Annotated in this window: 59 protein-coding genes and 5 pseudogenes (2 of these 64 running past the window's edge); 31 read left to right on the forward strand and 33 right to left on the reverse strand. The window is 58.0% G+C overall.

Annotated features, from left to right (window positions below; all coding sequences use genetic code 11):
• Positions 1-1,417, forward strand: the 3' portion of a protein-coding gene (gene mrdA, locus ACQY4M_RS14525; RefSeq protein ID WP_428545504.1) for a penicillin-binding protein 2. The gene continues 503 nt to the left of window position 1, outside the view; only the last 1,417 of its 1,920 coding nucleotides appear in the window; its start codon lies beyond the left edge, outside the window; it ends in the stop codon at positions 1,415-1,417.
• Positions 1,414-2,553: a rod shape-determining protein RodA gene (rodA, locus tag ACQY4M_RS14530; RefSeq protein WP_428545510.1), complete on the forward strand. Its 1,140-nt coding sequence runs from the start codon at positions 1,414-1,416 to the stop codon at positions 2,551-2,553. The genes mrdA and rodA overlap by 4 nt, the downstream gene beginning before the upstream one ends.
• On the opposite strand, the gene ACQY4M_RS14535 is transcribed toward rodA, so the two are convergent.
• Positions 2,550-3,371 carry a LysR family transcriptional regulator gene (locus ACQY4M_RS14535; RefSeq protein ID WP_428545513.1) on the reverse strand — a complete coding sequence of 274 codons (822 nt, stop codon included), beginning with the start codon at positions 3,369-3,371 and terminating at the stop codon, positions 2,550-2,552. The genes rodA and ACQY4M_RS14535 overlap by 4 nt on opposite strands.
• A gap of 99 nt (positions 3,372-3,470) precedes the next feature.
• On the opposite strand from ACQY4M_RS14535, the pseudogene ACQY4M_RS14540 reads away from it, so the two are divergent.
• The 3 genes and pseudogenes from ACQY4M_RS14540 to ACQY4M_RS14550 all read left to right on the forward strand — a co-directional run.
• Positions 3,471-3,857 (forward strand): annotated as a pseudogene (locus ACQY4M_RS14540) (VOC family protein); the annotation flags it as partial.
• Between the two features lie 99 nt (positions 3,858-3,956).
• The gene (locus tag ACQY4M_RS14545) at positions 3,957-5,183 is read left to right on the forward strand and encodes an IS256 family transposase (RefSeq protein WP_428539582.1); all 1,227 of its coding nucleotides are present in this window, start codon (positions 3,957-3,959) and stop codon (positions 5,181-5,183) included.
• 68 nt (positions 5,184-5,251) lie between these two features.
• Entirely contained in the window at positions 5,252-6,487 is a 1,236-nt protein-coding gene (locus tag ACQY4M_RS14550; RefSeq protein ID WP_428545646.1) for an IS256 family transposase, read from the forward strand.
• Between the two features lie 110 nt (positions 6,488-6,597).
• On the opposite strand, the gene ACQY4M_RS14555 is transcribed toward ACQY4M_RS14550, so the two are convergent.
• Positions 6,598-6,771 (reverse strand): hypothetical protein, encoded by a 174-nt coding sequence (locus tag ACQY4M_RS14555; protein WP_428545516.1) that lies wholly within the window; start codon positions 6,769-6,771, stop codon positions 6,598-6,600.
• 151 nt (positions 6,772-6,922) lie between these two features.
• Here ACQY4M_RS14555 and ACQY4M_RS14560 point away from each other — a divergent pair, with 151 nt between their 5' ends.
• Positions 6,923-7,636 carry a GNAT family N-acetyltransferase gene (locus tag ACQY4M_RS14560; protein WP_428545519.1) on the forward strand — a complete coding sequence of 238 codons (714 nt, stop codon included), beginning with the start codon at positions 6,923-6,925 and terminating at the stop codon, positions 7,634-7,636.
• A gap of 40 nt (positions 7,637-7,676) precedes the next feature.
• Here ACQY4M_RS14560 and ACQY4M_RS14565 read toward each other — a convergent pair whose 3' ends face one another.
• Positions 7,677-8,348, reverse strand: coding sequence for a response regulator (locus ACQY4M_RS14565; protein ID WP_428545522.1), 672 nt, complete (start codon positions 8,346-8,348; stop codon positions 7,677-7,679).
• 152 nt (positions 8,349-8,500) lie between these two features.
• On the opposite strand from ACQY4M_RS14565, the gene mce reads away from it, so the two are divergent.
• On the forward strand, positions 8,501-8,905 hold the full coding sequence (gene mce / locus ACQY4M_RS14570; protein ID WP_118941605.1) for a methylmalonyl-CoA epimerase: 405 nt from the start codon (positions 8,501-8,503) through the stop codon (positions 8,903-8,905).
• Between the two features lie 2 nt (positions 8,906-8,907).
• A complete protein-coding gene (locus ACQY4M_RS14575; RefSeq protein WP_428545526.1) occupies positions 8,908-9,204 on the forward strand; it encodes a DUF1467 family protein in 297 nt (98 codons plus the stop codon).
• Here ACQY4M_RS14575 and ACQY4M_RS14580 read toward each other — a convergent pair.
• The 5 genes from ACQY4M_RS14580 to ACQY4M_RS14600 form a co-directional block, all read right to left on the reverse strand.
• Positions 9,167-9,859 (reverse strand): EI24 domain-containing protein, encoded by a 693-nt coding sequence (locus ACQY4M_RS14580; protein WP_428545529.1) that lies wholly within the window; start codon positions 9,857-9,859, stop codon positions 9,167-9,169. The genes ACQY4M_RS14575 and ACQY4M_RS14580 overlap by 38 nt on opposite strands.
• Positions 9,856-10,437 (reverse strand): nitroreductase family protein, encoded by a 582-nt coding sequence (locus ACQY4M_RS14585; protein WP_428545532.1) that lies wholly within the window; start codon positions 10,435-10,437, stop codon positions 9,856-9,858. The genes ACQY4M_RS14580 and ACQY4M_RS14585 overlap by 4 nt, the downstream gene beginning before the upstream one ends.
• A 174-nt stretch (positions 10,438-10,611) precedes the next feature.
• Positions 10,612-11,163, reverse strand: coding sequence for an rRNA large subunit pseudouridine synthase E (locus tag ACQY4M_RS14590; protein WP_428545535.1), 552 nt, complete (start codon positions 11,161-11,163; stop codon positions 10,612-10,614).
• Positions 11,160-12,263: a class II histone deacetylase gene (locus tag ACQY4M_RS14595; RefSeq protein WP_428545538.1), complete on the reverse strand. Its 1,104-nt coding sequence runs from the start codon at positions 12,261-12,263 to the stop codon at positions 11,160-11,162. Before ACQY4M_RS14595 ends, ACQY4M_RS14590 begins: the two co-directional genes overlap by 4 nt.
• A 218-nt stretch (positions 12,264-12,481) precedes the next feature.
• Complete coding sequence (locus ACQY4M_RS14600) at positions 12,482-12,988, reverse strand: hypothetical protein (protein ID WP_428545541.1); 507 nt, start codon at positions 12,986-12,988, stop codon at positions 12,482-12,484.
• Positions 12,989-13,023: 35 nt separating this feature from the next.
• On the opposite strand from ACQY4M_RS14600, the gene ACQY4M_RS14605 reads away from it, so the two are divergent.
• Positions 13,024-14,067, forward strand: coding sequence for an IS5 family transposase (locus ACQY4M_RS14605; RefSeq protein WP_428539227.1), 1,044 nt, complete (start codon positions 13,024-13,026; stop codon positions 14,065-14,067).
• Between the two features lie 577 nt (positions 14,068-14,644).
• On the opposite strand, the gene dxs is transcribed toward ACQY4M_RS14605, so the two are convergent.
• From dxs to ACQY4M_RS14630, 5 genes are all read right to left on the reverse strand, one after another.
• Positions 14,645-16,573: a 1-deoxy-D-xylulose-5-phosphate synthase gene (gene dxs, locus ACQY4M_RS14610; protein ID WP_428545544.1), complete on the reverse strand. Its 1,929-nt coding sequence runs from the start codon at positions 16,571-16,573 to the stop codon at positions 14,645-14,647.
• A 10-nt stretch (positions 16,574-16,583) separates the two neighbouring features.
• A complete protein-coding gene (locus tag ACQY4M_RS14615; RefSeq protein WP_428545547.1) occupies positions 16,584-17,453 on the reverse strand; it encodes a polyprenyl synthetase family protein in 870 nt (289 codons plus the stop codon).
• Positions 17,454-17,696: an exodeoxyribonuclease VII small subunit gene (locus tag ACQY4M_RS14620; protein WP_428545550.1), complete on the reverse strand. Its 243-nt coding sequence runs from the start codon at positions 17,694-17,696 to the stop codon at positions 17,454-17,456.
• Complete coding sequence (locus tag ACQY4M_RS14625; protein WP_428545553.1) at positions 17,693-18,628, reverse strand: histone deacetylase family protein; 936 nt, start codon at positions 18,626-18,628, stop codon at positions 17,693-17,695. The genes ACQY4M_RS14620 and ACQY4M_RS14625 overlap by 4 nt, the downstream gene beginning before the upstream one ends.
• Before the next feature lie 90 nt (positions 18,629-18,718).
• The gene (locus ACQY4M_RS14630; RefSeq protein WP_428545649.1) at positions 18,719-19,384 is read right to left on the reverse strand and encodes a cyclic nucleotide-binding domain-containing protein; all 666 of its coding nucleotides are present in this window, start codon (positions 19,382-19,384) and stop codon (positions 18,719-18,721) included.
• A 73-nt stretch (positions 19,385-19,457) separates the two neighbouring features.
• On the opposite strand from ACQY4M_RS14630, the gene ACQY4M_RS14635 reads away from it, so the two are divergent.
• The 6 genes and pseudogenes from ACQY4M_RS14635 to ACQY4M_RS14660 all read left to right on the forward strand — a co-directional run.
• Positions 19,458-20,684: an IS256 family transposase gene (locus tag ACQY4M_RS14635; protein ID WP_428539582.1), complete on the forward strand. Its 1,227-nt coding sequence runs from the start codon at positions 19,458-19,460 to the stop codon at positions 20,682-20,684.
• Between the two features lie 74 nt (positions 20,685-20,758).
• Complete coding sequence (locus ACQY4M_RS14640; protein ID WP_428545652.1) at positions 20,759-21,127, forward strand: DUF4956 domain-containing protein; 369 nt, start codon at positions 20,759-20,761, stop codon at positions 21,125-21,127.
• Positions 21,128-21,137: 10 nt separating this feature from the next.
• Entirely contained in the window at positions 21,138-21,965 is an 828-nt protein-coding gene (locus ACQY4M_RS14645; RefSeq protein WP_428545556.1) for a polyphosphate polymerase domain-containing protein, read from the forward strand.
• A 332-nt stretch (positions 21,966-22,297) separates the two neighbouring features.
• Positions 22,298-22,573 (forward strand): hypothetical protein, encoded by a 276-nt coding sequence (locus ACQY4M_RS14650; RefSeq protein ID WP_428545559.1) that lies wholly within the window; start codon positions 22,298-22,300, stop codon positions 22,571-22,573.
• A 218-nt stretch (positions 22,574-22,791) separates the two neighbouring features.
• A complete protein-coding gene (locus tag ACQY4M_RS14655; RefSeq protein WP_428545562.1) occupies positions 22,792-23,400 on the forward strand; it encodes a hypothetical protein in 609 nt (202 codons plus the stop codon).
• Positions 23,401-23,494: 94 nt separating this feature from the next.
• Positions 23,495-23,617, forward strand: a pseudogene (locus tag ACQY4M_RS14660) (IS256 family transposase); the annotation flags it as partial.
• 31 nt (positions 23,618-23,648) lie between these two features.
• Here ACQY4M_RS14660 and ACQY4M_RS14665 read toward each other — a convergent pair.
• Positions 23,649-24,899: an IS256 family transposase gene (locus ACQY4M_RS14665; RefSeq protein WP_428539230.1), complete on the reverse strand. Its 1,251-nt coding sequence runs from the start codon at positions 24,897-24,899 to the stop codon at positions 23,649-23,651.
• An 88-nt stretch (positions 24,900-24,987) separates the two neighbouring features.
• Entirely contained in the window at positions 24,988-25,143 is a 156-nt protein-coding gene (locus ACQY4M_RS14670; RefSeq protein WP_428545565.1) for a TetR/AcrR family transcriptional regulator, read from the reverse strand.
• A 45-nt stretch (positions 25,144-25,188) separates the two neighbouring features.
• Between ACQY4M_RS14670 and ACQY4M_RS14675 the strand changes: the two genes are divergently transcribed.
• The 3 genes from ACQY4M_RS14675 (at position 25,189) to ACQY4M_RS14685 (ending at position 28,209) form a co-directional block, all read left to right on the forward strand.
• Entirely contained in the window at positions 25,189-26,415 is a 1,227-nt protein-coding gene (locus ACQY4M_RS14675) for an IS256 family transposase (RefSeq protein ID WP_428539582.1), read from the forward strand.
• 80 nt (positions 26,416-26,495) lie between these two features.
• Positions 26,496-27,524 (forward strand): Tm-1-like ATP-binding domain-containing protein, encoded by a 1,029-nt coding sequence (locus ACQY4M_RS14680; RefSeq protein ID WP_428545655.1) that lies wholly within the window; start codon positions 26,496-26,498, stop codon positions 27,522-27,524.
• Positions 27,525-27,534: 10 nt separating this feature from the next.
• On the forward strand, positions 27,535-28,209 hold the full coding sequence (locus tag ACQY4M_RS14685) for a class II aldolase/adducin family protein (RefSeq protein ID WP_428545568.1): 675 nt from the start codon (positions 27,535-27,537) through the stop codon (positions 28,207-28,209).
• A 173-nt stretch (positions 28,210-28,382) separates the two neighbouring features.
• Here ACQY4M_RS14685 and ACQY4M_RS14690 read toward each other — a convergent pair whose 3' ends face one another.
• Both ACQY4M_RS14690 and ACQY4M_RS14695 read right to left on the reverse strand, forming a co-directional pair.
• Entirely contained in the window at positions 28,383-28,805 is a 423-nt protein-coding gene (locus ACQY4M_RS14690) for an imm11 family protein (RefSeq protein WP_428545571.1), read from the reverse strand.
• Positions 28,806-28,885: 80 nt separating this feature from the next.
• On the reverse strand, positions 28,886-30,112 hold the full coding sequence (locus tag ACQY4M_RS14695; protein WP_428539582.1) for an IS256 family transposase: 1,227 nt from the start codon (positions 30,110-30,112) through the stop codon (positions 28,886-28,888).
• Between the two features lie 367 nt (positions 30,113-30,479).
• Here ACQY4M_RS14695 and ACQY4M_RS14700 point away from each other — a divergent pair, with 367 nt between their 5' ends.
• From ACQY4M_RS14700 to ACQY4M_RS14715, 4 genes and pseudogenes are all read left to right on the forward strand, one after another.
• The gene (locus ACQY4M_RS14700) at positions 30,480-31,523 is read left to right on the forward strand and encodes an IS5 family transposase (RefSeq protein WP_428539227.1); all 1,044 of its coding nucleotides are present in this window, start codon (positions 30,480-30,482) and stop codon (positions 31,521-31,523) included.
• Positions 31,524-31,743: 220 nt separating this feature from the next.
• A pseudogene (locus ACQY4M_RS14705) lies at positions 31,744-32,375 on the forward strand (tyrosine-type recombinase/integrase).
• A 208-nt stretch (positions 32,376-32,583) separates the two neighbouring features.
• The gene (locus ACQY4M_RS14710) at positions 32,584-32,973 is read left to right on the forward strand and encodes an antitoxin Xre-like helix-turn-helix domain-containing protein (protein WP_428545574.1); all 390 of its coding nucleotides are present in this window, start codon (positions 32,584-32,586) and stop codon (positions 32,971-32,973) included.
• Positions 32,970-33,665 (forward strand): RES family NAD+ phosphorylase, encoded by a 696-nt coding sequence (locus ACQY4M_RS14715; RefSeq protein ID WP_428545577.1) that lies wholly within the window; start codon positions 32,970-32,972, stop codon positions 33,663-33,665. Before ACQY4M_RS14710 ends, ACQY4M_RS14715 begins: the two co-directional genes overlap by 4 nt.
• Before the next feature lie 159 nt (positions 33,666-33,824).
• Here ACQY4M_RS14715 and ACQY4M_RS14720 read toward each other — a convergent pair whose 3' ends face one another.
• Entirely contained in the window at positions 33,825-33,962 is a 138-nt protein-coding gene (locus ACQY4M_RS14720; protein ID WP_428545580.1) for a hypothetical protein, read from the reverse strand.
• Between the two features lie 319 nt (positions 33,963-34,281).
• Between ACQY4M_RS14720 and ACQY4M_RS14725 the strand changes: the two genes are divergently transcribed.
• Complete coding sequence (locus ACQY4M_RS14725) at positions 34,282-35,508, forward strand: IS256 family transposase (RefSeq protein WP_428539582.1); 1,227 nt, start codon at positions 34,282-34,284, stop codon at positions 35,506-35,508.
• A 95-nt stretch (positions 35,509-35,603) separates the two neighbouring features.
• Here the strand turns inward: ACQY4M_RS14725 and ACQY4M_RS14730 are convergent, their stop codons facing one another.
• From ACQY4M_RS14730 to ACQY4M_RS14740, 3 genes are all read right to left on the reverse strand, one after another.
• Entirely contained in the window at positions 35,604-36,734 is a 1,131-nt protein-coding gene (locus ACQY4M_RS14730) for an SH3 domain-containing protein (protein ID WP_428545583.1), read from the reverse strand.
• A gap of 58 nt (positions 36,735-36,792) precedes the next feature.
• Positions 36,793-37,185 (reverse strand): hypothetical protein, encoded by a 393-nt coding sequence (locus tag ACQY4M_RS14735; protein ID WP_428545586.1) that lies wholly within the window; start codon positions 37,183-37,185, stop codon positions 36,793-36,795.
• Positions 37,186-37,272: 87 nt separating this feature from the next.
• Positions 37,273-37,476: a hypothetical protein gene (locus ACQY4M_RS14740; protein WP_428545589.1), complete on the reverse strand. Its 204-nt coding sequence runs from the start codon at positions 37,474-37,476 to the stop codon at positions 37,273-37,275.
• A 161-nt stretch (positions 37,477-37,637) separates the two neighbouring features.
• Between ACQY4M_RS14740 and ACQY4M_RS14745 the strand changes: the two genes are divergently transcribed.
• A protein-coding gene (locus ACQY4M_RS14745) for an IS3 family transposase (RefSeq protein ID WP_428539245.1) occupies positions 37,638-38,770 on the forward strand; the annotation gives its coding sequence in 2 pieces (ribosomal slippage) (positions 37,638-37,890 and positions 37,890-38,770; 1,134 coding nt in all).
• Between the two features lie 124 nt (positions 38,771-38,894).
• On the opposite strand, the gene ACQY4M_RS14750 is transcribed toward ACQY4M_RS14745, so the two are convergent.
• From ACQY4M_RS14750 to ACQY4M_RS14775, 6 genes and pseudogenes are all read right to left on the reverse strand, one after another.
• Complete coding sequence (locus ACQY4M_RS14750; protein WP_428539759.1) at positions 38,895-39,566, reverse strand: IS1595 family transposase; 672 nt, start codon at positions 39,564-39,566, stop codon at positions 38,895-38,897.
• Positions 39,567-39,737: 171 nt separating this feature from the next.
• Positions 39,738-40,211, reverse strand: a complete 474-nt coding sequence (locus ACQY4M_RS14755) for a class I SAM-dependent methyltransferase (protein ID WP_428539756.1) — start codon at positions 40,209-40,211, stop codon at positions 39,738-39,740.
• Positions 40,208-40,972 carry a polysaccharide deacetylase family protein gene (locus tag ACQY4M_RS14760; protein ID WP_428539753.1) on the reverse strand — a complete coding sequence of 255 codons (765 nt, stop codon included), beginning with the start codon at positions 40,970-40,972 and terminating at the stop codon, positions 40,208-40,210. Before ACQY4M_RS14760 ends, ACQY4M_RS14755 begins: the two co-directional genes overlap by 4 nt.
• Entirely contained in the window at positions 40,969-42,012 is a 1,044-nt protein-coding gene (locus tag ACQY4M_RS14765; RefSeq protein WP_428539750.1) for a glycosyltransferase family protein, read from the reverse strand. Before ACQY4M_RS14765 ends, ACQY4M_RS14760 begins: the two co-directional genes overlap by 4 nt.
• A gap of 86 nt (positions 42,013-42,098) precedes the next feature.
• A pseudogene (locus tag ACQY4M_RS14770) lies at positions 42,099-43,028 on the reverse strand (IS256 family transposase); the annotation flags it as partial.
• 197 nt (positions 43,029-43,225) lie between these two features.
• Positions 43,226-44,269 carry an IS5 family transposase gene (locus tag ACQY4M_RS14775; RefSeq protein WP_428539227.1) on the reverse strand — a complete coding sequence of 348 codons (1,044 nt, stop codon included), beginning with the start codon at positions 44,267-44,269 and terminating at the stop codon, positions 43,226-43,228.
• Positions 44,270-44,377: 108 nt separating this feature from the next.
• On the opposite strand from ACQY4M_RS14775, the gene ACQY4M_RS14780 reads away from it, so the two are divergent.
• A protein-coding gene (locus ACQY4M_RS14780; protein WP_428545592.1) for an IS3 family transposase occupies positions 44,378-45,510 on the forward strand; the annotation gives its coding sequence in 2 pieces (ribosomal slippage) (positions 44,378-44,630 and positions 44,630-45,510; 1,134 coding nt in all).
• A 60-nt stretch (positions 45,511-45,570) separates the two neighbouring features.
• On the opposite strand, the pseudogene ACQY4M_RS14785 reads toward ACQY4M_RS14780, so the two are convergent.
• Positions 45,571-45,873, reverse strand: a pseudogene (locus tag ACQY4M_RS14785) (transposase); the annotation flags it as partial.
• A gap of 141 nt (positions 45,874-46,014) precedes the next feature.
• Between ACQY4M_RS14785 and ACQY4M_RS14790 the strand changes: the two are divergent.
• From ACQY4M_RS14790 to ACQY4M_RS14800, 3 genes are all read left to right on the forward strand, one after another.
• Entirely contained in the window at positions 46,015-46,281 is a 267-nt protein-coding gene (locus tag ACQY4M_RS14790; protein WP_428545595.1) for a DUF2924 domain-containing protein, read from the forward strand.
• A complete protein-coding gene (locus ACQY4M_RS14795; protein ID WP_428542728.1) occupies positions 46,281-47,591 on the forward strand; it encodes a recombinase family protein in 1,311 nt (436 codons plus the stop codon). The genes ACQY4M_RS14790 and ACQY4M_RS14795 overlap by 1 nt, the downstream gene beginning before the upstream one ends.
• A 148-nt stretch (positions 47,592-47,739) precedes the next feature.
• Positions 47,740-47,967 carry a hypothetical protein gene (locus ACQY4M_RS14800; RefSeq protein ID WP_428542731.1) on the forward strand — a complete coding sequence of 76 codons (228 nt, stop codon included), beginning with the start codon at positions 47,740-47,742 and terminating at the stop codon, positions 47,965-47,967.
• A gap of 3 nt (positions 47,968-47,970) precedes the next feature.
• On the opposite strand, the gene ACQY4M_RS14805 is transcribed toward ACQY4M_RS14800, so the two are convergent.
• On the reverse strand, positions 47,971-48,894 hold the full coding sequence (locus tag ACQY4M_RS14805; RefSeq protein WP_428542734.1) for a metallophosphoesterase: 924 nt from the start codon (positions 48,892-48,894) through the stop codon (positions 47,971-47,973).
• A gap of 563 nt (positions 48,895-49,457) precedes the next feature.
• Between ACQY4M_RS14805 and ACQY4M_RS14810 the strand changes: the two genes are divergently transcribed.
• The 3 genes from ACQY4M_RS14810 to ACQY4M_RS14820 all read left to right on the forward strand — a co-directional run bounded on the left by ACQY4M_RS14810 (position 49,458) and on the right by ACQY4M_RS14820 (position 50,412).
• A complete protein-coding gene (locus ACQY4M_RS14810) occupies positions 49,458-49,820 on the forward strand; it encodes a helix-turn-helix domain-containing protein (protein ID WP_428545598.1) in 363 nt (120 codons plus the stop codon).
• 61 nt (positions 49,821-49,881) lie between these two features.
• Positions 49,882-50,061, forward strand: coding sequence for a hypothetical protein (locus ACQY4M_RS14815; protein WP_428545601.1), 180 nt, complete (start codon positions 49,882-49,884; stop codon positions 50,059-50,061).
• Between the two features lie 15 nt (positions 50,062-50,076).
• Complete coding sequence (locus tag ACQY4M_RS14820) at positions 50,077-50,412, forward strand: transposase (protein WP_428545604.1); 336 nt, start codon at positions 50,077-50,079, stop codon at positions 50,410-50,412.
• A gap of 28 nt (positions 50,413-50,440) precedes the next feature.
• Here ACQY4M_RS14820 and hypF read toward each other — a convergent pair whose 3' ends face one another.
• The 4 genes from hypF to istA form a co-directional block, all read right to left on the reverse strand.
• Positions 50,441-52,768, reverse strand: coding sequence for a carbamoyltransferase HypF (gene hypF, locus ACQY4M_RS14825; RefSeq protein ID WP_428545607.1), 2,328 nt, complete (start codon positions 52,766-52,768; stop codon positions 50,441-50,443).
• Positions 52,768-54,036 (reverse strand): nickel-dependent hydrogenase large subunit, encoded by a 1,269-nt coding sequence (locus ACQY4M_RS14830; RefSeq protein ID WP_428545658.1) that lies wholly within the window; start codon positions 54,034-54,036, stop codon positions 52,768-52,770. The genes hypF and ACQY4M_RS14830 overlap by 1 nt, the downstream gene beginning before the upstream one ends.
• A 128-nt stretch (positions 54,037-54,164) precedes the next feature.
• Positions 54,165-54,896, reverse strand: coding sequence for an IS21-like element helper ATPase IstB (gene istB / locus ACQY4M_RS14835; protein ID WP_428539322.1), 732 nt, complete (start codon positions 54,894-54,896; stop codon positions 54,165-54,167).
• On the reverse strand, positions 54,893-55,601 hold the 3' end of the coding sequence (istA, locus tag ACQY4M_RS14840) for an IS21 family transposase (RefSeq protein WP_428539289.1). The gene runs 791 nt beyond the window's last position; 709 of the gene's 1,500 nt are visible here — the last part of the coding sequence; its start codon lies off the right edge, out of view — the gene reads right to left on this strand; it ends in the stop codon at positions 54,893-54,895. The genes istB and istA overlap by 4 nt, the downstream gene beginning before the upstream one ends.

A 55,601-nucleotide genomic window follows, 5' to 3' on the forward strand; every position in this document is an offset into this window, starting at 1 on the left:
TGATTTTGCCCATATCGTCGGTTATGTGGGGGCCGTGAACGAGGCCGATTTGAACCGCACAAATGACCGCGATCCACTGCTGCAAATCCCGCGATTCCAGATCGGCAAGGTCGGGGTTGAAGCCAAGCTTGAAAAATCCCTGCGCGGCAAGGCAGGTATCAAACGTATCGAGGTGAACTCGATCGGTCGCGTCATGCGTGAACTGGGCCGGGAAGAGGGCGAGCCGGGGGTTAACCTGCAACTGACCATCGACAGCGCATTGCAAAACTATATTCAGGCGCGCCTTGAAGGCGAAAGTGCGGCGGCTGTTGTCATCGATGTGCAGACGGGGGATTTGCTGGCGATCGGTTCGACACCTGCGTTTGATCCGAACAAATTTGTAAATGGCATATCGCAGGCAGATTATTCGGCGCTGTTGAATGACAAATACCGTCCGCTGCCAAACAAAGCGATACAAGGGATCTACCCACCCGGATCGACCTTCAAGATGATGACTGCCCTTGCCGCGCTAGAAGAAGGCGTGCTGACTTCGGAAGAAACCGTAAAATGCAAAGGGTTTGTCGAGGTTGGCGGCCGCCGGTTCCATTGCTGGAAACGGGCGGGCCACGGAAATGTTAACCTGAAGAACAGCCTGAAAAAATCATGTGATGTGTTCTATTACGAGATGGCCCAACGGGTCGGGATCGAGAAAATCTCGGAAATGGCGCGCAAATTCGGGTTTGGCACAAAATTTGATGTACCGATGTCTTCGGTGGCCAAGGGATTGGCACCAACCAAAAGCTGGAAACTGGAACATCGCGGCGCGGAATGGGTGATCGGGGATTCTTTAAATGCGTCGATCGGGCAGGGGTTTGTGTTGTCCTCGCCTATGCAGCAGGCATTGATGACCGCCCGATTGGCCACGGGACGGGCCGTTATGCCAAGGTTGATCAAATCGGTAAACGGGGCCGAAACCCCGATTCAGGCGGGCGAGTCTTTGGGGATCAATGAAAACAATCTGAGACTGGTGCGAAAGGCAATGTATGCTGTCGTAAATGAAACGGGCGGCACTGCTTTTCGATCACGCATTCTGACAGAAAACATGCGTATGGCCGGAAAAACCGGCACCAGTCAGGTCGGCAACACGATCGTTCGCAATCAGGATGTGCCCTGGGAAAAACGCGATCATGCGCTTTTTGTCTGCTTTGCCCCGTTTGATGATCCGCGCATTGCCGTTTCAGTTGTAGTGGAACATGGCGGCGGTGGCTCCAAGGCAGCAGCACCGATTGCCCGGGATATTGCACTTCAGGCGCTTTACGGGGAACTTCCTCCTCTTGATGCCTATCCCGAGCGGGACCGGTGGCGCATCCGAAGCGAGCAAAAGGAATTGAATCTGCGGGATCCAGATTCATTCCGCGAAAGTAAAGATCAGGCATGAGTTACCTTGAACATAATATTAAAACTGTTCCCTCGGGGCTGCGGAAAATCCTGTTCCTGAACTGGCCGGTCATCTTGTTGCTTGCGGCGATCTCGGGCATCGGGTTTTTGATCCTGTATTCGGTTGCCGGTGGGTCGATGAGCCCCTGGGTCGAGCCGCAAATGAAACGTTTTGCCTTTGGCATGGGGATGATGCTGTTTATCGCCATGGTGCCGATCTGGTTTTGGCGCAACATGTCGGCACTGGCCTATCTGATTTCCGTCCTTTTGCTGTTGGCCGTGCATTTCTTTGGCACAGTCAATATGGGCGCAAAGCGCTGGATTGATCTGGGGTTTATGGTGTTGCAACCGTCCGAGCTGGCGAAAATAACCCTGATCATGGTGCTTGCGGCATACTATGACTGGCTGGATATCAAGAAAACCTCTCGGCTATTGTGGGTATTGATCCCTGTTATCATTATTATGGTGCCCACCGCGCTTGTTCTGAAACAACCGGATCTGGGAACTGCAATTCTGCTGGTAGCGGGGGGCGGCATTATAATGTTTCTTGCCGGTGTCAGCTGGTTCTATTTCGCGGCGATCATCGCAGCGGTGGCAGCCGCAATTACCGCTGTTTTCGAGTTTCGCGGCACTGAATGGCAGTTCCTGAAGGATTATCAATATCGCAGGATTGATACCTTTCTGAACCCCGCATCCGATCCATTGGGGGCCGGGTACCACATCACCCAGTCAAAAATCGCACTGGGGTCAGGCGGGCTGACGGGGCGCGGGTTTATGCAAGGCACACAGGCACGGTTGAATTTTCTGCCCGAGAAACACACAGACTTTATTTTCACCACACTGGCCGAGGAATTCGGCTTTCTGGGGGCGATGTCTTTGTTGGGCCTATATGCGCTAATCATCATTTTTTGCGTTGTGTCAGCCGTAAAAAACAAGGATCGCTATGCGTCGCTGATCACCCTCGGGGTGGCGGCCACGCTGTTTTTGTTCTTTGTCGTCAACATGTCGATGGTGATGGGGCTGGCCCCAGTTGTCGGGGTGCCTTTGCCGTTGGTGTCTTATGGCGGGTCGGCCATGCTGGTTCTGTTGATCGCCTTTGGTTTGATGCAGAGCGCCCACGTCCACCGCCCACGTTAAACAACAGTATTACGGATCAATTCCAGCACCGGATGATCCGCCTGATGGGTGCGGCACAACAGGCCGATTTCGCGCACATCTTCCCCGATACGTTTGAACGCCATGTCGGGAAACCTGTCGGTCAATCCAGCCCAGTTTGGCACCACCGCCACGCCTGAACCGCCTTGCACCATGATGGCAATGGTTTCCAGCGCGTCCAGTTCGCATAAAATCTGCGGGGTTTCGTTAACCTGTTGCACCCCGCTCCAGCACAGCGACCCGCCCCAAGATTTGCGGCTGTAGACGATAAATGGCGCATCCCTGTCCGGCGTGCCAATCATGCCGAGAGGTTCGCGCACCAGCCCCGCAAAGCGTTGTGATTTTGGCAAGGGGAATGGCGGGGCCACGCAGATCACCGCGTCCAGTTCCCCATCCTGAAACGCGCGGTATAGCTGTGCCGAGGTGCCGGGGTGGATGTCCAGCTCGACCGCCGGCATCTGCTGATGCACCTGCCGGATGATCTGTGGCATGTAATCGGTCAATACCGTTGAAATGGCCCCCAGACGGAAGCGTCCTGCCTGTGTGGTTTGGCTCAGGGACAGGGTTAACGCCCGCCCTTCCTCCAGCACCCGCCGGATTTGCGGCAGCAGGCGCAGACAGGCGGGTGTGGGTTGTACACTGCGGCCCGAGCGACGCAACAGGTCCACACCCAGTTCCGCCTCAAGCGCTTGCAAACGCTGGCTGATGGCGGGGGCGGTGATGCCTTCGCGCTGGGCTGCGGCGGTGATGCTGCCCTGTTCGACAACCGCCACCAGTGATTTCAGAAACCGTAAATCCATAAGCAAAGCTTATCTTTGAAAAAAGAATAACAAGATAGTCTTTTTATTACACGGCGCTATACAGTCTGGCAAAACCCACGCAGCCAAAGGACGCAAAAGATGTCGATTTTCCACTTTGCCTATAACATCACCGATCTTGATCAGGCCCGCGCCTTTTATGGCGGGGTGCTGGGCTGCAAAGAGGGGCGCAGCACTGACACATGGGTTGATTTCAACTTTTTCGGCCACCAGATTTCACTGCATCTGGGCACCCCCTTTGAAACCCGTGCGACGGGCAAGGTGGGCGATCATATGGTGATGATGCCACATCTGGGTGTTGTGTTGGCGATGGATGAATGGCAATCCTTGGCCGACCGCCTGAAGGATGTAGGCATCGAATTTGTGATCCCGCCGACCCTGCGCTTTGCTGGGCAGCCGGGCGAACAAAGCACGATGTTCTTTCTGGACCCGTCAGGCAACCCGATAGAAATCAAGGGATTTGCCGATGGTAGTGTCGCGAGTTTGGTGGAAATTCGAGGACGGCGTAATCTCCGGGTGCATCGAAGCCACCCAACCGGCGGCTGGAACCGCCAAGGAGATCACGCCATGACAAAGAATACAGCAACATCGACATCCGCGCTACTGGCCAATGAAGCAGGCTATGACCCGATTGAAGACCGGCTGCGCCAGAACATCCGCGCGACGATCGAGGCGGTTTTCGAAGAGGAGCTGGAGCAGTTTCTGGGCCGTTGCCGGTATGGCCGCAGCGGCGGGGCAAAGGCCGGATACCGCCACGGGCATCGCGAGCGGCAACTGGTCGGAACATTTGGAACCGAAACGGTGCGCGTGCCGCGTGCGCGGATCACAGGCGAGGCCGGCAAGGCCAGAGAATGGCGCTCGAAGGCATTGCCCCGCTACCAGCGGCTGACGAAGAAGGCCGAGGCGCTGATCGCTGCTGTCTACCTTTCGGGCACCAACACACGGCGGGTAAAACGCGCCCTGTTCGGCCTGTTTCAGGGGGCGGTCAGCAAGGATGTGGTGAGCCGCGCCTGGCGCAAGGTGAAGGTGGACTGGCAGGCGTGGTGCGCCCGCAGCCTTGCGGATGAAGACATCGTGCGGCTGATCCTGGACGGCACCGTGATCAAAACGCGGATTGACAGGAAGGCCACCAATATCTCGGTTCTGGCCGCGATTGGCGTGCGCCGGGATGGGCAGAAGGTCTTGTTATCACTGATGAACATGGGCGGCGAAAGCACCTCCGCCTGGCGTCAGTTCATCAACGATCTGGATGCGCGCGGGTTGAAACGGCCCGAATTTGTCATCGTGGACGGGGCACCGGGACTTGAGGTCGCTCTCATTGCCCTCTGGGGTGAAGATCTGCCGATCCAGAGGTGCACGGTGCACAAGCACCGCAACCTTCTGGCCAAGGCACCCAAGCGTATGCATGATGAGTTGACAGAAGATTACCGCGACATGATCTACGCCAAAACACCCGAGGAAATCGCCACCCGCCGCAAGGCATTTCTGCGAAAATGGCGGCTGAAATGCAAGGCCGTCGCTGACAGCTTGGAAGAAGCAGGAGATAAGCTTTTCACCTTCACGCGTCTGCCACAAGGCCAGTGGAAATCGGCCAGAACGACAAATGCGATCGAACGCCTGAACGAGGAATTCCGCCGCCGCATCAAGACCCAGACCGTGCTGCCATGCGCCGAGACCGTGCCGATGCTGCTTTGGGCTCTGATGGCCTCGGGGCAGATCGTCATGCGAAAGGTCGATGGCTGGGAAACGCTCGCTCAGCCCGTCGCCGACGCAACCCTTGACCAAGCCGCCTGACCGGCGCATAACTCAACCCGCTCGGAGGTGCCTGAAATCAATTTCCACCACTTTCGAGACACAACCCTATTTTGGAGTTTACCGATCCAGCCGGAATTTCACCTGATCCGCTGACGGATATCTTGCGCAAAGGCGCGCGGGATCTGTTGGCACAGGCGGTCGAGGCCGAGGTTTGTGATCTGATGGCGCAACACGCGCATTTGAGGGATTCGGCCGGTCGCCAGCGCCTTGTTCGCCACGGATACCTGCCGGAGCGCGAGGTGATGACGGGGATCGGCCCTGTCCCGGTGAATGTGCCTCGGGTGCGTGATCGTGGCACGGGGGCGGAGAAGATCAGGTTCACCTCGACGCTTCTGCCGCCGTATCTGCGCCGGGCAAAGTCGGTCGAGGAGTTGTTGCCCTGGCTCTATCTCAAAGGTATTTCCACGGGTGATTTCGGCGAAGCACTGGCGGCCCTTCTGGGGCCTGATGCGGGTGGTTTGACATCGAGCACGATTTCGCGCCTGAAGGCGGAGTGGTGGGCAGAATACGAGCGTTGGAACCGGCGTGACCTGTCGGCCAAACGCTATGTGTATTTCTGGGCCGACGGGGTTTATTTCAAGCCGCGCACGGATGCTGACAAGCAATGCATGCTGGTGATCATCGGCGCGGACGAGTGGGGTAACAAGGATGTTCTGGGCCTCGTGGACGGGTATCGAGAAAGCAGCCAGAGCTGGCGTGAACTGCTGCTGGACTTGCAACGTCGTGGCCTCAGAAAAGCCCCTGATCTGGCCGTTGGTGATGGCGCGCTCGGCTTCTGGAACGCCTTGCGGGAGGTGTTCGGTGAGACCCGGGAGCAGCGCTGCTGGGTGCATAAAACCGGCAACGTCCTGAATGCCATGCCGAAGTCGCTGCAAGCCAAAGCCAAGGGCCATCTACAGGACATCTGGATGGCCGAGAACAAACGGGACGCCGAGGCCGCGTTCAATTTCTTCATCGAAGCCTATGGCGTGAAATACGAGCGTGCCGTGGGGAAGCTGACCAAGGACCGGGACGTGCTGCTGACCTTCTACGACTTCCCTGCCGAGCACTGGAAACACATCCGCACATCCAACCCCATCGAAAGCATATTTGCCACCGTGCGGCACCGAACGAAGAAGACCAAAGGCTGCCTCGGGCGCAAGACCGCCTTGGCAATGACCTTCCGCCTGATGATGTCGGCAAAGAAGAAATGGCGTAAACTCGACGGCGCATTCCGATTGCCGGAAATCATCGAAGGGGTTGAATTTAAGGACGGGATCAAGCAGGAAAAACATGCCGCCTGATTACTGCGTCACCAACTTTTGGGCATAGCTCCAAAAATACAAAACCCCGCGGTTAAAACTGCGGGGTTTTCTTTTTCCAATCTGGCCGAAACAGCCGTAACAGGCCGGATTTAGTCGTTGGCCGTGATAACAGTTTCTGCCGGGCTGGACTCTGCATTTGCATTGCTGGTTGCGGTCAGGACAATGGCCATGACCAATGACAAAACGCCGGTTGCCAATACCAGCCAGTCCACAGTGGCACTACCATCGTCGTCATGGGCAAAGCGGAACATGGTTTTCAACATTCTGGCAACTCCTAAAATACAGGCAAATTTATTGTTACTCTGGGTAAGATGCGCGGCAAATGCGGCGGAAATTGGGTAAGAGTGGTGCGATTTCAGGGTTTCAGGGGCAGATCGGGCGCAGTACTATCCCTTTATAAACAGGAGTATCGGAATGGGTAAGGACACAATATTAGGCCCGAAGTTGAAAAACTGGATGCCACCACCATGCCCGACCGCACCCGTTCTGGAAGGGCGCTATGCGCGGTTGGAACGGTTGGATGCTGACCGCCATGCAGATGAATTGCATCGGGCCAATGCGGCGGATGATACCCTGTGGGACTACATGGCACACGGGCCGTTTTTGTCGGCTTTGGCATATTCTAACTGGGTGCATACGGCGGTGGCAGTGAATGACCCTTATTATTACGCGATAAAAAACCTTGAAACAGGGCAGTATGAAGGGGTGGCCAGCTATTTGCGGATCAGGCCTGAAATGGGGGATATCGAAGTAGGAAGCATCGTTTTTACCCCGCCCCTGCAACGCACCCGTGCGGCGACCGAGGCAATGTTTTTGATGATGCAATGGGCCTTTGAGGTCGGTTACCGGCGGTATGAATGGAAATGTGATGCGCTCAACCAGCCCTCGCGACGGGCAGCGCTGCGGTTGGGTTTTACATTCGAGGGTATTTTTCGCCAGCACATGGTGATCAAGGGACGCAACCGTGATACAGCGTGGTTTTCGGTGATCGACAGTGAATGGCCTGCGTTGAAAACGGCCTTTGAAACGTGGCTGTCGTCTGAAAACTTTAGCACAAATGGCCAGCAGCGCCAAAGCCTGTCTGATCTGACTAGACGGGTTCGCGAGGCAGATACAGCCTGCCCTTAAACCACTTCACCACCCGCCAGCCGTTCCCGGAATATACCGCTTAACCGTTGCACATCCCCGCGTATCGACCCCCCTTGGCGCGATCTTTGGCCAGCGCGGCGGCGGCAGCCTCGAGTTGTGCATCATGGGCGCTGCGGGCTATGCCGCTGGTGAACTGGGCGACATAATCCAGTGCATCGCCATCGGGCCTGTCCTGCAACACATCCGCCGCGCGGGCAATATCCTCGCGAAAGGTAAACGGGTCGGGATGAATGGCCTCGTCCGGTATCTGGCGCGGGGCAGGGGGTTGGGCCGTTTCTGGCAAAAGCGACAGGATTGCCTGCTGGAATGCCCCAAGGGTTTCGATCGGTTTTGGCAGAAACCCATCCGCGCCCGCCGCCATCGCCTCGCCCTCGCGCGCCGGATCGCCACTGATCCCCAGCAACACGTCGATGCGCGGGGTTGCATTGTGCAACTCGGCAATCAGGTTCACGCCCGATCCATCCGGCAGTCCCAGATCAATAACCACCACCGAGGGGCGGTAAACCCGTAAATGTTTGCGCGCCGAGGCCAGACAATCGGCCCGCCGGATACGCGCACCGGATCGCAGGCACAACAGGCGCATCGCTTCGCTGGCAAAGCGGCTATCCTCGACCACCAGCACGGTCAGCCCCAACAGGGGTCGCGCGGCGGTGGGTGTGCGGGCTAGCATTATGTCATCAAAATCATCCATCATGTTCCCCTTTGCAGTGTTGCGAGCGACTCGGAGTAAGCCCGATATTGGCTAAGACGAAGTTAACGGCGCGAAATTATACCCAAGGAATGCTTGCGCCAGTGCGGCGCGCGCTTCATAACTTGGGCAAAGCGAACACAAGGAACCCAATTATGATCGGACGTTTGAACCACGTTGCCATTGCCGTGCCGGATCTGGATGCTGCCGCCGCCCTTTACCGCGATACATTGGGGGCCAAAGTGGGCGCGCCGCAGGACGAACCGGACCACGGGGTAACGGTGATTTTCATCGAACTGCCCAACACCAAAATCGAACTGCTACACCCGCTGGGCGAGGACAGCCCGATCAACGGCTTTCTGGCCAAAAACCCCTCGGGCGGCATTCACCACATCTGTTACGAGGTCGACGACATCATTGCCGCCCGTGACAAGCTAAAGGCGTCGGGTGCGCGCGTGCTGGGTACCGGCGAGCCGAAAATCGGCGCCCATGGCAAGCCCGTTCTGTTTCTGCATCCCAAGGATTTCACCGGCACGCTGGTCGAGCTGGAGCAGGTGTAGGCATGGCCATTACATCCGCCCTTGTCCTGTTTGCCGTGATCTGGTTCATGACCCTGTTCATCGTGCTGCCCCTGCGCCTGAAAACCCAGGGCGATGTCGGCAAGGTGGCCCGTGGCACACCGTCCTCGGCCCCCGTTGATCCACAGTTGAAAAAGCGGGCGTTGATTGTAACGGTGGTGACTGTGGTTTTGTGGTCTATCCTGATGGTGGTGATTTTAAGCGGCGTGATCGAGGTCGAGGATTTCGACTGGTTCAATCATTTCACCCCCCCTTCTGCAAACGATGGAATAGATGGGTAAAGGTCGCCGCCCCCAGGATTGGCACAAAAAGGTTAACGACGGGTATCGTTAACGGCACCACCATCAGCACCCCCGCCATCCAGATTATGCCCGAATGCTGTTTGCGCAGCGCCTTGGCCCCGTCACGGCCCAACCGGCGCATCGCGGCCAGCTGGAAATATTCCCGCCCCAGCAGAAAACCGTTAAGCGCCCAGAATACCAGCGGGCTGGCGACATTGGTGATGGTATAGACCAGTATCGCCAGAATGTTGGCACCGATCAGCACCCCCAGGAAATTCAGCGTATCAATGATGTTTTCCCGAAACGGGATACGCGGGGCAGGGGGCAGGTCGGGGTAATACCGGCGCTCGACCGCTTTGGCGATGTCCTCCAGAAACAGACCGGTAAAGGCCGATACCACGGGGATCATCAGAAAAAACGACAGGATCAGCATAAAGCCGACCGATCCCCAGCTAAGCAAATCCTTCAGCCATGTGACCTCGCCGACAAAGGGGATGGTCAGGGTGTCAGGCGCCAGCTTGTCGATCAGCCACAGGAAACCGCCGTAGAACCCGAATAACAGGGCAATGGTCATGGCCAACCCGAATAGTAACACCTTCAGGAAACGCGGGTCGGTCAATTGACTGACGGCTTTGGCAAAGTCGCTGAAAATCATCTCTCGATCCACTCTGTAATGGCGTCTATATCGGGTCGTGGGCGTTCGGGCGGGATGCCTGTTTCGCTACCGATATGGATGAATCCGGCAACGGTTTCGGTATCGGACAGCTCCAACCCCTGTGTCAGAAATTCACGATCATGGGCAGGCCAGCCAGACAACCAGTTCGCCCCCCAACCGGAGGCCAGAGCAGCGTTCAACAGCGACAGGCAGGCGGCACCGGCGGAATAGCATTGCTCGACCGGCGGGATTTTATCCGAAGGCTTGGGCGCGGCAACCACAGCCACGATCAGCGGCGCATTGGCGAAACTGTCGGCGGTCTTGGAAATCTTGTCGGGGTCAAGGCTCAAATCTGCCCCGCGGGCCCGGGCAAGGGTGGCAAGGCGTTGCAGCGCCTGCCCTTGTAAAACGATAAACCGCCACGGCTCCAGCTTGCCATGATCCGGCACACGGGCGGCGGCGGTCAACATCGGTGCCAGTGCCTCGCGGTCCGGCGCTGGCGTGGTCAGGGTTCTGTAGGGGCGTGATCGGCGGGTCAGGAGGAACTCCATCACGGCGGCATTATTGGCAAGGTTCATTGTTGCGGGTTCTCCTGTTGGTCCGATATATGTCGGTGATTTTGCCCCACGGTTCAAGAGGCGGGAAAAACGCCACCAACCCTTTGGCTTTCTTTTTCGTGAAAATATCCCCGCCGGAGGCATCGCGCCGTCAGGCGCCAAAACAAAAAAGCGCCCCGCAGGGGCACCGCTGGATTACACCTGCCGCCATTTCCCGTTCTCCAGCCCGTCAATCGTCCATGACCCGATCCGATAGCGGATCAGCCGCAAAGTGGGATGCCCCACCGCCGCCGTCATCCGCCGCACCTGCCGGTTGCGCCCCTCGGTGATGGTAATCGACAGCCAGCTATCCGGCACGGTTTTGCGAAACCGCACCGGCGGATCACGAGGCCACAGGGCTTCGGGTTCCGCCATCCGCTCCACCACGGCAGGGCGCGTTTTGCCATCTTTTAGCATCACCCCATCGCGCAGGGATTGCAGCGCCGCATCATCCGGCAGCCCTTCGACCTGCACCCAGTAGGTTTTGGCCATCTTGTGTTTCGGGTGGCTGATCCTGGCCTGAAGCCGCCCGTCATCGGTCAGCACCAGCAGGCCTTCGCTGTCCTTGTCCAGACGACCGGCAGCATAGACGCCATTGACGTCGATAAATTCCGACAGGGTTTTGCGCGCACTGCCAGCGCTGCCCGCATCGGTAAACTGCGACAACACATTGAAGGGCTTGTTGAACAGGATTACCTTGGCGTTCAAAAGAACAGCCCTTCCAGTTCCCCGATCACCCTGGAAAACACCGCCTGCATAGCGGCATTCGGCTGGCGGATCACATAGGCTTCGGCCAGTGGATCAGGGGCGGTGATGCTGCTGCCCGACATCTGTTCCAGCACCGCATGACCACAGAACGGCACATAGGATTCCGAATAGCCGCCCTCGTGCACCACAACCAGTTTTCCGCCGCACAGATCATCCGCCGCCGCCATCATCTGCGCCGTCATCTGGCGGAAGGTATCTGCAGTGCACAGCATCCGGCCCAACGGGTCATCAATCGCCGGATCATAGCCGCAGGCGATAATGATCACATCGGGGGCAAAGGCGCGCAGGGCAGGGGTGACGAGCCGCTCCATTGCCTCCAGATATGTCGCATGGCCCGCACCGGCTGGCAGGGGGATGTTCATGTTGAAGCCTTCACCCGCCCCTTCGCCGCGATCCGTCGCGGCGCCGGTGTCCAGCGGATAGTTGCGGTCCTGATGCAGACTGATGGTCAGCACATCGGCACGGTCATAGAATATCGCCTCGGTGCCGTTGCCGTGGTGCACGTCCCAATCCACCACCGCCACCCGTTTGCAATGCCCGCCGGCCAGTGCGGCCTTGATCGCGATGGCGATATTGGCCAGCAGGCAAAACCCGTTGGGGAAATCCGGCAGGCAGTGATGGCCAGGCGGGCGCGACAGGGAATAGGCGTTCTGCATTTCCCCCTTCAGCACCGCCTGCAAAGCCCCCTTGGCGAGCCCCGCCGACAGCGTCGCAATGTCATATCCATCCTGCGCAAAGGGCGCGCGCAGGCCGATTTCGCCGCCGCCGTTTTGTGACATTTCCCTGAATTTATCCAGATAGCTTTGCGGATGCACCCGCGCCAGATCATCGTCCGTGGCGGCAGGGGCAGAACGGGCGTCAAGCTCGTGAATGATGCCGGTCACATCCAGCAGGTTTTTCAGCCGCCGTTTGCTTTCGGGGGTTTCGGGCAGGCCACCAGCGACCATCGGCTGCACCAGCCCGCCGGTAGGAAAGCGCGCGGCGTAATTGCCGCCTGTGTGCCAGAAGCACTTTTCGTCCCAGAAAAAACCTGTGGTCATCTGTTGCCCTTTCCTTGTGGATTTGCCGCAAGGCTAGGATAAAGCGGGCGGGGGAGCCAGAGCAAATTGGAAAAGGGCGCGCTGGCAAAACTGGTAAAGGCGCGGGCTGAAACCGCGCCTGACCCTGCTGCGTAAAAACAACACCAAGGAACAAGGTTTCTCGAGTGATAGATCGAGGGAGGAGACGGGAAACGCCCCCTCCCTATTTTTTGCAGATGTCAGAAGCTCAGGATGTAGCTGATCTTCATTGTTGTTGCTTCGTAATCGGGTTCGTATTCGGTTACCCCGATTGCCGGTTTGGTTAGCGAGGTGTTCAACCTGTCGTAAATCACTTCGCCGCGCAGCATTCCGCGACCAATGGATTTCTGCAATCCAAGCCCAATAGTGAAACCAGCATTCACGCCTTTGTCGGTAATGCCTGAGGGAGCAACAGCGCCATCTCCAATCATAATGCCGACACCGCCCGAACCGAACCATTCCAGCCCGTTGTTCAAGCTCTGGCCATAGATCCCGCGTAGGCGGATCACAGCGTCCCGTGAGCAATAGTAAGGGCCGAAGGCCCCAGCCGAGCATGGGGAATTGTTATACTCGAGTTCACTGCCCAGAAACAGGTCAATGTCAGCTTCGGGACCATAAAAGGCGTTGCCTTTTTCAAAGCGGTAGCCAAAGGTAAGGGAACCTCTAAAAATCCCCCAAAATCCGGCCTGACGGGGTAGAATCGTCATCAGGATGAAAATGATTCGACCGACGGGGTTTTGTCATGGGTCAGATGGGATTTTTTGATCTTTCCAGCCGATACGCGGGACTGGACAAATCTGGTGATCCGCTGGTGTTGCTCAACGACATGGTGCCGTTCGAGGATTACCGGGACGAGCTGAAGGCCATATGGCGCACGCCGCCCGAACAGCGCAAATCCAACGCTGGCCGCCCGCCTTGGGATGAGGTGCTGATATTCAAGACGATGGTTTTGCAGCAGCTCTACAACCTCTCTGACGATCAGATCGAGTATCAGATCCGCGACCGCCTGTCGTTCATGCGGTTTCTCGGCCTTGGCATTGAAGACAGCGTACCTGACGCCAAGACCATCTGGGCCTACCGTGAAAGGCTGGCCGGGGCCGGGAAGATGAAGGAGCTGTTTGACAAGTTCGATGCCTTTCTGCGCGAAAAGGGCTATCTGGCGATGGGCGGGCAGATTGTTGATGCGAGCATCGTTCCGGCGCCGCGCCAGCACAACAAAAGGGACGAGAACGAGAAAATCAAGGCGGGCGAAACGCCTGAAGAGTGGGAGGAAAAACCCCACAAGAAGCGCCAGAAGGACGTGGATGCGCGCTGGACGAAGAAGCACGGCAAGAGCTATTACGGCTACAAGAACCACATCAATGTCGACCGGCGGCACAAATTCATCCGCGCTTATGATGTCACCGATGCCGCCGTGCATGACAGCCAGGCGCTTGCCGGTCTGATTGATGCGAGCAACACCTCATCGGACCTGTGGGCCGACAGCGCCTATCGCTCGCAAAAGATCGAAAGCGAGCTGGAAGAGCGGGGGCTTCACAGCCATATCCATCACAAGGGCAGGCGCGGCAAGCCGCTTGGCGAGCGCCAGCAAAAGGCCAACCGGAGGCGCTCGAAAGTGCGGGTCCGGGTCGAGCATGTATTCGCTTTTCAGGAGCGCTCCATGGGCGGCAAGCTGATCCGCTCCATCGGCCTGAAGCGGGCGCGATTTCGCATCGGGATGATGAACCTGGTCTACAACATGAAGCGCTTCGTCCAGTTCGAATGCGGCCTGGCGGCGCCGGGATAAGGGTTCATGGGGTGAGGTGTGCCTGAAATACCCAAAACCGGCTTGAAACCGGTGAAAATGGGTTTATGATCCGAAGCAATCAGGCGGGACAGGCGAAAAACCGTCCACCCCGCCGCGAAGAAGGCGAAAACGGGAATTTACAGAGGTTCCCGTAAGTCCCAGTGCGGGGCCGGTTTCCGAGCTTTCCGCGCCGAAACTATCATCCGAATTGGCCCTGCTGAAGGACAGGCCGCCGCCGTAATAAAAGCCTTGATCCGCTGTTGCTGCAGTTGCTGAAAGTATGATGGTAGCCGATAGTAGAAAGGGTTTAATGGAATAGCTCATGGGTGTATCCTAAGTTTGTGTTCAGGATAGCTAATAATTTTGCAACCTACTAATATAAAACACTAAAATTCTATTAGCTATCGTAATATCTGGAATTTACCGTGTGATAAAAATTTGGTCAATTGCGCTGATGTTTTGCAGTTGTAACTTGTCTCTAATAAGCAACATTTACACCGCTGCTGAACCATGCCGACATTTGATCGAAAATTGCGGTTTATAAATCAGGCTATTGTCTGCTCGGGCCTGTATGACTCTATGCGCGGCGGCTGGACAGATCAGCGATACCCAAAACATCCAGCACCTTGGCCTCGATATCCGGCGCATTCATCGCGGCGGCGGCATACATTGCGGCGGGGCTGGCGTGGTCGATGAAGGTATCGGGGAACACCATGCTGCGGAATTTCAAACCCGTATCAAACACGCCTTCATCGGCCAACAATTGTGCCACATGGCTGCCAAAACCGCCAACCGCACCTTCTTCAATGGTGATCAGCGCCTCGTGATCCGCGGCCAGTTGCAGGATCATCTCGCGGTCTAGCGGTTTGGCAAAACGCGCATCGGCAATGGTCGGGGTAATGCCCTTGGCGGCCAGCGATTCAGCGGCCTTTTGCACCTCGGACAGGCGTGTGCCAAAAGAAAGGATAGCCACCCGCGCCCCTTCGGAAATAATGCGCCCCTTGCCGATTACCAGCGGCACGCCGCGCTCGGGCAGTTCCACGCCCACCCCTTCGCCACGGGGAAAGCGAAATGCGCTGGGACAATCGTCAATCGCGGCGGCGGTGGCGACCATATGCACCAGCTCGGCCTCGTCCGCTGCGGCCATCACCACGAATCCGGGCAGGTTGGCCAGATAAGCGATGTCGTAAACGCCCGCGTGGGTCGGGCCATCGGCCCCCACCAGCCCCGCGCGGTCAATGGCAAAGCGCACGGGCAGGCGTTGCACCGCCACGTCATGCACCACCTGATCATAGCCCCGTTGCAGGAAGGTCGAATACATCGCGCAAAACGGCTTCATTCCGCCAGCTGCAAGGGCGGCGCTGAACGTCACCCCGTGCTGTTCGGCAATCCCGACATCAAAGCAACGACTGGGATAACGTTCGGCAAACAGGTTCAGCCCCGTGCCATCGGGCATCGCGGCGGTCACCGCGCAAATCTTGTCATCCCCGGCAGCCTGCTGCAACAAGGCATCGGCAAACACGCGGGTATAGCTGGGGGCGTTGCCGGGGGTCTTTTTCTGCTCGCCGGTGACCACGTTGAACTGGGCGGTTGCATGCCCCTTGTCGCGCGCGGTTTCGGCGGGGGCGTATCCCTTGCCCTTTTTGGTCAGCACATGGATCAGCATTGGCCCCGTGGCACGGTCTTTGACGGTGCGCAGCAGCGGCAACAACTGGCCCAGATCATGCCCGTCAATCGGCCCGACATAGGAAAAGCCCAGCTCTTCGAACAAGGTGCCGCCGACGGTCATGGATTTCAGCATTTCCTTGGCGCGCTTGGCCCCTTCCTTGAACGGCGGGGGCAACAGGCTGACCGCACCCTTGGCGGCGGATTTCAATTCCTGAAACGGCTCGCCCGCATAAAGGCGCGAAAGATAGGCCGACATCGCCCCAACCGGCGGAGCAATCGACATTTCGTTGTCGTTCAGGATGACGAACATGCGTTTTTTCAGATGGCCCGCGTTGTTCATCGCCTCATAGGCCATGCCGGCGGACATGGCCCCGTCGCCAATCACCGCAATCGCATCACCAATCCCGTGTTCCGGCGCCCCGCCCAAATCGCGCGCCACGGCAAAGCCAAGGGCGGCGGAAATCGAGGTCGAGCTGTGACCCGCGCCAAACGGGTCATAGGCAGATTCCGCGCGTTTGGTGAAACCGGACAACCCGCTTTCCTGTCGCAAGGTGCGGATGCGGTCACGCCGCCCTGTCAGCACCTTGTGCGGGTAACACTGGTGGCCCACGTCCCAGATCAGCCGGTCGCGCGGGGTATCGAACACCGCGTGCAGTGCTATGGTCAGTTCGACCACGCCCAGCCCTGCGCCCAGATGGCCGCCGGTAACGGACACGGCGGAAATCACCTCGGTCCGCAATTCGTCAGCCAGTAGCGCCAACTCGTGGTCAGACAGGGTTTTCAGGTCTGCCGGAACCGTTACTCGGTCAAGGATCGGGGTGTCGGGGCGGTCGTTCATCGGGTTTTACTCACTTATCCCGCGCAATAACGAACCGCGCGGCCTGACGCAGAGTATCTGCCTTTGCGCCAAAAGGTTCAAGAGCCGCCTGCGCCTGATCCACCAGTTCCGCCGCGCGTTCCTTGGCCCCGTCCAGTCCCAGCAGGGAAACGAAGGTGGCCTTGCCCGCATCCGCATCCTTGCCCAGCCGTTTGCCGGCCTTGGCCGCATCGCCCTCGACATCCAGAATGTCGTCGGCGATCTGGAACGCCAGCCCCAGCGCGGTTGCATAGTCGCGCATCGGGGTGACATCGGCGCGGGCCATCACGGCGCCTGCCTCTGCGGACCAGCGGATCAAGGCGCCGGTTTTGCCGTCTTGCAGGTGGGTGATTTCCGTCAAAGTCAGCGGTTCGGGCGCGGTTTCGGCGGCAATGTCCAGCGCCTGCCCCAGCACCATCCCCTGCGCACCCGAAGCCCGTGCCAAGGATGCCACCAGCTCCAGCCGCACCACCGGATCGTTCGAGGTTTCCACGCGGGTCAGGGTTTCAAACGCCAGCGTTTGCAGCGCATCCCCCGCCAAAACCGCCGTGGCCTGATCCCATTTCACATGCACGGTCGGCTGACCACGCCGCAGATCGTCGTCATCCATGCAGGGTAGATCGTCATGCACCAGTGAATAGGCATGCAGCATTTCCACCGCCGCCGCCGGATACAGGGCGCGGGCCACGTCCACCCCATGCAGCCGCGCTGTTTCCAGCACCAGAAAACCCCGCAACCGTTTGCCGCCGGATGTGGCATAACGCATGGCCTGCACCACGGGCAGATCGCCCAGCGGTGCCATAAGCTGTTGCAGGCAGGCACCGATTTGCCCTGCCGCGTTGTTCAATGATTTGGCAAACATTTACAGCCCTTCGACCGGCTTTGTCCCCGTTGGTTGCCCGTCTTCGCCCAGCGTGATTGCGGCAACCTTTTCTTCGGCTTCCTTCAGCTTGGCTTCGCAGCGCTTCTTCAGCTCTGCCCCGCGCTCGTACAGCTTGATCGATTCCTCAAGCGGCACATCCCCGCGCTCAAGCTGGCCGACAACGGCCTCAAGTGCCGCCATCGCCTCTTCAAAGCTCATCTCATCTACCGGTTTGTCGCTCATCCGCCGCGCTCCATCAAAACCTTAACATGTGCGGCGACCGAGGCCGCCAATGCGTCCAGATCATATCCGCCTTCCAATGTCGAGACAATGCGCCCCTCGCACACTTTGTCCGCCACATCGCAAATGCGGTTGGTCAGCCAGATAAAATCCTCGACCTCCCACATCAGACCGGCCAGCGGATCGGCGCGGTGGGCATCAAATCCGGCGGAAACAAGGATTAGATCGGGGTTGAACGCCTCAATCGCAGGGAAAATCTCGCCGTCATAGGCGGCTTGCAGGGTGGCGGTGGTGCAGCCCTCGGGCAGGGGGTAGTTCAACACGGTATTAAAGGCACCGGTTTCGGAGGCCGCGCCGGAACCGGGATAAAGCGGCATCTGGTGGCTGGAACAAAACAGGGCGCGGGATTCGTCCCATAACAGCGCCTGAGTGCCGTTGCCGTGGTGCACGTCAAAATCCACAATCGCCACCCGTCTGGCGCCGCAATTTTCCAGCGCGTGTTTGGCGGCAATGGCAATATTGCCAAACAGGCAAAACCCCATCGGCTTTTCTTGTTCCGCATGGTGCCCCGGTGGGCGGATACCACAAAAGGCGTTATGCGCCTGGCCATTCATCACCATATCCACGGCGCGGATATTTGCCCCTACAGCCCGCAATGCCGCAGTCAGGGAGTCAGGGGACATATGCGTGTCAGGATCCAGTGATACGGTGCCGTCGGTCGGGGTAGCATCGCGCACCCGTTTGATATGTGCTGCGGGGTGGGCCAGCAGGATATCGTTGTCATTCCCCAGCGGCGCGTCCTCGCCCAATAGGTCCGCGAATTCAGGGGCGTTCAGGGCCTGTTGCACATGTTCCAGCCGTGCCACCTGTTCTGGGTGACCGGGGGGCGTGATATGTGACAGGCAATCGGTGTGAGTAATAAAAACTGTGCTCATAGGAGGACGCTACGATAATATCGGGGGGCAAACAAGTTTTTGAAAACCCGAGGCGTCGCGCCAGTGCGGTGCGGGGAACATCAACAGGCCCTAGCTTCTGGGGTCGTCAATCAGCGGTGTTGGTTTGGCCAGTCCTTTCAGGTCATCCGGCTTGGTGACCTCAATGCTTTGACCTTCGATCAACACACCGTAAGGCCGCAATGCTTTGATCGCACGGGACAGGTTTTCAGGCGTCATCCCCAGCACCGAAGCAAGACGGCGCTTTTCAATGGGCAGCTCGAAGCTGTTCCCGCCGCCCATCTTTTTCTGTAGCTTCAGCAGGTAATTTGCCAGCCGCTCAATCGAAGTGCGCAGCTTTAGCCCCTTCACCCCTTTGATTACCCCGCGATAGCAATAGGCAAGTTCCTGCACGATGGCACGGGCAAAGTCATGGTCCTTAAAAAATACCTGCCGCACATCCTCGGCCGGAATCATGATAATCCGTGACCGTTCCAGCGTTCGGGCCGACATCAAATTAGGCGCGTCGCGAATGGCGGCGGCCAATATAAATGTCGCCCCTTCGCGTAAGATTGTCATCGCGGTTTCACGTTCGTTCCAGTTGGCAAACAGTTCGACCGAGCCGTCAATAACAATGTGTAAAAAGTCGCAAGGATCGCCTTCGACGATCAATTCCATATTGGGCGGAAAGTTCTGAACATAAGCTCCGCGCACCAGCTCGGCAAAGCTCTCGGGTAGTGTCGCGAGTTTGGTGGAAATTCGAGGACGGCGTAATCTCCGGGTGCATCGAAGCCACCCAACCGGCGGCTGGAACCGCCAAGGAGATCACGCCATGACAAAGAATACAGCAACATCGACATCCGCGCTACTGGCCAATGAAGCAGGCTATGACCCGATTGAAGACCGGCTGCGCCAGAACATCCGCGCGACGATCGAGGCGGTTTTCGAAGAGGAGCTGGAGCAGTTTCTGGGCCGTTGCCGGTATGGCCGCAGCGGCGGGGCAAAGGCCGGATACCGCCACGGGCATCGCGAGCGGCAACTGGTCGGAACATTTGGAACCGAAACGGTGCGCGTGCCGCGTGCGCGGATCACAGGCGAGGCCGGCAAGGCCAGAGAATGGCGCTCGAAGGCATTGCCCCGCTACCAGCGGCTGACGAAGAAGGCCGAGGCGCTGATCGCTGCTGTCTACCTTTCGGGCACCAACACACGGCGGGTAAAACGCGCCCTGTTCGGCCTGTTTCAGGGGGCGGTCAGCAAGGATGTGGTGAGCCGCGCCTGGCGCAAGGTGAAGGTGGACTGGCAGGCGTGGTGCGCCCGCAGCCTTGCGGATGAAGACATCGTGCGGCTGATCCTGGACGGCACCGTGATCAAAACGCGGATTGACAGGAAGGCCACCAATATCTCGGTTCTGGCCGCGATTGGCGTGCGCCGGGATGGGCAGAAGGTCTTGTTATCACTGATGAACATGGGCGGCGAAAGCACCTCCGCCTGGCGTCAGTTCATCAACGATCTGGATGCGCGCGGGTTGAAACGGCCCGAATTTGTCATCGTGGACGGGGCACCGGGACTTGAGGTCGCTCTCATTGCCCTCTGGGGTGAAGATCTGCCGATCCAGAGGTGCACGGTGCACAAGCACCGCAACCTTCTGGCCAAGGCACCCAAGCGTATGCATGATGAGTTGACAGAAGATTACCGCGACATGATCTACGCCAAAACACCCGAGGAAATCGCCACCCGCCGCAAGGCATTTCTGCGAAAATGGCGGCTGAAATGCAAGGCCGTCGCTGACAGCTTGGAAGAAGCAGGAGATAAGCTTTTCACCTTCACGCGTCTGCCACAAGGCCAGTGGAAATCGGCCAGAACGACAAATGCGATCGAACGCCTGAACGAGGAATTCCGCCGCCGCATCAAGACCCAGACCGTGCTGCCATGCGCCGAGACCGTGCCGATGCTGCTTTGGGCTCTGATGGCCTCGGGGCAGATCGTCATGCGAAAGGTCGATGGCTGGGAAACGCTCGCTCAGCCCGTCGCCGACGCAACCCTTGACCAAGCCGCCTGACCGGCGCATAACTCAACCCGCTCGGAGGTGCCTGAAATCAATTTCCACCACTTTCGAGACACAACCGATTTGGCCTGTTTGCAATTCTGGCGCTATTCAGTCTGCGTTCCGAACAGATTGAAAAGATCGAGATCGCCTATTTCTTTGGCGCGATTGCCATTGCGGTGATCTGTTCGGTGCTGGGCACCGGATTGGTCTTTGTCCTGGTTATCGTCACCTTTGTGCTGGCCAGTGCCTGGGTTCTGGACCATCCGAAGATCCTGCAATCAGCCAGCAGCGCGAAAATAACACTGGACAGGATTGACCCGCACGCCCTGTCGAACCCCGAAAAAATGCGCGTCGAACTGTCCGAGCGATTGGGCGTCGAGGTGATGAATTTCCAGATTGTCGAATTGAACTACGTCAATGATCTGGCCCGTATCAATGTATTTTACCGTGGATAGGAGCAAGACCATGAACATGTATGACCCCGACCTGAACCTTGGCCGGCTGGTTCACAGCTTTGAACCCGTCACCCTTGGTCAATTGAACGCCAAGGCCGGAATGCTGTCCCGGATCGATAATAAATACGTTGTGCGGCGCGATGCCCTGCACCGTGCCATTCCCGATCTGAGCCGGTATTTCGATGTGCTGGATATCGACCACAAACGCGCCTTTACCTATGACACGCGATATTTCGACGATGCACAGCGCAGTGCCTATTACGAGCACCATCAGGGCCTGCGCAAAGGGTTCAAGGTGCGCATTAGGCGTTATGCCGATGCAGGCCTTTGTTTTCTGGAGGTCAAAGTAAAAGGCAAACGCGGCATGACCGTGAAACACCGCAAAGAACAGGATGCGCACAGCATCGAAACGCTTTCGGATGACGCATACCATTTCGCCCGCTCAACCTATACCGGGCATTATGGCAAACCGTTTGAATATGACCTGAAGCGCGTGCTGGATATCCGCTACAGACGGATCACCCTTGTGGCCAAAGATGGCGGCGAACGGATGACAATCGATACCGATCTGCAATTCCGGACGGCTGGAAAATTCTTTAGCGTCGGCACGGATGTTTTCATTGTTGAAACCAAGTCCCGGCTGGGACGGGGATATGCCGACAAATGTCTAAGGCAGGTTAACGCACGCCCGACCAAACGGTGCTCGAAATACTGTGTCGGAATGGCCGTAATGGGCGAAGTCAGCCGCTACAACCGCTTCCTGCCGACAATGAAAAAACTGGGGCTGATGGGCGACAGTGGCGTATTCGCCGATCATATCATTCAAATTGCGGCCTAAGGTCGGACTTTGGTCTCAAAGCCGATCAGACAATTGCCGCACAATAGCGCGCCCAAGGTCGGTGCCTGAAATCCCCGCCAAACGATAAATTAAAGTTACCACAAACAAACACAGGAGAAGCAAAATGAAACCGACATTATATCTTGGGGTAACCGCTCTGGCCTTTGGTCTTGTTTCGGCCCCCGCACAAATGCAGGCTGCCCTTTCCTTTCCTGACCTACCAGCAGGGATCATTACCGCAGCGGATGTTCTGGACAATTCCTTTGACGTTGCAAGGCGGGGACGCGGCGCGGATGACGGCCCGAACCACGTACGCCGCAGTCGCGGGGTAGATGACGGCCCGAACCACATACGCCGCAGTCGCGGCGCGGATGATGGCCCTAATCATGACCGTCGCGGTCGCGGGACGGACGATGGCCCTAACCATGACAGCGGAGATGATCATGGCGGCCGGGGCGGTGACCATGGCGGCGGTGGTGACGACAACGGCGGTGGTCATGGTGGCGGCGGTCACGGAGGCGGGCGCGGAGGTCACAACAGTTAGGATCATGACCGCAGAGGGTATTGCCCCCATTACCTGTTCTGATCATCAGTTTGTCCCCGACTGATCGGACATCGTGAACGAGCAAACGCCCATAGTTGGCCCATTGACCCGGGCCGAACCCGGCTGATCCAAACCGGGGTTGCCCGCCAAATGGCGGGCAATCCTGCTTTGTCGTTAATATGCCCGACCATCGTCTGATGTTTTGCCGGACAAGGCGTCGTAAGAATAGCACGGGGGAACGCGCATAACGAACCGGAGATCCAAGTGAAATCACGGATTACAATGACCAGACTGGGCATCGGGATTGCCGTGTTGTTCCTGTTCATGTCAATACCGATTGCCATGATCAGGCACCCGAACGGGCTGTATTCCATTGGGCCTGCAACACTATTGGCCAAAAGCGGCCCCGGAAGCGATGGCGATGGCGGCGGAGATGGCGGTCATAGCGGACATGGTGGAGGTCATGACGATGATGGTGATGGTGATGACAACGAAGGCAATAATAATGACGATAACAAAAACACAAACGAAGGAAACGGCCCTCGCACTGGCATCACCAAGATTGAACTGTCGCAAACCGGCGTCGAGGTTCGCTATGCTGATGGCTCAAGCGAGGAAATAAAAAAAGGGCGCTACATCCGTAGGTCAGCGACAGGCAAAACAGTGGTTTCACGCCGCGCAACTGGGGCCGATTTTGCACGATTGCGGGCGCGCGCGAACGGCATAAGCATTGATAGCATTCGGCGGCCCAGAAATTCGAGTGAAACTGGTGTAAATGGCGCAACTGTATCGGGCAAAAATATTCGGCTGACGTATACCAATGGCTGGAGCGAAGAGATTTCTTCCGGTCAATACACTCTGCGGGACCAATACAACCGAACCGTCGGGTAGTGTCGCGAGTTTGGTGGAAATTCGAGGACGGCGTAATCTCCGGGTGCATCGAAGCCACCCAACCGGCGGCTGGAACCGCCAAGGAGATCACGCCATGACAAAGAATACAGCAACATCGACATCCGCGCTACTGGCCAATGAAGCAGGCTATGACCCGATTGAAGACCGGCTGCGCCAGAACATCCGCGCGACGATCGAGGCGGTTTTCGAAGAGGAGGAGCTATGCCCAAAAGTTGGTGACGCAGTAATCAGGCGGCATGTTTTTCCTGCTTGATCCCGTCCTTAAATTCAACCCCTTCGATGATTTCCGGCAATCGGAATGCGCCGTCGAGTTTACGCCATTTCTTCTTTGCCGACATCATCAGGCGGAAGGTCATTGCCAAGGCGGTCTTGCGCCCGAGGCAGCCTTTGGTCTTCTTCGTTCGGTGCCGCACGGTGGCAAATATGCTTTCGATGGGGTTGGATGTGCGGATGTGTTTCCAGTGCTCGGCAGGGAAGTCGTAGAAGGTCAGCAGCACGTCCCGGTCCTTGGTCAGCTTCCCCACGGCACGCTCGTATTTCACGCCATAGGCTTCGATGAAGAAATTGAACGCGGCCTCGGCGTCCCGTTTGTTCTCGGCCATCCAGATGTCCTGTAGATGGCCCTTGGCTTTGGCTTGCAGCGACTTCGGCATGGCATTCAGGACGTTGCCGGTTTTATGCACCCAGCAGCGCTGCTCCCGGGTCTCACCGAACACCTCCCGCAAGGCGTTCCAGAAGCCGAGCGCGCCATCACCAACGGCCAGATCAGGGGCTTTTCTGAGGCCACGACGTTGCAAGTCCAGCAGCAGTTCACGCCAGCTCTGGCTGCTTTCTCGATACCCGTCCACGAGGCCCAGAACATCCTTGTTACCCCACTCGTCCGCGCCGATGATCACCAGCATGCATTGCTTGTCAGCATCCGTGCGCGGCTTGAAATAAACCCCGTCGGCCCAGAAATACACATAGCGTTTGGCCGACAGGTCACGCCGGTTCCAACGCTCGTATTCTGCCCACCACTCCGCCTTCAGGCGCGAAATCGTGCTCGATGTCAAACCACCCGCATCAGGCCCCAGAAGGGCCGCCAGTGCTTCGCCGAAATCACCCGTGGAAATACCTTTGAGATAGAGCCAGGGCAACAACTCCTCGACCGACTTTGCCCGGCGCAGATACGGCGGCAGAAGCGTCGAGGTGAACCTGATCTTCTCCGCCCCCGTGCCACGATCACGCACCCGAGGCACATTCACCGGGACAGGGCCGATCCCCGTCATCACCTCGCGCTCCGGCAGGTATCCGTGGCGAACAAGGCGCTGGCGACCGGCCGAATCCCTCAAATGCGCGTGTTGCGCCATCAGATCACAAACCTCGGCCTCGACCGCCTGTGCCAACAGATCCCGCGCGCCTTTGCGCAAGATATCCGTCAGCGGATCAGGTGAAATTCCGGCTGGATCGGTAAACTCCAAAATAGTATCGTCTTCCATGTGGCATATCCTTTTCTCTCTGAGAATCGCGGCGCGTCAACACCGCCATGATATGCCACCCAATCACCCCATCACCAACTTTCGGGCATTACTCTTCTAGTGCGGCGATGTGGGTTTCGACGATTGCTTCGACCACAGATTCCTTTGATTCAAAGTAATAATAGAACACACCCTGAGAGACGCCGAGTTCGGTAGTGTCGCGAGTTTGGTGGAAATTCGAGGACGGCGTAATCTCCGGGTGCATCGAAGCCACCCAACCGGCGGCTGGAACCGCCAAGGAGATCACGCCATGACAAAGAATACAGCAACATCGACATCCGCGCTACTGGCCAATGAAGCAGGCTATGACCCGATTGAAGACCGGCTGCGCCAGAACATCCGCGCGACGATCGAGGCGGTTTTCGAAGAGGAGCTGGAGCAGTTTCTGGGCCGTTGCCGGTATGGCCGCAGCGGCGGGGCAAAGGCCGGATACCGCCACGGGCATCGCGAGCGGCAACTGGTCGGAACATTTGGAACCGAAACGGTGCGCGTGCCGCGTGCGCGGATCACAGGCGAGGCCGGCAAGGCCAGAGAATGGCGCTCGAAGGCATTGCCCCGCTACCAGCGGCTGACGAAGAAGGCCGAGGCGCTGATCGCTGCTGTCTACCTTTCGGGCACCAACACACGGCGGGTAAAACGCGCCCTGTTCGGCCTGTTTCAGGGGGCGGTCAGCAAGGATGTGGTGAGCCGCGCCTGGCGCAAGGTGAAGGTGGACTGGCAGGCGTGGTGCGCCCGCAGCCTTGCGGATGAAGACATCGTGCGGCTGATCCTGGACGGCACCGTGATCAAAACGCGGATTGACAGGAAGGCCACCAATATCTCGGTTCTGGCCGCGATTGGCGTGCGCCGGGATGGGCAGAAGGTCTTGTTATCACTGATGAACATGGGCGGCGAAAGCACCTCCGCCTGGCGTCAGTTCATCAACGATCTGGATGCGCGCGGGTTGAAACGGCCCGAATTTGTCATCGTGGACGGGGCACCGGGACTTGAGGTCGCTCTCATTGCCCTCTGGGGTGAAGATCTGCCGATCCAGAGGTGCACGGTGCACAAGCACCGCAACCTTCTGGCCAAGGCACCCAAGCGTATGCATGATGAGTTGACAGAAGATTACCGCGACATGATCTACGCCAAAACACCCGAGGAAATCGCCACCCGCCGCAAGGCATTTCTGCGAAAATGGCGGCTGAAATGCAAGGCCGTCGCTGACAGCTTGGAAGAAGCAGGAGATAAGCTTTTCACCTTCACGCGTCTGCCACAAGGCCAGTGGAAATCGGCCAGAACGACAAATGCGATCGAACGCCTGAACGAGGAATTCCGCCGCCGCATCAAGACCCAGACCGTGCTGCCATGCGCCGAGACCGTGCCGATGCTGCTTTGGGCTCTGATGGCCTCGGGGCAGATCGTCATGCGAAAGGTCGATGGCTGGGAAACGCTCGCTCAGCCCGTCGCCGACGCAACCCTTGACCAAGCCGCCTGACCGGCGCATAACTCAACCCGCTCGGAGGTGCCTGAAATCAATTTCCACCACTTTCGAGACACAACCCCAGCGTTATTGATATTTCACTAGGCTCCGGTGGCGCCGTCTGGAGTCCGCGCGAAAAGATCGCCGCAATGGATCATGTGGTGGAACGCACCATCCCGTTGCTGCAGCAGGCCACAACCAAACGTAACGCGGTTGTTGTCGGGCTGGGGGGTGGAACCGGCGGCGATATTATCATGCGGGTGATGCACCATTTGCCAATGACCAGCCGCAAGATGCTGATTTCCCCGATGCCGTTTGATCCGCGGGCCGAGGTGGCGGACAGTTCGATCATTCTGCTACCCACGCTGGTCGATATTTGCGGGCTGAATACCATATTGCGGCAGGTGCTGGACAACGCCGCCGCGATGATCGCTGGCCTGTGCGATACCGACCAGGGAATAGCAACCAAAACGTCTTCGATTGCCATTACGGCCCTTAGCGCGTTGTCCGGTGCCACACAAAACATAGCATGCGGCCTGCGGGCGCTGGGCCATGAGACCACCGTATTTCATGCTAACGGCTTTGGCGGGGCGGCATATGCCCGATGCACCGCAGATGGCGGTTTCAAGGCCGTTGTCGATGTCACCACGCACGAGCTGACCCGCATGTTGTTTATCGGCAGTCACACGGCCATGCCCACCAGATTTACCGCCGCTGGCGATATGGGCCTGCCGCAGATCATCCTGCCCGGCGGGGTAAATTTTCTGGGGTTTGAACGGCTGGAATCCGTGCCGCCGCAATATCTGGAACGCCCGCATTACCAGCACTCGCCACTGTTCACCCATGTCAAGCTGACTGGCGATGAAATGGCCCATCTGGCCGTGGTTCTGGCAACCGATCTGAACCATGCCACCGGCAACATCGAACTGATCGTGCCGATGGGCGGCTTTTCCAGTGAAGATGCCCCCGGCGGCGCAATCGAAGACCCCGCATTGCGGCAAATATTCTGGCAAAAGGTTTCCGAAACCCTGAAACCGCACGTCCGCCTGACACAGCTGGACAGCCATATTTCCGATCCCGAAACCGCGCAGGTGGCGATTGACGCCTTGTGTGACATGCTCTGACGAAGGACACATGATGAAACCCGACGTAAACGATATCGAATGCAAAAAAGACGCCCTGATCGCCGCCGCCCGCCGCTGTTTTGATGTGGGCATCCAGACCAACGCGGGGGGCAACCTGTCGGTGCGTCTATCCTCGGCCGATGCGATTATTATCAAACCGTCCGGCGTGGGTTTTGCCGAATGCACCCGTGACAACCTGCAACTGGTGTATCTGGACGGCACAGTCGAGCAATCGGCGTATAAGCCTTCAAAAGATCTGGAGTTTCATCTGGACCTTTACCGCATCCGCCCCGACATCAACGCTATAGTGCATTGCCACAGCCCCTGGGCCACCGGATACGCCAGCGCCGGTTTGGAAATCCCCTGCCTGACCGTGCAGACGATGGAGAAAATCGGCCGCCTGCCGCTGATCCCGCTATCATCGAACGGCGGCTCGCAAACCGCCGCCGATATCAGCCCGTTTTTTCAGGATGTGACCGTGCGCGCCGCCATTCTGGCCAACCACGGCACCATCGGCGTTGGTCCCACCTTGACAGCCGCGCAGTATCTGGCCGAGATCATCGAGGAAACCGCCCATGTCGCCTATGTCCGCGACACGCTGATGGCGGCACATGGCAAAACCGAAGCAGACCTGCCGAAATATGCTACGCAAAAAGATGCGGCAGCGGATCTGGCGGGGGAATAAAATTCCCGCTTTAAACCGATAACAGCGCTGCAAGTCGCGGGGCAATTATGCCGAACTCGTCTTGACCACAAACTTTGTCGAACCCTCACTACCAAATCGGGTGGAGCAGGTCCGGCAAAGTGTGTGGGGGGACTAGAAATAGTGCTTGCTTCCACGCAACAAATATAGCCGTTTTACCCAGTAGAAGATTGCCAGGCCTGTATGAAATCAATTCCGCGCAAATCATTTTCTTTAACCATATCAACAAACCGCTGACTTACGTACGTGATATACGGAAAATTTGGAAGATGGAAAACATCAATACCTTCTAATTTCTCTTTAATGAATACGGGTTGTTTGATGACCATTATTCGACCAGAGCTCGGGAATCTGATAATATTCGACTGACTTTCATCAAGTGCATCTATGGATTGTGAATTGAAAACAAAAAGCTCTTCGCCGTTTTCTTCTTTTAGTGGTAGTATTTCCCCGTTGGTATTCCATATCTCACTCAATGCCACAACTGCACGCTTACGCATAATTAGAGGTGTTGCTCCGATTGTATGAAAATCACCCCGTTTCAGTTTTCGCCCAAGATTCGAGCGCTCCAATAACACTAATACAGGCCTCCGGTTGTGTCTCGAAAGTGGTGGAAATTGATTTCAGGCACCTCCGAGCGGGTTGAGTTATGCGCCGGTCAGGCGGCTTGGTCAAGGGTTGCGTCGGCGACGGGCTGAGCGAGCGTTTCCCAGCCATCGACCTTTCGCATGACGATCTGCCCCGAGGCCATCAGAGCCCAAAGCAGCATCGGCACGGTCTCGGCGCATGGCAGCACGGTCTGGGTCTTGATGCGGCGGCGGAATTCCTCGTTCAGGCGTTCGATCGCATTTGTCGTTCTGGCCGATTTCCACTGGCCTTGTGGCAGACGCGTGAAGGTGAAAAGCTTATCTCCTGCTTCTTCCAAGCTGTCAGCGACGGCCTTGCATTTCAGCCGCCATTTTCGCAGAAATGCCTTGCGGCGGGTGGCGATTTCCTCGGGTGTTTTGGCGTAGATCATGTCGCGGTAATCTTCTGTCAACTCATCATGCATACGCTTGGGTGCCTTGGCCAGAAGGTTGCGGTGCTTGTGCACCGTGCACCTCTGGATCGGCAGATCTTCACCCCAGAGGGCAATGAGAGCGACCTCAAGTCCCGGTGCCCCGTCCACGATGACAAATTCGGGCCGTTTCAACCCGCGCGCATCCAGATCGTTGATGAACTGACGCCAGGCGGAGGTGCTTTCGCCGCCCATGTTCATCAGTGATAACAAGACCTTCTGCCCATCCCGGCGCACGCCAATCGCGGCCAGAACCGAGATATTGGTGGCCTTCCTGTCAATCCGCGTTTTGATCACGGTGCCGTCCAGGATCAGCCGCACGATGTCTTCATCCGCAAGGCTGCGGGCGCACCACGCCTGCCAGTCCACCTTCACCTTGCGCCAGGCGCGGCTCACCACATCCTTGCTGACCGCCCCCTGAAACAGGCCGAACAGGGCGCGTTTTACCCGCCGTGTGTTGGTGCCCGAAAGGTAGACAGCAGCGATCAGCGCCTCGGCCTTCTTCGTCAGCCGCTGGTAGCGGGGCAATGCCTTCGAGCGCCATTCTCTGGCCTTGCCGGCCTCGCCTGTGATCCGCGCACGCGGCACGCGCACCGTTTCGGTTCCAAATGTTCCGACCAGTTGCCGCTCGCGATGCCCGTGGCGGTATCCGGCCTTTGCCCCGCCGCTGCGGCCATACCGGCAACGGCCCAGAAACTGCTCCAGCTCCTCTTCGAAAACCGCCTCGATCGTCGCGCGGATGTTCTGGCGCAGCCGGTCTTCAATCGGGTCATAGCCTGCTTCATTGGCCAGTAGCGCGGATGTCGATGTTGCTGTATTCTTTGTCATGGCGTGATCTCCTTGGCGGTTCCAGCCGCCGGTTGGGTGGCTTCGATGCACCCGGAGATTACGCCGTCCTCGAATTTCCACCAAACTCGCGACACTACCCAGAAGGTTTTTGGGGGCATTAGGTTTTGTTCCTTATTGTGAGGGCAGATCGTAATTTGCAATCAGAACCTCGCCGCGTTCACCGCGTGCTTCATTCTTCAATCCGATTGTGTAGGTGGTTTTGATCTGCGCGATATTGAACTGCCCAAAGGTTTCACGCACCCCTTCAACATCATTTATAGGGAACCTCTAAAAATCCCCCAAAATCCGGCCTGACGGGGTAGAATCGTCATCAGGATGAAAATGATTCGACCGACGGGGTTTTGTCATGGGTCAGATGGGATTTTTTGATCTTTCCAGCCGATACGCGGGACTGGACAAATCTGGTGATCCGCTGGTGTTGCTCAACGACATGGTGCCGTTCGAGGATTACCGGGACGAGCTGAAGGCCATATGGCGCACGCCGCCCGAACAGCGCAAATCCAACGCTGGCCGCCCGCCTTGGGATGAGGTGCTGATATTCAAGACGATGGTTTTGCAGCAGCTCTACAACCTCTCTGACGATCAGATCGAGTATCAGATCCGCGACCGCCTGTCGTTCATGCGGTTTCTCGGCCTTGGCATTGAAGACAGCGTACCTGACGCCAAGACCATCTGGGCCTACCGTGAAAGGCTGGCCGGGGCCGGGAAGATGAAGGAGCTGTTTGACAAGTTCGATGCCTTTCTGCGCGAAAAGGGCTATCTGGCGATGGGCGGGCAGATTGTTGATGCGAGCATCGTTCCGGCGCCGCGCCAGCACAACAAAAGGGACGAGAACGAGAAAATCAAGGCGGGCGAAACGCCTGAAGAGTGGGAGGAAAAACCCCACAAGAAGCGCCAGAAGGACGTGGATGCGCGCTGGACGAAGAAGCACGGCAAGAGCTATTACGGCTACAAGAACCACATCAATGTCGACCGGCGGCACAAATTCATCCGCGCTTATGATGTCACCGATGCCGCCGTGCATGACAGCCAGGCGCTTGCCGGTCTGATTGATGCGAGCAACACCTCATCGGACCTGTGGGCCGACAGCGCCTATCGCTCGCAAAAGATCGAAAGCGAGCTGGAAGAGCGGGGGCTTCACAGCCATATCCATCACAAGGGCAGGCGCGGCAAGCCGCTTGGCGAGCGCCAGCAAAAGGCCAACCGGAGGCGCTCGAAAGTGCGGGTCCGGGTCGAGCATGTATTCGCTTTTCAGGAGCGCTCCATGGGCGGCAAGCTGATCCGCTCCATCGGCCTGAAGCGGGCGCGATTTCGCATCGGGATGATGAACCTGGTCTACAACATGAAGCGCTTCGTCCAGTTCGAATGCGGCCTGGCGGCGCCGGGATAAGGGTTCATGGGGTGAGGTGTGCCTGAAATACCCAAAACCGGCTTGAAACCGGTGAAAATGGGTTTATGATCCGAAGCAATCAGGCGGGACAGGCGAAAAACCGTCCACCCCGCCGCGAAGAAGGCGAAAACGGGAATTTACAGAGGTTCCCTTATGTTACTGTTGTGTGCCAACGCTTGGTTGTCATTGTGGGAGGGCATGGCGGATCGGAGGATCAATCATGTCTACACATAATCTGCCTGTCATCCGTGCACGACACTCTGCATGGAACAAAGGCCGCATCGTCGGTCAAAAACGCCCACTCATGCCAAAGCATATCTGGGCCATTCGAGTACGGCTTGAACTCGCTGAAAAGCATCGTGATCTTGCTCTCTTTAATATGGCCATTGATTGCAAGCTAAGGGGATGTGACTTGGTGAAAATGAAGGTCGTCGACGTCATGGCTTCAGGCCACATCAAGGAACGCGCATCCGTGCTGCAAAGCAAAACGCAAAAGCCTGTGAAATTTGAAATTACAGAAGGGACACGTATTTCTGTCAAGCGCTGGATGAAAGATCCGATAATGGTCGGTTTGAATATCTTTGGCCAGGTCGTTTTTACGCGCGTCTACATATCTCGACCCGCCAATACGCGCGGATCGTTCGGGGATGGGTGACGTCTATTGGCTTGGAGGCAACCGCTTATGGAACCCACACAATGCGTAGGACTAAGGTCACTCAGATCTACAAGAAAACTGGGAATCTGAGAACCGTTCAACTCCTGTTAGGGCACACCAAAATGGACAGCACAGTGCAATATTTGGGGGTTGAGTTGGAAGATGCATTAGAAATTTCAGAAGCTATAGAAATCTAGAGCGCGTGGCCGCCTCTTCGAGGGCGGCCCAAACTCGCCTTTGATCACTTCATTTTATGCTGCAGGGCAGCTTCCATAATGCGGACGTTCAGGTGTGTGCATATCTTATAATCCATGGGTCATACTTCGAGCAACTTACACATCAATCAGGACATTTGACCTTTACTATTAGATCACATGGTCTATATATGAGTGGAGGAGAAAAATCATGCAAATCATCGCGAAAGCTCACGAGCCAACTGAAATTACTGCCGTAGCCCTGAAGGCCTACGCACGTGTTGCAGAGACTTGGGGCCTGAATTTGAAGGAAGCTGCGGCCCTCGCCGACATGTCCGAGAGCACTTGGAAACGGGCAAAAAAACCTGGCTTCACTGGAAATTTGACAAAAGATCAGCTTCTCCGTCTCTCAGCACTTATTGGAATCTACAAGTCCTTAGAGCTTTACTTTTCCGAACCGGTTGCGAGAGCATGGATCGCTCGACAAAATACAGGGCCGCTCTTTAATGGAGCACGGCCTGTCGATACAGCCATTGAAGGTGGTCTCCCGCAAATTATGAATATTCGGACATATCTGGATGCCGTGCGAGGCGGGGCATGAAGACAACGACTATTTCGGATCGTGGTCTGATCCGTCTCCTTTCCGCCACGTATCACAAGCCGCCAGCACTTCGTGGCTTGGTGGACACGGATGAGGAAGCGGAAATCCTCGCTGAGATTGAAGGGCTAACAAGTGCGCGATTAGTAGCCGAACGCGGCAAGAGCCCACAACTCGACCCCCGCGAACTCGCATGGCATCGTCGAAAGGCGGATCTGCGAATTTATGGAAACACGCATGTGAATGCGGCATTTACATACACGCGCGCAGGCGGAAACCGGTTCAACGGTGAAAATCGAGGCGCTTGGTATTGTGCTTGGGATGTGATGGTTTGCGTTGCCGAAGTTGCCTTCCACCGCACCCGTGAACTGGAATACACTGGGAACTTCCAAGACACAGCGCGCTACATCGAAATACACGCCGATTTTATCGGAAGTTTCGATGACATTACGGATGAACCAACGCACAACGCGCTTCATGCGGACCCTGCTGTAGGCTACCTTGAAGGCCAGAACTTTGCTGAAAACCTACGGCGTGCAGGATCACGCGGGCTAATCTATCCTTCCGTCCGAGCACAGGAAGGGAACTGCCTCGCGTGCTTTGATCCGCAGGCGGTCCAGAATGTCCGCCCTGGGGCGTCGTGGGATCTTACGTGGAATGGAACACCTGACTATTCAATCCAGCAAGTTGCTTGACCAGATATGCCAGCCTTATCCCTAATTAGATTGATCGTATCCTGAAATTGCTCAGGAAAGGTACGGCCCAATGCTGCCGTTGATCGGTGTACCTGGAGGCTGTGATGCGGCCCGTAAGAGCAGCCATTCACTCTCACCTCAGAGAAAAGTGCAGATTTATCAAATAAAATCTTCGCGGGCTTCGATAATTGTGACTTCCACATATAAAGCGACTTGGTGCTTATTCTCCTGCCTATCTGCAACTTGCGCAACCGCACCGCGCTTAAACTCGTCCGCAAACCCTATTCCCTTACTCATATCCGCCTCTCCTCTGTTCCAAGGCTGCCAAGCAAAGCGCCTACAAATCTAACAACTGTATTTATTTCACACACCGTAATTGGGTTTTTACTGTGAGCGCGTTTGCAATTGTGAGCAATTTGCGGGCTACTGCAAAGGGGTTATACATTGTGACCCGTTATTGTATTTTTTGATGTCATTGACGCCAGCTGTTTGAACTGAGCACCTTTGTTGCGTTGGAGGTAGTGTCGCGAGTTTGGTGGAAATTCGAGGACGGCGTAATCTCCGGGTGCATCGAAGCCACCCAACCGGCGGCTGGAACCGCCAAGGAGATCACGCCATGACAAAGAATACAGCAACATCGACATCCGCGCTACTGGCCAATGAAGCAGGCTATGACCCGATTGAAGACCGGCTGCGCCAGAACATCCGCGCGACGATCGAGGCGGTTTTCGAAGAGGAGCTGGAGCAGTTTCTGGGCCGTTGCCGGTATGGCCGCAGCGGCGGGGCAAAGGCCGGATACCGCCACGGGCATCGCGAGCGGCAACTGGTCGGAACATTTGGAACCGAAACGGTGCGCGTGCCGCGTGCGCGGATCACAGGCGAGGCCGGCAAGGCCAGAGAATGGCGCTCGAAGGCATTGCCCCGCTACCAGCGGCTGACGAAGAAGGCCGAGGCGCTGATCGCTGCTGTCTACCTTTCGGGCACCAACACACGGCGGGTAAAACGCGCCCTGTTCGGCCTGTTTCAGGGGGCGGTCAGCAAGGATGTGGTGAGCCGCGCCTGGCGCAAGGTGAAGGTGGACTGGCAGGCGTGGTGCGCCCGCAGCCTTGCGGATGAAGACATCGTGCGGCTGATCCTGGACGGCACCGTGATCAAAACGCGGATTGACAGGAAGGCCACCAATATCTCGGTTCTGGCCGCGATTGGCGTGCGCCGGGATGGGCAGAAGGTCTTGTTATCACTGATGAACATGGGCGGCGAAAGCACCTCCGCCTGGCGTCAGTTCATCAACGATCTGGATGCGCGCGGGTTGAAACGGCCCGAATTTGTCATCGTGGACGGGGCACCGGGACTTGAGGTCGCTCTCATTGCCCTCTGGGGTGAAGATCTGCCGATCCAGAGGTGCACGGTGCACAAGCACCGCAACCTTCTGGCCAAGGCACCCAAGCGTATGCATGATGAGTTGACAGAAGATTACCGCGACATGATCTACGCCAAAACACCCGAGGAAATCGCCACCCGCCGCAAGGCATTTCTGCGAAAATGGCGGCTGAAATGCAAGGCCGTCGCTGACAGCTTGGAAGAAGCAGGAGATAAGCTTTTCACCTTCACGCGTCTGCCACAAGGCCAGTGGAAATCGGCCAGAACGACAAATGCGATCGAACGCCTGAACGAGGAATTCCGCCGCCGCATCAAGACCCAGACCGTGCTGCCATGCGCCGAGACCGTGCCGATGCTGCTTTGGGCTCTGATGGCCTCGGGGCAGATCGTCATGCGAAAGGTCGATGGCTGGGAAACGCTCGCTCAGCCCGTCGCCGACGCAACCCTTGACCAAGCCGCCTGACCGGCGCATAACTCAACCCGCTCGGAGGTGCCTGAAATCAATTTCCACCACTTTCGAGACACAACCGCGTTGGAGCCTTGACTAGCCCATACCTATCACTGCAATGTACAGCACCCATTTAACGCCTGCATTGAACCGCTCATCGGAGCGTTAAGAAGGATTTTCCACGGATAAGTAATATCCGACATACCGTCCGAGCATATTTGTGCGGATAGGGTTCCGTTAAGTTGGCCACCGTCAGAAAGCTGAAACGGATAAGGACCCGACGGGGACGGATTGGCAAGCTGCAGAGACGACACCTGAGGCGAGCCGCCCATTGCTGAATAGGTCATTGTCCAGTCCGTCGCGATTTGCAGATTCCAAAATGGTTCGGCACCGTTGCAATTCAGGCCAAGCTGCATTCCGCTAGAGGTCGTTACACCCCCACCTTGCGTCAGATAGCTTGCTTTTACATAGCCAATATTTTGGCCGATCGTTACCTTTGCCCAGCCGTTGTTGATAAATTCCAAAACAGTCACCGCAGCGTTGGGTTGCAGGTTGGTGACAGGTGCCGCCGCCTCGTCTGGCGCATTACGCACCCACAACACATCATTTGCCGCTACATTAATCACGGAAAAGACCGCCGGTAAAACCACATTGCCTTGTGGGGGTGAACTTGGTGGCGGTGTTGATGTGCCGCCTGTACTGGCACCAGTAAGATACGAGTTACGCACCCAGCCCGTTCCCCCATCAGAGAACACGGCACGTGACAATTTCCCGCCTGAACTGATTTCAACAACATTCATCCCGACACCATTGGGTATAACCATAACGCGGCCATAGGAACGGCCCGGCCCCACGCGCACGACCAATCCGCCATCAGGGTCATTCGCCGCAATTCCGGTCACCCGCTGCAGGCCAAGGTTTGATGCTGTACCGTTACCAGAACCAGAATTTGTATTTGTTCTCGACCCTATACTTTTCAAATAGCGTGATGAAACATAGGCAAGCTGCCCTCTCCACGTGATCTGCGCCCATTTACCGGTGCTATCAAATCCGTGGACTTGAACTGTCTCGCCCAGCAAAACATCGCCAATATCGGCAAAGCTGGTGCCGGCACCGGTGCGCACATTCAGGCTGTCTCCGGCAGTGATACCGATAACTTTGTACGGATCAGCGGCATTTGCGGGTGTAAAAGATGCGGCAGACAGGATGGTAGCGGCTAAAATTACGGCTTTTATAGTCATTGCAGTTCTCCCCTTAAGTCATAAAATTCCGGACTGGTTTATACAGTCCGGAAATGTATTATTTTACCCGTTCGTAACAGGATTTTTGCAGCGCTGGCAGGTTTGCACCTTTTTCGATCATGTCCAGCAAATTTCCCGTCTTGCAGCTTTGCATGAATGATCCTTGAAAAGCACCGCCTTCTTTCGCGCCACGCATATCCAGTTTATCAAACCGCCCATGCTTCACCATTTCTTGGATTCGGGCGGCTTCGTCTTTGTTAGGCGCAAGATCGCGTGGCACTTGAATATGAACAAACGGATTTGGACCATTCCCATAGGCACAATCGATCAATCCTCCACCTTGCGAAACACACTCAAGGTATTCTTCCAAACTTACGGCATGGGCCATATTGGGGGCACCACTCATTAAAACGGCGGCAGCAACTGCCCCAGATTTTAATAGATTTTTCATATCGACTACTCAGCTTTTTTAAATCAATGTTTAAATTCGTTTACGTCAGGGCCGCAGCAAAACACTGCGACCCAAAGCAAAATCTATCTACTTGAAGCAACGCTTAATAAGCGCTTCAGGTGTACGCTCTTTGTTTACGACAGCCAGAAGCTTTGGCAAATCACAGACGGATTTTAACTCTGCAAGCTCTTTTGCACCAAACAGTTTCTGCCCTGGTGTCCAATCGCTAGAAATTTTGTTCGCGGTCATCCATAAATCGGCAAAATCTGATTTTCCACCTTCCTGATTCATTACAGGTCCAAATGTATCCTTAAGCCAATCACCAACCCAGTCGCGTGAACTGAATGTATCTCTCAACCAATCATCAATATCCGCATGCGCTGCAGAGAGGTGGTCGCGGAAATTCGGACCAGTTGTTAAGGTGGATCGACTTATGAGAAAGACGATTCAAAATGACGAAACGAAAGAACCATTCTCCCGAATTCAAAGCCCGCGTTGCGCTTGAAGCAATCCGCGAGGAAATGACGATGGCGGAGCTGTCGAAGAAGTATGGTGTGCATCCAACCCAGATTGGCACATGGAAACGAGCAGCGATTGAAAACATGGCCACGGCATTTTCCAGACGGGGCCGTGATCCTGATCGGGTTGATGAAGCCCAGATTGAGAAGCTGCACTCCAAGATTGGTCAGCTGGTCGTGGAACGGGATTTTTTAGCCAACGCCTCGCAACAGTTGCTCGGGAAGCGAGGCAAAAAATGGTGAGCCGTGAGCATGATCTGAGTGTGCGACGACAATGCGGGCTACTTTCTCTGGCGCGCTCGAACCTGTATTACCAGCCAAAAGGCGAAAGTGCTGAAAATTTGCGGTTCATGACAATAATCGACAAGCAATTCTTGCAGACGCCGTGGTATGGATCACGGCAAATGGCCCGGCACATGCAGCGCCAAGGTTACAAGTGTGGTCGCCACAGGGTCCGCCGTTTGATGCGGCTGATGCGGTTGGTTCCGATCTACCAGACGCCCAACACGAGCAAGAAACATCCGCAGCATAAGATCTACCCGTATCTGCTGCGAGACCTGACGATTGATCGTCCAAACCATGTGTGGTGCGTAGATATCACCTACATTCCGATGCAGCGCGGGTTCCTCTATTTGGTCGCGATCATGGACTGGCACAGCCGCAAGGTTTTGAGCTGGAGATTGTCAAACAGCATGGAGGCAGATTTTTGCGTTGAAGCCCTGAAAGAGGCTATGGCCAAATACGGCAAGCCCGATATCATGAACAGCGACCAGGGCAGCCAGTTCACCGGGTTTGAATGGACGCAGGCGCTGAAAGAAGCCGACGTGAAAATCTCGATGGATGGCAAAGGTCGCTGGGTCGATAACCGGATGATCGAGCGGCTTTGGCGATCCTTGAAATACGAATGCATTTACCTCAACGCATTTGAAACGGGTTCGCAGACCCGCGCCGGGATCGGGAAATGGTTGGCTTACTACAACACCGAGCGCCCGCATTCCACCCACGGAATATTGACCCCGGATGAAGCCTATGACAGAAAAACAAAACCAATGAGTTTGGCAGCCTAAATGAAACCCTGATCCATCTTAAACTGGCTGCTGACTGGTCAAAAAAGTGGGACCACCTCTTTACATGCAGTGCTGTTTCTGTAGTCCCGTGTTCAAGAAGGGTGATTTTATAATAGGGTCATGCCTAGCTGAGCGGGTTTTCTCTGAGGTAGCTTAGCAGTATCTTGTACTTGTTCAAGTTGCGATGATTATAGCGCCATTCTGTTTCCTTGAGATGCAAATGGAAGGTGTGTTTGGGAAGGCCCTTGAACTTGGCAAGGCGTAGTTTGGCCAATCCCCAGAAGCCTTCGATGCCGTTGATGTGCACGCGGCCACGCGCGAATTCATCCTTGGAATGGTCGACACGGAAGTGCCCGTATCCCAAATCCACCAAACCGTTATAGCCGCGCCAGCCGTCTGTGTTGATCACGGATGCCGGATCAACCCGACCGCGGATAATCCCTTGCAGGGTTGGCTTTGAGCAGTCCGGTACGATCTCGGTGTAGACCTTTCCGTCACGCTCGAAGACGCCAAACACGGTCGTCTTCCCATAAGCCCCGCGTCCGCGCTTGCCTTTCACACGTCGCGCGCCAAAGAAGCTTTCGTCCACTTCTATGATGCCGAACATCGGACGCTGTGCCTCGCAGGCCAAAAGGATACGCTCGCGCAAAGCGCGGTAAAACCGATTGACGGTATTGCGGTTGAGACCCGAGAGCTGGGTAGCCTGGGTGGCCGTCAGATCAGCGGCAAAATACCGAACAATCTCGCGGATTTTCTTCTCTGAAACGCGGGAACCGTGTGCGTATCTATTCTTCATGCCTTTTCATAGCCTTATGACAATTTATTGTCACTCAGCTAGGCATGACCCTTATAATATTGATAGAATGATAATGCCAAAAAGCTGGACGAGAATCGCATTGGGTGAATACTTTGCGACCACCGGCAATCACTCCGGCAGCTAAGGAACGCACCATCAAGGCATTATAGCTCAGGTTCGGTAGAAATAATAACGGTCCTTGGCAATACCCGCCGGCCCCTCGACTGCCTCGAACCCGACCAAGGGCTGACCAGAAACGATAACCCCGCCGGGCACCATTACACGCGCTATGGCCGGGCTAAGACGAGCGGCTTCTTCGACGTCCTTTTCCTTGACGCCAAACCCGAAATCATAATGCGCCAGCACGATTTTCGCCCCCATCGCGGCCAACTTTTGCAGCATCTCTTCGGCCTCACCTTCCAGAAAATCCTGCGAGGGTGGCACGCAGGACGGATGGCACTGCAATACACGGTCGATCACCCAGATACGCCGGTCCAGTATTTCGCGCAAATGGTCATAGGTGCGCCCGTTGCCCAGCCCCATGTCCAGTGCGTCGCCGTTCATATCCTTGGTCTGTTCGGCGGCCCATTCCAGCCCGTCACGTTGGGCGCTTAAGCGGCGCATCATACTGTCCAGTCGGCTCATGGTTTTCGTCTTTCGTTAAGGGTGGCGGTAAATGTCACGGGGCCGGATGTCAGAACCTCGAGCAGTTGTCGGGTAAACTCCCAGATGTCAGCATCATGCACAAGGTGGTGGGTCAGCAGGCCCAAAGGCTCGTCATTATCGGTCTTGCCCGTGCGGCGATCAACCATCAAAGTGACCAGTTGCGCCACCAAATCCTCGGGCGCAATCAGGGTTTTGCCAGCGCGCCAGTTGATCGGGTCAAGGTGGGTGTTGATCTGTTGCAAACCCTGTGCGGCAAAAGGGGCGTTGCGCGGGGTGTAGGTGGACAGGGTTTTATAGCCCGCCTTTGTCAGCGCAGGGAAATGCATCGGCGCAATGCGGTTCCACGGCGGCACGAACATCCGCTTAAGGCGCGGACCGAACAGGGATTGCAGGCGGGTCAAGCCGTTTTGCACATCCTGCGTCACTTCGGCCAGATCGCGGGTATCGCCGAATTCGGCCTTTTTGGCAGTTTGCGGGGCAAGGTTCTGATGCGCCCAGCCATGCACCACGGGGATCAGGTGATCTGTGTCCGCAACCCGCATCGCCAGCTCTGGCGTGGCGGTTTTCGGGATCACGGCCAGATGCACCGGCACTTGCACGGCTTCGGACAATGCGATCAACCGGTCCAGCGCAGGCGTCGGGGCGATGGCATCATCATCGCGCCACCATATCGGCAGCGTCAAACCCGCCTGACGCCAGTGCGCCAGTTCATCGACAACCGGAGTCCAGTCAATCTTCATGCCCGCCCCTCCGCCATACCACACGCAATCCGCACGCTTTCCTGCGCCCCGTTGAACCGCAGACCCGGTGCCTTTCCACGAGGCAGCCTCAGCAGCGCCTCCACCTCTTGCAACAGGCGTTCTGGCGTCAGATCAGCGGCGCGCAGCATTTGCATTATCGGCAGATGGCTCAGGCTTTCGGCCCGCAGGGTTTGTTCAACCTCGCCGCCCTCGTCGAACGGAATGAACAGCGATGGTGTGCCCGCCTGCAACAGGTCCAGCGCGGTGTTGTAGCCGCACATGCTGACGGAACAGGCGGCGTGGGTCAGCATCTGGCGAAAATCAGGGCGGGCGGGTTCAAGGATGATATTCGACGGAGCCTTTGCCGAAAGCTGCGCAATCACAGCTTGGGCATTGCCCCCGCCAACCAGCACACGCCAGCGCAACGCTGGCGACAACCCAGCGGCAGCAACGGCGGCAGTGAACAAGTGTCGGCCAACTGATCCACCACCGGCGCTGACGATCACCTCGCCCTGTCCCAGTCTGTCGGGGTGCGCACCCGCAGGCGGCGGGGCGACGTAGCCGGTATAAAGCAGTTTTTCCTGCAACGCGGGTGTCACCGGCCAGCTTTGCTCAAGCGGGGTGCTGGTTGGGTCGGAGTGCACCAGAACACCGTCGTAATGCTCCAGAACAATGCTATCGGTTTTCTGTGCTTTTTGCGGGTTTGAGGGCGGCGCAAGGATGTCACGGACCGAGGCCAGAATAACAGAGCGAGGGGTTTGCGCCCGTGCGGCCCCGATCAGCGCCATGAATTCGCCGCGCAACACACGGCGGCCAAAGGGGAACAGTTCGGTGATCACAATATCGGGGCGCGTATCGGTGACGGCCTGTGCCAGCTCGGTTTCGCGAGTGGCCAGATAGGCCGCATCGGCCACGTCCCCCTCGACGGTCAGCAGACGGGTAAAATTGATGCCGTCCGAACGCAGCGGCGGCAGTTGGCGCAATGCAATCCCGTCTGTATCGAACTGCGCCACCGGCAGACCGCCAGACAGAACCGTCACCGCATGACCATCCGCCACAAGGTTGTGTCTCGAAAGTGGTGGAAATTGATTTCAGGCACCTCCGAGCGGGTTGAGTTATGCGCCGGTCAGGCGGCTTGGTCAAGGGTTGCGTCGGCGACGGGCTGAGCGAGCGTTTCCCAGCCATCGACCTTTCGCATGACGATCTGCCCCGAGGCCATCAGAGCCCAAAGCAGCATCGGCACGGTCTCGGCGCATGGCAGCACGGTCTGGGTCTTGATGCGGCGGCGGAATTCCTCGTTCAGGCGTTCGATCGCATTTGTCGTTCTGGCCGATTTCCACTGGCCTTGTGGCAGACGCGTGAAGGTGAAAAGCTTATCTCCTGCTTCTTCCAAGCTGTCAGCGACGGCCTTGCATTTCAGCCGCCATTTTCGCAGAAATGCCTTGCGGCGGGTGGCGATTTCCTCGGGTGTTTTGGCGTAGATCATGTCGCGGTAATCTTCTGTCAACTCATCATGCATACGCTTGGGTGCCTTGGCCAGAAGGTTGCGGTGCTTGTGCACCGTGCACCTCTGGATCGGCAGATCTTCACCCCAGAGGGCAATGAGAGCGACCTCAAGTCCCGGTGCCCCGTCCACGATGACAAATTCGGGCCGTTTCAACCCGCGCGCATCCAGATCGTTGATGAACTGACGCCAGGCGGAGGTGCTTTCGCCGCCCATGTTCATCAGTGATAACAAGACCTTCTGCCCATCCCGGCGCACGCCAATCGCGGCCAGAACCGAGATATTGGTGGCCTTCCTGTCAATCCGCGTTTTGATCACGGTGCCGTCCAGGATCAGCCGCACGATGTCTTCATCCGCAAGGCTGCGGGCGCACCACGCCTGCCAGTCCACCTTCACCTTGCGCCAGGCGCGGCTCACCACATCCTTGCTGACCGCCCCCTGAAACAGGCCGAACAGGGCGCGTTTTACCCGCCGTGTGTTGGTGCCCGAAAGGTAGACAGCAGCGATCAGCGCCTCGGCCTTCTTCGTCAGCCGCTGGTAGCGGGGCAAAGAGGTGGTCGCGGAAATTCGGACCAGTTGTTAAGGTGGATCGACTTATGGGAACCTCTGTAAATTCCCGTTTTCGCCTTCTTCGCGGCGGGGTGGACGGTTTTTCGCCTGTCCCGCCTGATTGCTTCGGATCATAAACCCATTTTCACCGGTTTCAAGCCGGTTTTGGGTATTTCAGGCACACCTCACCCCATGAACCCTTATCCCGGCGCCGCCAGGCCGCATTCGAACTGGACGAAGCGCTTCATGTTGTAGACCAGGTTCATCATCCCGATGCGAAATCGCGCCCGCTTCAGGCCGATGGAGCGGATCAGCTTGCCGCCCATGGAGCGCTCCTGAAAAGCGAATACATGCTCGACCCGGACCCGCACTTTCGAGCGCCTCCGGTTGGCCTTTTGCTGGCGCTCGCCAAGCGGCTTGCCGCGCCTGCCCTTATGATGGATATGGCTGTGAAGCCCCCGCTCTTCCAGCTCGCTTTCGATCTTTTGCGAGCGATAGGCGCTGTCGGCCCACAGGTCCGATGAGGTGTTGCTCGCATCAATCAGACCGGCAAGCGCCTGGCTGTCATGCACGGCGGCATCGGTGACATCATAAGCGCGGATGAATTTGTGCCGCCGGTCGACATTGATGTGGTTCTTGTAGCCGTAATAGCTCTTGCCGTGCTTCTTCGTCCAGCGCGCATCCACGTCCTTCTGGCGCTTCTTGTGGGGTTTTTCCTCCCACTCTTCAGGCGTTTCGCCCGCCTTGATTTTCTCGTTCTCGTCCCTTTTGTTGTGCTGGCGCGGCGCCGGAACGATGCTCGCATCAACAATCTGCCCGCCCATCGCCAGATAGCCCTTTTCGCGCAGAAAGGCATCGAACTTGTCAAACAGCTCCTTCATCTTCCCGGCCCCGGCCAGCCTTTCACGGTAGGCCCAGATGGTCTTGGCGTCAGGTACGCTGTCTTCAATGCCAAGGCCGAGAAACCGCATGAACGACAGGCGGTCGCGGATCTGATACTCGATCTGATCGTCAGAGAGGTTGTAGAGCTGCTGCAAAACCATCGTCTTGAATATCAGCACCTCATCCCAAGGCGGGCGGCCAGCGTTGGATTTGCGCTGTTCGGGCGGCGTGCGCCATATGGCCTTCAGCTCGTCCCGGTAATCCTCGAACGGCACCATGTCGTTGAGCAACACCAGCGGATCACCAGATTTGTCCAGTCCCGCGTATCGGCTGGAAAGATCAAAAAATCCCATCTGACCCATGACAAAACCCCGTCGGTCGAATCATTTTCATCCTGATGACGATTCTACCCCGTCAGGCCGGATTTTGGGGGATTTTTAGAGGTTCCCTTATGAGAAAGACGATTCAAAATGACGAAACGAAAGAACCATTCTCCCGAATTCAAAGCCCGCGTTGCGCTTGAAGCAATCCGCGAGGAAATGACGATGGCGGAGCTGTCGAAGAAGTATGGTGTGCATCCAACCCAGATTGGCACATGGAAACGAGCAGCGATTGAAAACATGGCCACGGCATTTTCCAGACGGGGCCGTGATCCTGATCGGGTTGATGAAGCCCAGATTGAGAAGCTGCACTCCAAGATTGGTCAGCTGGTCGTGGAACGGGATTTTTTAGCCAACGCCTCGCAACAGTTGCTCGGGAAGCGAGGCAAAAAATGGTGAGCCGTGAGCATGATCTGAGTGTGCGACGACAATGCGGGCTACTTTCTCTGGCGCGCTCGAACCTGTATTACCAGCCAAAAGGCGAAAGTGCTGAAAATTTGCGGTTCATGACAATAATCGACAAGCAATTCTTGCAGACGCCGTGGTATGGATCACGGCAAATGGCCCGGCACATGCAGCGCCAAGGTTACAAGTGTGGTCGCCACAGGGTCCGCCGTTTGATGCGGCTGATGCGGTTGGTTCCGATCTACCAGACGCCCAACACGAGCAAGAAACATCCGCAGCATAAGATCTACCCGTATCTGCTGCGAGACCTGACGATTGATCGTCCAAACCATGTGTGGTGCGTAGATATCACCTACATTCCGATGCAGCGCGGGTTCCTCTATTTGGTCGCGATCATGGACTGGCACAGCCGCAAGATTTTGAGCTGGAGATTGTCAAACAGCATGGAGGCAGATTTTTGCGTTGAAGCCCTGAAAGAGGCTATGGCCAAATACGGCAAGCCCGATATCATGAACAGCGACCAGGGCAGCCAGTTCACCGGGTTTGAATGGACGCAGGCGCTGAAAGAAGCCGACGTGAAAATCTCGATGGATGGCAAAGGTCGCTGGGTCGATAACCGGATGATCGAGCGGCTTTGGCGATCCTTGAAATACGAATGCATTTACCTCAACGCATTTGAAACGGGTTCGCAGACCCGCGCCGGGATCGGGAAATGGTTGGCTTACTACAACACCGAGCGCCCGCATTCCACCCACGGAATATTGACCCCGGATGAAGCCTATGACAGAAAAACAAAACCAATGAGTTTGGCAGCCTAAATGAAACCCTGATCCATCTTAAACTGGCTGCTGACTGGTCAAAAAAGTGGGACCACCTCTCAATGCCTTCGAGCGCCATTCTCTGGCCTTGCCGGCCTCGCCTGTGATCCGCGCACGCGGCACGCGCACCGTTTCGGTTCCAAATGTTCCGACCAGTTGCCGCTCGCGATGCCCGTGGCGGTATCCGGCCTTTGCCCCGCCGCTGCGGCCATACCGGCAACGGCCCAGAAACTGCTCCAGCTCCTCTTCGAAAACCGCCTCGATCGTCGCGCGGATGTTCTGGCGCAGCCGGTCTTCAATCGGGTCATAGCCTGCTTCATTGGCCAGTAGCGCGGATGTCGATGTTGCTGTATTCTTTGTCATGGCGTGATCTCCTTGGCGGTTCCAGCCGCCGGTTGGGTGGCTTCGATGCACCCGGAGATTACGCCGTCCTCGAATTTCCACCAAACTCGCGACACTACCCAGGAACTGACCCATGGCGGGCTGTCCAAGAAAAGCCGCCAGATGCTGAAGGCACTGTCCGCCGAGATGCACGGCAAGCGGCTGGGCGGCCAGCCCAAAATGCTGGACGATCGCAAACCCATCCCCGGCACCCGCCTGATCCGTGAATGGCAGGGCGTCACTCATGTGGTCACCGTTCAGCCCGACGGCTTCGATTATGGCTGCCAGCGCTACAAATCGCTTTCCAAGGTGGCCAACACCATCACCGGCAAGCACTGGAACGGGTTCGCATTTTTCGGCCTTGGTCGTGCGCGGAAAGGCGGTGCCTGATGGATGGATCATTGCAAGCCACCCGCAAACTGCGCTGCGCCATTTACACCCGCAAATCCACCGAGGACGGGCTGGAGCAGGAATTCAACACGCTGCATGCCCAACGCGAGGCCTGCGAGGCCTATATCACCAGCCAGCGGTCCGAAGGCTGGGTCGCGGTGCGCGAACATTACGACGATGGCGGGTTCTCCGGCGGCACGCTGGAGCGCCCCGCGCTGCGCCAGATGTTGGCCGACATCGAGGACGGGCTGGTCGATGTGATCGTGGTCTACAAGATCGACCGACTCAGCCGCTCGCTAATGGATTTCGCCAGGCTGGTGGAGATTTTCGACCGCAATCAGGTGACATTCGTCTCGGTCACGCAATCCTTCAACACCACCACGTCGATGGGGCGGCTGACGCTCAATATCCTGCTGAGCTTTGCCCAGTTCGAGCGTGAGGTCACCGGCGAGCGCATCCGCGATAAGATTGCCGCCTCGCGCCGGAAGGGCATGTGGATGGGTGGCAGCGTGCCGTTCGGCTATGTGCTCCAGGACCGGAAATTGGTGCCCCATGATATTGAGGCCCCGATCGTGAAGGCAGCGTTCGAGCGCTATATCGACCTTGGCTCCAGCACCTTGCTGGCGCGGGAACTGCAGGCCAAGGGCGTGACCACCAAGGCGGGCAATCCACCGAATTCCCAATTCGTCATCCGCATGCTGCAAAATCCGGTCTATGCGGGCATGGCGCGCCACAAGGAAAAGAGCTTTCAGGGCGAGCATGAGGCCATCGTCGATCAGGCCACATGGGACCGCGTGCAGGAGCGGCTCAAAGCTAACGGTCGCAAGCACCGGCGCGGGCGGCGGCCGAAAAACCCCGCCTATCTGCGCGGGTTGATTTTCCATGAGAACGGCGCAGCCATGACCCCGCATCACACCGGCAAGAAGAACAAGGAATACTGCTATTACGTTTCGACCGACTATCTGAAAATCCGCCACACCGAGCCCTCCGCCGCACCGCAACGCCTCGCCGCCGGCATGGTCGAAGGCGCGGTGGTGCGCGAATTGCGCCGTGTATTGCGTTCCCCCGAAATTGCCGCGCGCACGGCGGCGGAACTGTGCAGCAACGCTGAAACCAGCGAGGTTGCCGCTGCACTACAGGATTTCGACAGCCTCTGGGCCCAGCTTTTCCACAATGAGCGCGCCCGCATCGTCCAACTACTGGTGCAGCGCGTGACCGTCACCGGCGAGGGATTGGCGATCGACCTGCGGGCCGACGGGCTGAAGGGGTTGGCAACCGAATTGATGACTGGGCAGGAGGCAAGCATATGAACACCCCCGACACCATCCGCATATTCGTGCCGCTGGAATACCGCCGCCGCAACGGTCGCACCCAGATCCTGCCGCCCGAGAACCGGCTCGATGCCGAAGACCGCCAACAGGACCCCCACATCCTGCGCGCCCTGGCCCGCGCATGGGAATGGCGGCGGAAACTGGGGAGGCGAACACGATCAGCGATCTCGCGGCCGATGCAGAGCTGGCTGATCGGCATGTCAGTCGCCAAATCCGCCTCGCCTACCTTGCGCCCGCAGTCATCGAGCGCATGATCGTGGAACAGGAAATTCCGGCCGTCAGGATCATTGATCTGATCGATGCCGTATCATTGCCTTGGGCCGAGCAAGAGGCCGCGGTGTTTGAAACTGGATGATATTCAATCCCCGTGGCGCTTGATCTTTTCCAATGTCAGCCGATCATCCCCGTCCATACCATATGACATAAGCGGACCATCTTTGCCGGCGGAATAATCAAGACACAGAGCGTTCGGGGCTTGCAACACCGGCTGCCCGGTCAGCCAGTAATGGCCGAAGAACACCGGCTTGGCCGTTTCGGGGTAGACCATTGCCGATACATCCGCAGGCAGCCCACCCTTGGGTAAATCATCCGGTTCGGGCACTGACATGGCAATGTCGGCCCAGCTTTGTCCCTCCCCATTCCACCATTTTACCCGCACCTCGGTGCGCTGGTTGCCATCCTTGTCAGCAAAGCTGTGCCCATTCGGCAAGATAACCTCGGGGCCTTTGGTAATAGTTTCCACGAGATCATTGAGCGGATCGGCCGGATCGGCGGCCATGATGAGTTTTTCTTCCGATAGCACGCCCGAGGCCGTTTCCGTCTCCAGCCGAGCAATAAGCCCCTCGTCCCAGCAGGCATGCACGGCGCGAAACCCGTCAAGTTTCAGATAGAGCGGAAGGCTGCGCATCCAGCCGATGACATCACGCGTGGCGGTGCTTTCCGGCGGGAATTCATCCAGAAAGCTCTGGTGCTGACGCAGGTTTCTAGGGGACCACGGGCGCAAAGGCACGCCGGTTTCGGGATGCTTGGTATGGAAATGGATCGCGTTCAGTTCGTGATTGCCCATCACCGCCAGCGCTGTTCCGGCATCCAGCATCCCGCGCACCAGAGCGATGACATCCTCGTTTCGCGGGCCACGATCGATGAAATCGCCCAGAAAAACGCAAATGCGCCCGGGGTCCGAGTGCCGCCACGCTCCGTTTCGCCTTGCATACCCCAGTGAGGTCAGAGCGTGCTCCAGCTTTTCAAACTGGCCGTGAATGTCGGGAATGATATCGTACAAACTGTCCTCCAATTTCCAGATTGTATCTGGTTATCACAGGAAAAGGCAGCGCCATTCTCGTGGCCCCTGTTCAATGCATCCACCGAAGTCACCCCCGCACTGCCCTGCGGCTTTTCGCGCCAAAACGCCCCCTTCGGGTTTCTCTCGTCGAGTGAGAGGATTTGACATCGTTGCAACCGGTCGGGCACGAAATTCACGAAAAATCCTTGTTTTATTGGAGTTTTCGTGACCGACCTTAAACGCCCCGAAGGTCGGTCGAATAGAGAGAAACGGGGATTAGAGAGCGTAATGAGGTGATCGGGCATTCTCGCGGGTTCGGTCACCAGGCCTAAACCCCTTTGAAACATAAGGAAAATCACCCCCGCGTCGGGGCATATCCGCGTTTTAATGAAGGCAAGTGGCGGAGGGGACGGGACTGGTGTTGAAAGTTCTCCAAACTATGAACCCTCGGACGGCGAATGACTCGCTGCGGCATCTTAGAGCGGCTTGCATCTGATCGGATTCGGGATTCCCTTTTGTCTTGAAGCGTGATTTCCTGTTTCAAACAGACAAGGGCGGTCAGTATGGGCAAACCTCATCCATTGGAGCTTCGGCAGCACGTTGTTGCGCATGTCGAAGCGGGCAACACGCATCATTCGGCGGCGGCGCGGTACGATGTATCGGTTAAATTCGTGAATGACATGGTCAAGCTGAAGCGCGAGACCGGGGCGCTTGCGCCGAAACGGCAGGGCAATCCGGGCATCGGCAAGCTGACACCTCACGAAGGCTGGGTGCGTGCGCAGGTAGAGGCCAAGGGCGAGATCACGCTCGACGAAATGGCGGCACGCCTGCAGGCCGAACGTGGCGTGTCTGTCGATCCCAGCTCGGTCTGGCGGCTCTTCCGGCGGCTCGGCCTGACACACAAAAAAAGACATTCAGGCGCTTGAGCAGAAGCGCACCAAGGTCGCGCGCCAGAGGCACTTCTGGATCGCGCATCGCCAGCCCTTCATGGCGCATATGCTCGAACGCATCGGCTTTCTGGACGAGACCTGGCTCAAAACCAACATGGCCAAGACCACCGGTTGGGCTCCGCGAGGTCAGCGGCTGGTCGATCATGCCCCGTTCGGGCACTGGCGCACGCAGACCTTTGTCGCCGCCCTGCGCCACAACCGGCTGGATGCGCCCTGAGTCATTGATGGCACCATGAACCGCGTGACCTTCGACACCTACGTCGAAACCCAGCTCGCGCCGACCCTGAGCAAGGGCGATGTGATCATTCTGGACAATCTGTCCAGCCACAAAAGCGCCCGCGCTGCCGAGGTGTTGCGTGATGTCGGCGCATGGTTCCTGTTCCTTCCGCCGTATTCGCCCGATCTCAACCCGATCGAGATGGCCTTCTCAAAGCTGAAAGCCCTGATCCGAAAAGCCACCGCGCGAACCTACGAGGACCTTTGGAATGCTGTTGGCCATGTCTGCGACCTCTTCTCGGACGAGGAGTGCTTCAACTTCTTCAAAGCCGCAGGATACGGAACCGATTAAACGCAAAACGCTCTAGCGTTTCTTCCTGTCAGTTTGTTTCAAATGGATAAACCCCGGAGACAGCGGCCTGGCCTAGGGCAAGACCGCCATCATTCAAGGGCACTGCGGACGCACGAATGATGTCGAGCCCCTGCTTTTCCAACTGCGCAACAACTAAGGCCAGAAGATGGGCGTTCTGAAACACGCCACCGCAGAGGGCGATCGTGCCCAGCCCATGTTCGCCCGCCAACCGGGCGGCGGTTTCGGCGACGCCGGCGGCAAGCCCGCGGTGAAACCGTGCCGCGATCACGGCAGCCTGTTCGCCGCGCCGCAGGTCGGCGGCAAGTGCCCGCCACATCGGCGCCCAGTCAAGCACTTTACCCGGACCCACCGGATATCCGCCGCTCTCGGCCGGCACACGTTCGGCCAGCGCCTGAAGACGCATCGCCGCCTGGCCTTCGTAGGTCTGTTCGTCGAAACACAGCCCCAGCGCGGCGGCAACCGCGTCGAACAGGCGCCCTGCCGACGACGCCGGGGGCGCGTTCAGCCCGCGGTCGATCATCTGTTGCATGGGCTTCCAGGGTTTTTCGGAGAGGCGTGCAAGACCGGCACCGTCGCCGTCCGCAATCATGCGGGCGGTTACTTCCGCTCCGAAAGCATGGTTCAGATGCGCCAGAAGATTGCGCCAGGGCTGCCGGCTGGCCGCGTCGCCGCCGGGCATCGGCACGGGCGCGAAGTGGGCCAGACGCGTGAAACCGCGAAAATCGGCGCACAGGAATTCGCCGCCCCAGATCGTGCCGTCCATGCCCCAGCCCAGACCGTCGAGCACCACCCCCAGCACAGGGGCGGCATCTGGCGGCAATCCCGCGCCAGCCATCACGGCGGCGACATGGGCGTGGTGATGCTGGACTTCGACCAAAGCGGCGCCCTCGGCCTCGGCGAGCTCGCGCCCGAGACGGCTGGAGAAATAGCTCGGATGGGGGTCAACGGCGATGCGCGTGGGCCGCGCCCCGAACAGCGCACGCATGAATTCCAGACGGCGCGAGAGGTCGCGGCGCGCGCGCGCGGTACCCATGTCGCCGATATGGGGCGACAGGATCGCCCGTCCCCCGCCCTTCAGGCAAAAGGCGTTCTTGATATCGCCGCCCGTGGCTAGCACCGGCGGCAGGTCGGCAAAGCCTTCGTTCAGGATCAGCGGGGCCGGCGCCAGCCCGCGCCCGTGGCGCATGACCTGACGGCCCAGCGCCGTCATCTGCACCACGCTGTCGTCCACCCGGTGGACAACTTCGCGATCATGGCCAAGGAAGGCATCGGCCACCGCGCCCAGCAGGGCGCGCGCCTCGTCGTCGTCGGTGATTTGCGGATCGCCTGAGGCATTGCCCGAGGTCAGCACGATCGGGCCGCGCATGCGCGCCATCACGAGGTGATGCAGAGGCGTGGCCGGCAGCATGAAGCCCAGCCGGTTCATCCCCGGCGCCACCGCGTCGGGCAGGCCCGCGCCGTCTTTGCGGTGCACCAGCAGCACGATCGGTGCGGCGGGGCCGGAAAGCTCGTCGGCCTCTGCATCGCTCACCTGGCAGAAGCGGCGGACCTCGTCGAGGCTATGCGCCATCAGCGCCAGCGGCTTTAGCGGGCGGTGCTTCAGCGCGCGCAGCCGCGCCACTGCCGCCCCATCGGTAGCATCCACCGCCAGTTGCCAGCCGCCCAGCCCCTTGATCGCCACGATCCGGCCGCGCGCGAGCAACTGCACGGCGGTGGCGACGGGATCGCCCGGCAAGGCCTCACCATCGGCGCTGCGCAGCCTTAAGCGCGGCCCGCAGGCGGGGCAGGCATTGGGTTGGGCGTGAAAGCGGCGGTCGGCGGGATCCTCGTATTCGGCGCGGCAGGCGGGGCACATCCCGAAGGCCGCCATCGAGGTATTGGCCCGGTCATAGGGCACCGCGCGGGTGATCGAAAGCCGCGGGCCGCAATTGGTGCAGTTGGTGAAGGCATAGCCGAAGCGGCGGTTGGCCGGGTCGGCGATCTCGGCCAGGCAGTCGGGACAGGTGGCGGCATCGGGGGTGACGGCGGCGCGCGGCGCGCCGGTGCGGCTGGCGACGATCTTGAAGCCCGTGCCGCCGAGTGGCGCGCAGGGCACGATCTCGATTGCGTCGATGCGCGAAAGCGGCGGGGCCTTGAGCCGGATTGCCTTGGCAAGCGCCTCGGCCTCACCCGGCGTCGCCGCAAGGCGGATCAGCACGCCCTCGGCATCGTTCAGCACCTCGCCGACAAGCCCCGCCGCCTGTGCCAGGCGCCAGACATGCGGGCGAAACCCCACCCCCTGCACCAGCCCGCGGATGCGCAACTGCCAGCCCTGCGCGCCCTTCTCCACCGTCATCAGTGTACCGTGCAAACCATGCACGGATCGAACGAGCGCACCACATGCTGCACCATGACCGGCACATCCTCGCCCGCCGCCACGGGCAGGCCGACCAGCGCCTGTTCCAGCGGACCCGGCGTGCCCGAGGCATCGCGGGGTGAAAAGTTCCAGGTGGTGGGGGCGATGATCTGGTAGTTGGCGATGCGCCCGCCTTCCACCCGCAGCCAGTGGCCGAGCGCGCCGCGCGCCGCCTCGGTCAGCCCCGCCCCCCGCGCCGCGGGCGGTGTCTCGCCATGGGCGATGAAGGGCTCCTCTGGGCGGATCGCATGCAGCCAGCGTTCCATCTCCGGCAGGACACGCGCGATCTCGACCATCCGCGCCACGATGCGCGCCTCGGCATTGCCGCCCTTTTGCGTCAGGCTGCAAAGCAGGGGATTCCCGGCCACCACCAGGCGGGCGAGCGCCCCGGTTTCGGCGGGCGCACCGTCCAGGCGTGGGGCCTTGCACCAGCTGTAGCCCGTGCGCATCTCCGGGTCGGGTTCGGTGCGCCCGTCTATCGGATGGCGCGCCGGGCCGTCATCGGCCAACCAAGCGTGGCTCACATCCTCGGTTATGCGGGCCGTGTCCAGCGCGGCACTGTCATTGCAGTTCACCCTGCCGGGGGCGAAAAGGCAAGTGTCGTCCCGCGGATAGGCGCCAAAGCTCAGGTAATGATCGTTGCCGCGCCCCAACCGGTTCAGCCCCAGATCGCGGCTGGCCCTCAGAAACAGCGAAAGATCGGCCCGCGGACGGGCCTCGGCCCAGGCAAGCAGCGCGTCCTCGTCCGTGAGGGCGGCAAAGGCATCGAGCGGGCCGCCGAAAAGCGCAGCCTCCAGATAACGGCGGAAACCCGCAAGAACGCCCGAAAGGCGGCGCAGCTCGTTTGCCGTTACCACTCGCGCCGCGCCGCCGGGCTGGAGCGTCATCGTGTGCGGCCACTTGCCCGCCAAGATGCCAACCACATGCAGGAACTCAGCCCGTGGGGCCAGCATCGCCCGTCTGCTGCCACCCGAACCGTTGCCGAAACGCGCTTGCATCTCGTCAAACCAGAGTCGCGCCACATAGGCCGGACGGGCGAAATCGGGCATGAAGAACAGATGGAAATGGGTCAGGTGATCGGCTATGTTTTCCGTCGCGTGCACGATATTCGTGACCAGCTGTCCGTTCGGCATCGGCACCAGCCCCTGCGCCGCGGCGATAGCGCGCGTGGCGGCCACCGACTGGCTGACGCTGCAGATGCCACAGATGTGTCAATGAGCATTTAAAACTGACCCGGTTTCGGCATTTAAATTTGCCCCCCCCTTTGTGGCGCAAAGCCCCCAGTCGGGCCGCCTTCATGTAGCGAGTCCGTCTGGGGGCTTTGCTTGCGGAACGGCTAGTTTTTTCTACGGCGTTTACTCTGGGCGAACCGGTATGAGGTATTGCCGGTTTCGATGATGTTGCAGTGATGAGTGACGCGATCCAGAAGGGCGGTTGTCATCTTGGCATCCCCGAAGACCGAGACCCATTCACCGAACTCAAGGTTGGTTGTGATGATGATGCTGGTCTTCTCGTAGAGCTTGCTGATCAGATGGAAGAGCAACGCGCCACCGGATTTGGGAAACGGGATGTAGCCCAGCTCGTCGATGATGACGCAGTCCAAAGCCGAGAGCTGCCGGATGATCTTCCCTGCATTGCCGTCGGCCTGTTCCTTGATCAGGGCGTTGATCAGATCGACGGCGTTGAAGAAGCGCGCCTTCTTGCCGTTGTTGATCAGCGTCGTTCCCAGCGCGATGGCGATGTGGGTTTTGCCCGTGCCGGTTCCGCCCACCAGGATGAGGTTATGGGCCTCCTCTGTGAACTGGCCGGTGCAGAATGGTTCGATCTGGGCCTGGGTGAGGGCGGCGGCGCTGTAATCGAAGGTGGCGAAGTCCTTGTGATGGGGGAACTTCGCAACCCTCATTTGATACTGGATGGAGCGCACCCGGCGCTCTACAGTCTCGGCGTCGATCAGTTGCCTTATCGCTGTGGTCAGACTTGGCGGCTTGCGCGCGGACAGCAGATCATGGGCGCAAGCTGCCATTCCATGCAACCTGAGGGCTGTCAGTTGGTCGATCAAGGCATTCATACGGCAACCTCCTCAGCCGAGCACAGGGTCTCATAGCGTTTGCAATCGGCTTCGGGCCGCAAGGTCAGCTGCGGATAAGCGCAGGCATCGCTGAGCGGTGTGATGACCGGTTCCACCAACTGGTTGATCAGATTGATGATGGCGGGCAGCCGCAGGGTGTTTTGTGCCACCGCCAGATTGCAGGCCGTCTCGACCACCTCGATCCCGTGATCCTGTGCCAGCAGGAGCAGGTCGACGAACTCCCGATCCCCGCCTTTACCAGCCATGTAATGTTCCCTGATCCGATGCATGGCCTCGGGCAGTTCCCAGCCCACAAAGGGGGCGCCATTGCGCAGGGCACCAGGCTTGCGGTCCAGCAGGGGAACGTAATGCCAGGGCTCGAAATAGCTGATATTGCGGGTAAAATGACGCCTGTGCTCGGCAATCACATCCTGACCGGAGACCACCACGATCCGGCCGGCATAGGCGCGTAGCGACACATGATGCCCGGCAAAGCGGGAGGGCACGCTGTAGCGATTGCTGGCATATTGAACCAGGCAGGTGGAGCGGACACGGACGGTCTTTTCCACGTAGCCGTCGAAGGCCCGACCCAGGGGGCGCAGTTCGGCGCGCTCGTCTTCGAACACTTCGGTAATCGTGCGATCCTGCTGCTCGGGATGGGGACGCTCTGCCAGATCTTCGCAACGCAGACGCAGCCACGCGTTC

The sequence above is a fragment of the Profundibacter sp. genome (assembly GCF_965277155.1).
Lineage (GTDB): Bacteria > Pseudomonadota > Alphaproteobacteria > Rhodobacterales > Rhodobacteraceae > Profundibacter.

Bases quoted from the DNA above. Each gene is read 5' to 3' on its own strand.
- mce (WP_118941605.1), top strand. From the start codon at position 8,501: ATGATCGGACGTTTGAACCACGTTGCCATTGCCGTGCCGGATCTGGAT.
- ACQY4M_RS14775 (WP_428539227.1), bottom strand. From the start codon at position 44,269: ATGGGTCAGATGGGATTTTTTGATCTTTCCAGCCGATACGCGGGACTG.
- ACQY4M_RS14695 (WP_428539582.1), bottom strand. From the start codon at position 30,112: ATGACAAAGAATACAGCAACATCGACATCCGCGCTACTGGCCAATGAA.
- ACQY4M_RS14735 (WP_428545586.1), bottom strand. From the start codon at position 37,185: ATGAAAAATCTATTAAAATCTGGGGCAGTTGCTGCCGCCGTTTTAATG.
- dxs (WP_428545544.1), bottom strand. From the start codon at position 16,573: ATGAACGACCGCCCCGACACCCCGATCCTTGACCGAGTAACGGTTCCG.
- ACQY4M_RS14740 (WP_428545589.1), bottom strand. From the start codon at position 37,476: ATGAATCAGGAAGGTGGAAAATCAGATTTTGCCGATTTATGGATGACC.
- ACQY4M_RS14795 (WP_428542728.1), top strand. From the start codon at position 46,281: ATGGATGGATCATTGCAAGCCACCCGCAAACTGCGCTGCGCCATTTAC.
- rodA (WP_428545510.1), top strand. From the start codon at position 1,414: ATGAGTTACCTTGAACATAATATTAAAACTGTTCCCTCGGGGCTGCGG.
- ACQY4M_RS14710 (WP_428545574.1), top strand. From the start codon at position 32,584: ATGCAAATCATCGCGAAAGCTCACGAGCCAACTGAAATTACTGCCGTA.
- ACQY4M_RS14815 (WP_428545601.1), top strand. From the start codon at position 49,882: ATGGCGCATATGCTCGAACGCATCGGCTTTCTGGACGAGACCTGGCTC.
- ACQY4M_RS14675 (WP_428539582.1), top strand. From the start codon at position 25,189: ATGACAAAGAATACAGCAACATCGACATCCGCGCTACTGGCCAATGAA.
- ACQY4M_RS14700 (WP_428539227.1), top strand. From the start codon at position 30,480: ATGGGTCAGATGGGATTTTTTGATCTTTCCAGCCGATACGCGGGACTG.
- ACQY4M_RS14665 (WP_428539230.1), bottom strand. From the start codon at position 24,899: ATGGAAGACGATACTATTTTGGAGTTTACCGATCCAGCCGGAATTTCA.
- ACQY4M_RS14635 (WP_428539582.1), top strand. From the start codon at position 19,458: ATGACAAAGAATACAGCAACATCGACATCCGCGCTACTGGCCAATGAA.
- istB (WP_428539322.1), bottom strand. From the start codon at position 54,896: ATGAATGCCTTGATCGACCAACTGACAGCCCTCAGGTTGCATGGAATG.
- ACQY4M_RS14800 (WP_428542731.1), top strand. From the start codon at position 47,740: ATGGCGGCGGAAACTGGGGAGGCGAACACGATCAGCGATCTCGCGGCC.
- ACQY4M_RS14720 (WP_428545580.1), bottom strand. From the start codon at position 33,962: ATGAGTAAGGGAATAGGGTTTGCGGACGAGTTTAAGCGCGGTGCGGTT.
- ACQY4M_RS14595 (WP_428545538.1), bottom strand. From the start codon at position 12,263: ATGACCACAGGTTTTTTCTGGGACGAAAAGTGCTTCTGGCACACAGGC.
- ACQY4M_RS14645 (WP_428545556.1), top strand. From the start codon at position 21,138: ATGAACATGTATGACCCCGACCTGAACCTTGGCCGGCTGGTTCACAGC.
- ACQY4M_RS14585 (WP_428545532.1), bottom strand. From the start codon at position 10,437: ATGAACCTTGCCAATAATGCCGCCGTGATGGAGTTCCTCCTGACCCGC.
- ACQY4M_RS14605 (WP_428539227.1), top strand. From the start codon at position 13,024: ATGGGTCAGATGGGATTTTTTGATCTTTCCAGCCGATACGCGGGACTG.
- ACQY4M_RS14620 (WP_428545550.1), bottom strand. From the start codon at position 17,696: ATGAGCGACAAACCGGTAGATGAGATGAGCTTTGAAGAGGCGATGGCG.
- ACQY4M_RS14725 (WP_428539582.1), top strand. From the start codon at position 34,282: ATGACAAAGAATACAGCAACATCGACATCCGCGCTACTGGCCAATGAA.
- ACQY4M_RS14535 (WP_428545513.1), bottom strand. From the start codon at position 3,371: ATGGATTTACGGTTTCTGAAATCACTGGTGGCGGTTGTCGAACAGGGC.
- ACQY4M_RS14625 (WP_428545553.1), bottom strand. From the start codon at position 18,628: ATGAGCACAGTTTTTATTACTCACACCGATTGCCTGTCACATATCACG.
- ACQY4M_RS14820 (WP_428545604.1), top strand. From the start codon at position 50,077: ATGAACCGCGTGACCTTCGACACCTACGTCGAAACCCAGCTCGCGCCG.
- ACQY4M_RS14555 (WP_428545516.1), bottom strand. From the start codon at position 6,771: ATGTTGAAAACCATGTTCCGCTTTGCCCATGACGACGATGGTAGTGCC.
- ACQY4M_RS14565 (WP_428545522.1), bottom strand. From the start codon at position 8,348: ATGGATGATTTTGATGACATAATGCTAGCCCGCACACCCACCGCCGCG.
- ACQY4M_RS14600 (WP_428545541.1), bottom strand. From the start codon at position 12,988: ATGACGATTCTACCCCGTCAGGCCGGATTTTGGGGGATTTTTAGAGGT.
- ACQY4M_RS14655 (WP_428545562.1), top strand. From the start codon at position 22,792: ATGACCAGACTGGGCATCGGGATTGCCGTGTTGTTCCTGTTCATGTCA.
- ACQY4M_RS14715 (WP_428545577.1), top strand. From the start codon at position 32,970: ATGAAGACAACGACTATTTCGGATCGTGGTCTGATCCGTCTCCTTTCC.
- ACQY4M_RS14790 (WP_428545595.1), top strand. From the start codon at position 46,015: ATGCTGAAGGCACTGTCCGCCGAGATGCACGGCAAGCGGCTGGGCGGC.
- ACQY4M_RS14580 (WP_428545529.1), bottom strand. From the start codon at position 9,859: ATGATTTTCAGCGACTTTGCCAAAGCCGTCAGTCAATTGACCGACCCG.
- ACQY4M_RS14810 (WP_428545598.1), top strand. From the start codon at position 49,458: ATGGGCAAACCTCATCCATTGGAGCTTCGGCAGCACGTTGTTGCGCAT.
- ACQY4M_RS14750 (WP_428539759.1), bottom strand. From the start codon at position 39,566: ATGAAGAATAGATACGCACACGGTTCCCGCGTTTCAGAGAAGAAAATC.
- ACQY4M_RS14670 (WP_428545565.1), bottom strand. From the start codon at position 25,143: ATGCACCCGGAGATTACGCCGTCCTCGAATTTCCACCAAACTCGCGAC.
- ACQY4M_RS14615 (WP_428545547.1), bottom strand. From the start codon at position 17,453: ATGTTTGCCAAATCATTGAACAACGCGGCAGGGCAAATCGGTGCCTGC.
- ACQY4M_RS14545 (WP_428539582.1), top strand. From the start codon at position 3,957: ATGACAAAGAATACAGCAACATCGACATCCGCGCTACTGGCCAATGAA.
- ACQY4M_RS14760 (WP_428539753.1), bottom strand. From the start codon at position 40,972: ATGAAGATTGACTGGACTCCGGTTGTCGATGAACTGGCGCACTGGCGT.
- ACQY4M_RS14755 (WP_428539756.1), bottom strand. From the start codon at position 40,211: ATGAGCCGACTGGACAGTATGATGCGCCGCTTAAGCGCCCAACGTGAC.
- ACQY4M_RS14730 (WP_428545583.1), bottom strand. From the start codon at position 36,734: ATGACTATAAAAGCCGTAATTTTAGCCGCTACCATCCTGTCTGCCGCA.
- ACQY4M_RS14575 (WP_428545526.1), top strand. From the start codon at position 8,908: ATGGCCATTACATCCGCCCTTGTCCTGTTTGCCGTGATCTGGTTCATG.
- ACQY4M_RS14650 (WP_428545559.1), top strand. From the start codon at position 22,298: ATGACGGCCCGAACCACATACGCCGCAGTCGCGGCGCGGATGATGGCC.
- hypF (WP_428545607.1), bottom strand. From the start codon at position 52,768: ATGACGGTGGAGAAGGGCGCGCAGGGCTGGCAGTTGCGCATCCGCGGG.
- ACQY4M_RS14685 (WP_428545568.1), top strand. From the start codon at position 27,535: ATGATGAAACCCGACGTAAACGATATCGAATGCAAAAAAGACGCCCTG.
- ACQY4M_RS14560 (WP_428545519.1), top strand. From the start codon at position 6,923: ATGGGTAAGGACACAATATTAGGCCCGAAGTTGAAAAACTGGATGCCA.